The organism is Shewanella mangrovisoli, assembly GCF_019457635.1.
Classification (GTDB): domain Bacteria; phylum Pseudomonadota; class Gammaproteobacteria; order Enterobacterales; family Shewanellaceae; genus Shewanella; species Shewanella mangrovisoli.
This window is the reverse complement of the sequence record NZ_CP080412.1, coordinates 1,556,167-1,613,837: the sequence shown is the minus strand read 5'-3', so window position 1 is coordinate 1,613,837 and position 57,671 is coordinate 1,556,167. Positions and strand designations below refer to the sequence as shown.

At 43.8% G+C, this 57,671-nt stretch carries 55 protein-coding genes (2 of these 55 only partly in view); 7 read left to right on the top strand and 48 right to left on the bottom strand.

All coding sequences use genetic code 11. The annotated features are described in order from the left end of the window. Nucleotides 1-523, top strand: the 3' portion of a protein-coding gene (locus K0H60_RS07215) for a capsule biosynthesis GfcC family protein (protein WP_011716462.1). It extends 266 nt beyond the left edge of the window; only the last 523 of its 789 coding nucleotides appear in the window; its start codon lies off the left edge, out of view; the stop codon is at nt 521-523. Then, nucleotides 523-2,898, top strand: coding sequence for a YjbH domain-containing protein (locus K0H60_RS07210; protein ID WP_011716461.1), 2,376 nt, complete (start codon nt 523-525; stop codon nt 2,896-2,898). Before K0H60_RS07215 ends, K0H60_RS07210 begins: the two co-directional genes overlap by 1 nt. Nucleotides 2,899-2,922: 24 nt before the next feature. Here K0H60_RS07210 and rfbC read toward each other — a convergent pair whose 3' ends face one another. The 3 genes from rfbC to K0H60_RS07195 all read right to left on the bottom strand — a co-directional run bounded on the left by rfbC (nt 2,923) and on the right by K0H60_RS07195 (nt 5,820). Then, nucleotides 2,923-3,459, bottom strand: coding sequence for a dTDP-4-dehydrorhamnose 3,5-epimerase (gene rfbC / locus K0H60_RS07205; protein WP_011716460.1), 537 nt, complete (start codon nt 3,457-3,459; stop codon nt 2,923-2,925). Continuing rightward, complete coding sequence (rfbA, locus tag K0H60_RS07200; RefSeq protein WP_220058132.1) at nt 3,446-4,336, bottom strand: glucose-1-phosphate thymidylyltransferase RfbA; 891 nt, start codon at nt 4,334-4,336, stop codon at nt 3,446-3,448. The genes rfbC and rfbA overlap by 14 nt, the downstream gene beginning before the upstream one ends. A 122-nt stretch (nt 4,337-4,458) precedes the next feature. After that, the gene (locus tag K0H60_RS07195) at nt 4,459-5,820 is read right to left on the bottom strand and encodes a sensor histidine kinase (protein WP_126512869.1); all 1,362 of its coding nucleotides are present in this window, start codon (nt 5,818-5,820) and stop codon (nt 4,459-4,461) included. Between the two features lie 364 nt (nt 5,821-6,184). On the opposite strand from K0H60_RS07195, the gene K0H60_RS07190 reads away from it, so the two are divergent. Together K0H60_RS07190 and K0H60_RS07185 are read left to right on the top strand one after the other, a co-directional pair. Next, nucleotides 6,185-6,637, top strand: a complete 453-nt coding sequence (locus K0H60_RS07190) for a copper resistance protein NlpE (RefSeq protein ID WP_220057711.1) — start codon at nt 6,185-6,187, stop codon at nt 6,635-6,637. A 97-nt stretch (nt 6,638-6,734) separates the two neighbouring features. Beyond that, nucleotides 6,735-7,385, top strand: a complete 651-nt coding sequence (locus tag K0H60_RS07185) for a HutD/Ves family protein (RefSeq protein WP_220057710.1) — start codon at nt 6,735-6,737, stop codon at nt 7,383-7,385. A gap of 170 nt (nt 7,386-7,555) precedes the next feature. On the opposite strand, the gene rfbB is transcribed toward K0H60_RS07185, so the two are convergent. The 17 genes from rfbB to rfaH all read right to left on the bottom strand — a co-directional run bounded on the left by rfbB (nt 7,556) and on the right by rfaH (nt 27,119). Beyond that, nucleotides 7,556-8,572, bottom strand: a complete 1,017-nt coding sequence (gene rfbB, locus K0H60_RS07180) for a dTDP-glucose 4,6-dehydratase (RefSeq protein WP_220057709.1) — start codon at nt 8,570-8,572, stop codon at nt 7,556-7,558. A 218-nt stretch (nt 8,573-8,790) separates the two neighbouring features. Continuing rightward, on the bottom strand, nt 8,791-10,143 hold the full coding sequence (gene glmM, locus K0H60_RS07175) for a phosphoglucosamine mutase (protein WP_220057708.1): 1,353 nt from the start codon (nt 10,141-10,143) through the stop codon (nt 8,791-8,793). A 1,015-nt stretch (nt 10,144-11,158) separates the two neighbouring features. After that, nucleotides 11,159-12,286, bottom strand: a complete 1,128-nt coding sequence (locus K0H60_RS07170) for a polysialyltransferase family glycosyltransferase (protein WP_220057707.1) — start codon at nt 12,284-12,286, stop codon at nt 11,159-11,161. A 5-nt stretch (nt 12,287-12,291) separates the two neighbouring features. Beyond that, the gene (locus K0H60_RS07165; RefSeq protein WP_220057706.1) at nt 12,292-13,161 is read right to left on the bottom strand and encodes a glycosyltransferase family 2 protein; all 870 of its coding nucleotides are present in this window, start codon (nt 13,159-13,161) and stop codon (nt 12,292-12,294) included. 4 nt (nt 13,162-13,165) lie between these two features. Further along, complete coding sequence (locus K0H60_RS07160; RefSeq protein WP_220057705.1) at nt 13,166-14,452, bottom strand: EpsG family protein; 1,287 nt, start codon at nt 14,450-14,452, stop codon at nt 13,166-13,168. Beyond that, the gene (locus K0H60_RS07155) at nt 14,439-15,251 is read right to left on the bottom strand and encodes a 6-hydroxymethylpterin diphosphokinase MptE-like protein (RefSeq protein WP_220057704.1); all 813 of its coding nucleotides are present in this window, start codon (nt 15,249-15,251) and stop codon (nt 14,439-14,441) included. The genes K0H60_RS07160 and K0H60_RS07155 overlap by 14 nt, the downstream gene beginning before the upstream one ends. 13 nt (nt 15,252-15,264) lie before the next feature. Then, complete coding sequence (locus K0H60_RS07150; RefSeq protein WP_220057703.1) at nt 15,265-16,440, bottom strand: lipopolysaccharide biosynthesis protein; 1,176 nt, start codon at nt 16,438-16,440, stop codon at nt 15,265-15,267. A gap of 80 nt (nt 16,441-16,520) precedes the next feature. After that, nucleotides 16,521-17,264: a hypothetical protein gene (locus tag K0H60_RS07145; protein WP_220057702.1), complete on the bottom strand. Its 744-nt coding sequence runs from the start codon at nt 17,262-17,264 to the stop codon at nt 16,521-16,523. Further along, the gene (locus K0H60_RS07140; protein WP_220057701.1) at nt 17,261-18,022 is read right to left on the bottom strand and encodes an SDR family NAD(P)-dependent oxidoreductase; all 762 of its coding nucleotides are present in this window, start codon (nt 18,020-18,022) and stop codon (nt 17,261-17,263) included. Before K0H60_RS07140 ends, K0H60_RS07145 begins: the two co-directional genes overlap by 4 nt. A gap of 32 nt (nt 18,023-18,054) precedes the next feature. Further along, nucleotides 18,055-18,996, bottom strand: coding sequence for a phosphoglycerate dehydrogenase (locus K0H60_RS07135; protein ID WP_258405799.1), 942 nt, complete (start codon nt 18,994-18,996; stop codon nt 18,055-18,057). Between the two features lie 14 nt (nt 18,997-19,010). Then, nucleotides 19,011-19,709 (bottom strand): acylneuraminate cytidylyltransferase family protein, encoded by a 699-nt coding sequence (locus tag K0H60_RS07130; protein ID WP_220057700.1) that lies wholly within the window; start codon nt 19,707-19,709, stop codon nt 19,011-19,013. Beyond that, complete coding sequence (locus K0H60_RS07125; RefSeq protein WP_220057699.1) at nt 19,699-20,649, bottom strand: glycosyltransferase family 2 protein; 951 nt, start codon at nt 20,647-20,649, stop codon at nt 19,699-19,701. Before K0H60_RS07125 ends, K0H60_RS07130 begins: the two co-directional genes overlap by 11 nt. Then, nucleotides 20,639-21,481 (bottom strand): SMP-30/gluconolactonase/LRE family protein, encoded by an 843-nt coding sequence (locus K0H60_RS07120; RefSeq protein ID WP_220057698.1) that lies wholly within the window; start codon nt 21,479-21,481, stop codon nt 20,639-20,641. The genes K0H60_RS07125 and K0H60_RS07120 overlap by 11 nt, the downstream gene beginning before the upstream one ends. A 1-nt stretch (nt 21,482) precedes the next feature. Next, nucleotides 21,483-22,472 carry a sugar transferase gene (locus tag K0H60_RS07115; protein WP_220057697.1) on the bottom strand — a complete coding sequence of 330 codons (990 nt, stop codon included), beginning with the start codon at nt 22,470-22,472 and terminating at the stop codon, nt 21,483-21,485. Between the two features lie 73 nt (nt 22,473-22,545). Next, complete coding sequence (locus K0H60_RS07110) at nt 22,546-23,517, bottom strand: Wzz/FepE/Etk N-terminal domain-containing protein (protein WP_220057696.1); 972 nt, start codon at nt 23,515-23,517, stop codon at nt 22,546-22,548. 142 nt (nt 23,518-23,659) lie between these two features. Further along, entirely contained in the window at nt 23,660-26,149 is a 2,490-nt protein-coding gene (locus tag K0H60_RS07105; RefSeq protein WP_220057695.1) for an SLBB domain-containing protein, read from the bottom strand. A gap of 469 nt (nt 26,150-26,618) precedes the next feature. Continuing rightward, on the bottom strand, nt 26,619-27,119 hold the full coding sequence (gene rfaH, locus K0H60_RS07100; protein WP_220057694.1) for a transcription/translation regulatory transformer protein RfaH: 501 nt from the start codon (nt 27,117-27,119) through the stop codon (nt 26,619-26,621). Nucleotides 27,120-27,592: 473 nt separating this feature from the next. Between rfaH and K0H60_RS07095 the strand changes: the two genes are divergently transcribed. Then, the gene (locus tag K0H60_RS07095) at nt 27,593-29,062 is read left to right on the top strand and encodes a peptide MFS transporter (protein ID WP_220055068.1); all 1,470 of its coding nucleotides are present in this window, start codon (nt 27,593-27,595) and stop codon (nt 29,060-29,062) included. Between the two features lie 197 nt (nt 29,063-29,259). Here the strand turns inward: K0H60_RS07095 and K0H60_RS07090 are convergent, their stop codons facing one another. After that, a complete protein-coding gene (locus tag K0H60_RS07090; RefSeq protein ID WP_220055067.1) occupies nt 29,260-30,363 on the bottom strand; it encodes a response regulator in 1,104 nt (367 codons plus the stop codon). Between the two features lie 121 nt (nt 30,364-30,484). Next, on the bottom strand, nt 30,485-31,270 hold the full coding sequence (locus K0H60_RS07085; RefSeq protein WP_086903716.1) for an MlaA family lipoprotein: 786 nt from the start codon (nt 31,268-31,270) through the stop codon (nt 30,485-30,487). A 221-nt stretch (nt 31,271-31,491) separates the two neighbouring features. Here K0H60_RS07085 and K0H60_RS07080 point away from each other — a divergent pair, with 221 nt between their 5' ends. Then, a complete protein-coding gene (locus K0H60_RS07080; protein ID WP_220057693.1) occupies nt 31,492-33,501 on the top strand; it encodes a flagellar hook-length control protein FliK in 2,010 nt (669 codons plus the stop codon). A 12-nt stretch (nt 33,502-33,513) separates the two neighbouring features. Continuing rightward, entirely contained in the window at nt 33,514-33,825 is a 312-nt protein-coding gene (locus tag K0H60_RS07075; RefSeq protein ID WP_374908216.1) for an EscU/YscU/HrcU family type III secretion system export apparatus switch protein, read from the top strand. Between the two features lie 27 nt (nt 33,826-33,852). On the opposite strand, the gene K0H60_RS07070 is transcribed toward K0H60_RS07075, so the two are convergent. From K0H60_RS07070 to fliG, 26 genes are all read right to left on the bottom strand, one after another. Continuing rightward, a complete protein-coding gene (locus K0H60_RS07070) occupies nt 33,853-34,251 on the bottom strand; it encodes a DUF2802 domain-containing protein (protein WP_011622093.1) in 399 nt (132 codons plus the stop codon). 154 nt (nt 34,252-34,405) lie between these two features. Then, nucleotides 34,406-34,900 (bottom strand): chemotaxis protein CheW, encoded by a 495-nt coding sequence (locus tag K0H60_RS07065; RefSeq protein WP_011073088.1) that lies wholly within the window; start codon nt 34,898-34,900, stop codon nt 34,406-34,408. A 7-nt stretch (nt 34,901-34,907) separates the two neighbouring features. Then, a complete protein-coding gene (locus K0H60_RS07060) occupies nt 34,908-35,915 on the bottom strand; it encodes a chemotaxis protein CheW (RefSeq protein WP_220057692.1) in 1,008 nt (335 codons plus the stop codon). Beyond that, nucleotides 35,899-36,690: a ParA family protein gene (locus tag K0H60_RS07055; RefSeq protein ID WP_220057691.1), complete on the bottom strand. Its 792-nt coding sequence runs from the start codon at nt 36,688-36,690 to the stop codon at nt 35,899-35,901. Before K0H60_RS07055 ends, K0H60_RS07060 begins: the two co-directional genes overlap by 17 nt. 64 nt (nt 36,691-36,754) lie before the next feature. Continuing rightward, complete coding sequence (locus K0H60_RS07050) at nt 36,755-37,270, bottom strand: membrane anchored protein in chemotaxis locus (RefSeq protein ID WP_220058129.1); 516 nt, start codon at nt 37,268-37,270, stop codon at nt 36,755-36,757. A gap of 13 nt (nt 37,271-37,283) precedes the next feature. Next, a complete protein-coding gene (locus tag K0H60_RS07045; RefSeq protein WP_220057690.1) occupies nt 37,284-38,408 on the bottom strand; it encodes a protein-glutamate methylesterase/protein-glutamine glutaminase in 1,125 nt (374 codons plus the stop codon). Between the two features lie 18 nt (nt 38,409-38,426). Continuing rightward, complete coding sequence (locus K0H60_RS07040) at nt 38,427-40,691, bottom strand: chemotaxis protein CheA (RefSeq protein ID WP_220057689.1); 2,265 nt, start codon at nt 40,689-40,691, stop codon at nt 38,427-38,429. Nucleotides 40,692-40,706: 15 nt separating this feature from the next. Next, on the bottom strand, nt 40,707-41,444 hold the full coding sequence (locus K0H60_RS07035) for a protein phosphatase CheZ (protein ID WP_220055060.1): 738 nt from the start codon (nt 41,442-41,444) through the stop codon (nt 40,707-40,709). 13 nt (nt 41,445-41,457) lie between these two features. Then, entirely contained in the window at nt 41,458-41,841 is a 384-nt protein-coding gene (gene cheY, locus K0H60_RS07030; protein WP_007649667.1) for a chemotaxis response regulator CheY, read from the bottom strand. Between the two features lie 47 nt (nt 41,842-41,888). Beyond that, nucleotides 41,889-42,602 carry an RNA polymerase sigma factor FliA gene (locus K0H60_RS07025; protein WP_011622086.1) on the bottom strand — a complete coding sequence of 238 codons (714 nt, stop codon included), beginning with the start codon at nt 42,600-42,602 and terminating at the stop codon, nt 41,889-41,891. Then, nucleotides 42,595-43,476, bottom strand: a complete 882-nt coding sequence (locus tag K0H60_RS07020) for a MinD/ParA family protein (RefSeq protein ID WP_011622085.1) — start codon at nt 43,474-43,476, stop codon at nt 42,595-42,597. Before K0H60_RS07020 ends, K0H60_RS07025 begins: the two co-directional genes overlap by 8 nt. A gap of 4 nt (nt 43,477-43,480) precedes the next feature. Beyond that, entirely contained in the window at nt 43,481-44,857 is a 1,377-nt protein-coding gene (gene flhF, locus K0H60_RS07015; protein WP_220057688.1) for a flagellar biosynthesis GTPase FlhF, read from the bottom strand. Between the two features lie 11 nt (nt 44,858-44,868). Next, nucleotides 44,869-46,968, bottom strand: coding sequence for a flagellar biosynthesis protein FlhA (gene flhA, locus K0H60_RS07010; protein WP_011716429.1), 2,100 nt, complete (start codon nt 46,966-46,968; stop codon nt 44,869-44,871). Between the two features lie 118 nt (nt 46,969-47,086). After that, on the bottom strand, nt 47,087-48,217 hold the full coding sequence (gene flhB / locus K0H60_RS07005) for a flagellar biosynthesis protein FlhB (RefSeq protein WP_011716428.1): 1,131 nt from the start codon (nt 48,215-48,217) through the stop codon (nt 47,087-47,089). A gap of 17 nt (nt 48,218-48,234) precedes the next feature. Continuing rightward, nucleotides 48,235-49,032, bottom strand: coding sequence for a flagellar biosynthetic protein FliR (gene fliR / locus K0H60_RS07000; RefSeq protein WP_220057687.1), 798 nt, complete (start codon nt 49,030-49,032; stop codon nt 48,235-48,237). A 4-nt stretch (nt 49,033-49,036) separates the two neighbouring features. After that, a complete protein-coding gene (gene fliQ, locus K0H60_RS06995) occupies nt 49,037-49,306 on the bottom strand; it encodes a flagellar biosynthesis protein FliQ (protein WP_011622080.1) in 270 nt (89 codons plus the stop codon). A gap of 17 nt (nt 49,307-49,323) precedes the next feature. Further along, nucleotides 49,324-50,070, bottom strand: coding sequence for a flagellar type III secretion system pore protein FliP (gene fliP, locus K0H60_RS06990; RefSeq protein WP_011622079.1), 747 nt, complete (start codon nt 50,068-50,070; stop codon nt 49,324-49,326). Further along, nucleotides 50,067-50,474, bottom strand: coding sequence for a flagellar biosynthetic protein FliO (gene fliO, locus K0H60_RS06985; protein ID WP_220057686.1), 408 nt, complete (start codon nt 50,472-50,474; stop codon nt 50,067-50,069). Before fliO ends, fliP begins: the two co-directional genes overlap by 4 nt. 33 nt (nt 50,475-50,507) lie before the next feature. Further along, a complete protein-coding gene (gene fliN, locus K0H60_RS06980) occupies nt 50,508-50,882 on the bottom strand; it encodes a flagellar motor switch protein FliN (RefSeq protein ID WP_011716424.1) in 375 nt (124 codons plus the stop codon). Nucleotides 50,883-50,894: 12 nt separating this feature from the next. Beyond that, a complete protein-coding gene (fliM, locus tag K0H60_RS06975) occupies nt 50,895-51,926 on the bottom strand; it encodes a flagellar motor switch protein FliM (RefSeq protein WP_011716423.1) in 1,032 nt (343 codons plus the stop codon). 40 nt (nt 51,927-51,966) lie between these two features. Beyond that, complete coding sequence (fliL, locus tag K0H60_RS06970; RefSeq protein ID WP_220057685.1) at nt 51,967-52,491, bottom strand: flagellar basal body-associated protein FliL; 525 nt, start codon at nt 52,489-52,491, stop codon at nt 51,967-51,969. 82 nt (nt 52,492-52,573) lie between these two features. After that, nucleotides 52,574-54,325, bottom strand: coding sequence for a flagellar hook-length control protein FliK (locus tag K0H60_RS06965; RefSeq protein ID WP_220057684.1), 1,752 nt, complete (start codon nt 54,323-54,325; stop codon nt 52,574-52,576). A gap of 159 nt (nt 54,326-54,484) precedes the next feature. Further along, nucleotides 54,485-54,931 (bottom strand): flagellar export protein FliJ, encoded by a 447-nt coding sequence (gene fliJ / locus K0H60_RS06960; RefSeq protein WP_011716420.1) that lies wholly within the window; start codon nt 54,929-54,931, stop codon nt 54,485-54,487. 11 nt (nt 54,932-54,942) lie between these two features. Further along, nucleotides 54,943-56,280 carry a flagellar protein export ATPase FliI gene (gene fliI, locus K0H60_RS06955; protein WP_220057683.1) on the bottom strand — a complete coding sequence of 446 codons (1,338 nt, stop codon included), beginning with the start codon at nt 56,278-56,280 and terminating at the stop codon, nt 54,943-54,945. Next, entirely contained in the window at nt 56,249-57,196 is a 948-nt protein-coding gene (gene fliH / locus K0H60_RS06950; protein WP_220057682.1) for a flagellar assembly protein FliH, read from the bottom strand. The genes fliI and fliH overlap by 32 nt, the downstream gene beginning before the upstream one ends. After that, nucleotides 57,183-57,671, bottom strand: partial view of a flagellar motor switch protein FliG gene (fliG, locus tag K0H60_RS06945; RefSeq protein WP_088211992.1) — the final stretch only. The gene runs 558 nt beyond the window's last position; only the last 489 of its 1,047 coding nucleotides appear in the window; its start codon lies off the right edge, out of view; its stop codon occupies nt 57,183-57,185. Before fliG ends, fliH begins: the two co-directional genes overlap by 14 nt.

Sequence of the window (57,671 nt, the reverse complement as noted above, 5' to 3'; positions counted from 1 at the left end):
GGAAACGACTCGTCAGCAAGTGTTACAAAAATTAGCCAATATGGGCCAGCAGGCAGACAACAATAGTCAGTATATTGCTAAGCTCTCCAAGTTTGCACAATTTCTGCGTAATATAAAACTTGGACAAAGAGTTAATCAGCCATTAGATCTCGATTTAATTCGTATTACCGATGCCTACAATCCCATAATTGATGGTCAATTTTTATTAGTGTTGCCTCCACGCCCAAGCACAGTGACAGTGGTTGGTGCAGTATCACAAACTGGTGAGCAAGCGTGGCAATCTCAAACAAGTAGCAGAGAATATCTTCAACAGGCTGGTTTATTGGAAAATGCTGAAAATAGCTTTGTTTGGATTATCCAACCCGATGGTAACGCTATTCGACAACCCATTGCCTATTGGAATCATCAGGCCCAGGATATAGCTCCAGGCGCCACACTCTTCGTTGAGTTTTCAGGCCTTTTTGATGACTATTCCACATTAAACAACAACATCATTGAATTACTCAAAAATCGGGCTCTGTAATGAAAAACTCGACTCCCACTTTTCCCTCTTTCGGGCGTTTATCAGCGCTATCTTTAGCACTGCTACCATTATTACACGTTAGCGCCGATGAATTTTCTTACCCAACATCGTTGCCTTCACAGTCTGACTTTGGTGGTGTAGGTTTAATGCAAATGCCAACAGGCCGAATGACGCCTGAAGGTGAATTTAACTTTGCCACGACTTACAACGATGACTATCAGCATTTTAGCGCTTCAGTGCAGCTCTTCCCTTGGTTTGAAACAACAATACGCTACACCCTAGTACAAGACCTGCTTTACAGTAGCGACCCCAACTTTAGTGGTAATACTAAATACACGGATAAAGGCATAGACTTTAAAGTTCGTCTACTCGAAGAAAGTAACTGGCTGCCTGAAACCTCTATTGGGGTGAGGGACTTTGGTGGCACTGGTTTATTTGATGGTGAATTTGTTGCTGCGACAAAGCGCGTCGGTCCACTCGATTTTACTCTAGGTATAGGTTGGGGCTATATCGGCAATAGCGGTAATCTCACTTCCGATAAAAAAGATCTTAATTACAACTGTGATAGAGATACTTCTTATGGGGGTAAAGGTGGCACTGTTGATTACCAGCGTTGGTTTAAGGGCTGCGCATCCCTCTTTGGTGGCGTTGAATATCAGACTCCTTGGGAACCTTTACGTTTGAAAGTCGAATACGATGGTAACGACTATCAATCAGACTTTCCCGTTGTTCGTGGTGGTATAGATATGCCTCAGGACAGCAAGTTTAACTATGGAATGCTCTATCGTTTTGGAGACTGGGGCGATCTACATTTAAGTTATGAGCGTGGCAATACTTGGACACTTGGCTTTAGTCTGCAGACCAATTTTAATACCTTGTCACAGATTAAACGAGATCCAAAGGCAGCTAAATATAAGCCACTTCCTGCCGCGCCATTAACCCTTACGCAAACAGAATCCTCTGCTCAAGTAAACACACTAAGAGCCGAACAAGCGACTGTGAGTACAGAAACTTCAACGCATAAATCAGAAGTGCAAAATGATGAAGTAGCAAATCTAGAGCTTGTAAATGCATCCAGTCAGACTGCTGCGAATCCCCTGGTGGATTGGAATAAAATTGCTCAGGATTTACAAACTATTGCTGGTTACGCAAACGCCAAAATTTACCTTGATAATGACAGTATTACCGTTGTAGGTGAACAGACAAAATTCCGCGATAGAAATGAAGCGCATAAAAGAGCTGCCACCATTCTAGCCAACAATACTGATGCCAACTTTATTAAAGAGTATCGACTAATTGAGACTCGTTATAGCCAACCAATAACGGAAACCCGTATTGATGCTCAGAAGTTTGCCAAAGTCGCAAGTTATGGCTATCTCAATGCCAAAGTCACTGATGCTAGTGTTGTGAGTATTCCAAGCTTACCTCAGGGACAACTAGTCAATAATACTGATAAAGATTGGCTAGATAAGCTTAGTTTTGATGTTTCGCCTACCATGTCCCAATCCTTCGGCGGTTCCGAAGGGTTTTATATGTTTAGTATTGGAATGACTGGCAGTGCAAGTTACCGATTTACCGATAACTTTGAGTTTTCAAGCTCTCTTTATCTTAACCTCTACGATAACTTTGATAAGTTTTTATACGAAGTTCCACCCGATGGCACTGACTTAAAACGTGTTCGCACCCTGGTTCGTCAATATATTCATGATAATCCTGTACGAGTGAATAACCTGCAACTAACCTGGATGGATAATTTAACCGATAACATTTCTTTCCAAGCCTACGGCGGCTATTTAGAAATGATGTATGGTGGTGTGGGCACAGAGGTTCTCTATCGACCACTTAACAGCCAATGGGCTTTTGGGGTTGATGTGAATTATGTTAAGCAGCGCGATCCAGACAGCATGCTAGGCTTCTTTGAAGATGAGCATCAATTTGACTCACTCACTAACCGCCCCTATCGAGTGCAAACGGGTACGGTAACAGGACACGCATCAATCTATTATCAACCTGACTGGTTCCCCAATACTTTACTGAGAATCAGTGCCGGCCAGTATTTGGCCGAGGATAAAGGAGTAACAGTTGATTTCTCAAAACAATTCGATAGTGGGGTGATTGTTGGCGCTTTCGCCACTAAGACTAATCTTTCATCAGAGGAGTATGGTGAGGGCAGTTTTACTAAAGGCTTCTACGTGTCGATTCCATTTGACTTGATGACCATTAAATCAACCCATAGCCGGGCGACAATCAGTTGGATGCCACTGACACGCGATGGTGGTCAAACATTAGGGCGCAAGTACAGTCTATATGATGTAATGGATGCTAGAGATCCTTGGTTCACACGCGCAAGCATCACAAGTGAGTCTGTCAAATAACGCAAACAAAATGCCGCTAGTACCTTAGGCACTAGCGGCAGCATCCCTTTCAGACAGAATCGGCGTTTCATTTAGCAGCGGCCAGTCAATCGCAAACTCGGCACTATTCCATGCCAGCACATATTCATCATCTGGCGCGTAATAATCAGTGCAGCGATAAAGCACATCGGCATATTCACTCAACACATAAAATCCATGAGCAAAGCTAGGCGGGATCCACATTTGCAAATGGTTATCAGCAGAGAGCACACGCCCTACCCATTTACCATAGGTTTTAGATTGCGGGCGAATATCCACAGCGACATCAAAAATACTGCCAGCACACACGCGAACTAACTTTCCCTGCGGATGCTCACGTTGGTAGTGCAAGCCACGTAATACGTGTTGTTGTGATCGGCTAAAGTTATCTTGGACTAACTCCTGCACCTTTAATCCTCTACTTTTCAAACACTCGGAGAAAAACGATTGTCTAAAGGTTTCCATAAAAAAACCGCGTTCATCACCAAAAACTTGAGGTTCGAACACCAATACTTCTGCAAGCTCGGTTTCAATGCACTTCATTGAACACCTGCTTATTTAATAAGCCCAAAAGATACTCACCATAACCGCTTTTAAGCAAAGGTTGTGCTAAAGCGGTAAGCTGCGCAGCATCTATCCAACCAGAATGAAAAGCAACCTCTTCAGGGCAGTTCACTTTCAACCCTTGGCGTTTCTCTATGGCAGCAATAAATTGTGTTGCTTCAGCCATCGCATCCGGCGTTCCCGTATCGAGCCAAGCAGTGCCCCGCCCCATTATTTCTACCTGCAATTCCCCCAGCAGAAGATATTGATTGATTAGATCAACGATCTCCAACTCGCCCCGCGCCGAAGGCATCACTTTTTTAGCCCACTCACTAGCCCGATTATCAAAGAAATACAATCCAGGAATAGCATAGGAAGAACGTGCAACTTGGGGTTTCTCTTCGATTGAAATCGCTTTTCCGCTCGTATCAAATTCGACAACGCCGTAGGCATTCGGATTAGCCACATGGTAGCCAAAAACGGTTGAACCCACTTCGAGTAGAGAAGCTCTATGCAAGTTTGTGCTCAGTTGCTGCCCATAAAATAAGTTATCGCCCAGAATTAACGCACAGGCCTCTCCCGCCAAAAAAGCTTCACCAATAATAAGTGCTTCGGCTAATCCCTTTGGGGAAGGCTGAACCGCATATTCAAGCTGAATACCCCAACGATGGCCATCACCAAGTAATGCCTGAAAAAGCGGCAAATCAGCGCGAGTGCAGATAATCAGGATCTCTTTTATGCCAGCCTGCATTAAGGTAACAAGTGGATAATAAATCATTGGCTTATCGTAAATAGGCAATAACTGCTTACAGACAACCTGTGTCATAGGATAAAGGCGAGAACCGGTTCCGCCCGCTAATAAAATGCCTTTTCTCATTGATATATCAAGGATTAGTGAGTCAAAGTGAAGGGAGGATTGTAGCATATAAATGCCGATAAAGCTGAATGGTGCGAGGTCTGCAACAAGGCCACATTGTCGCCCTAAGCAATGTACATAGGTCATTTCTCAGGGATCTGTATTTCGACCTTCACGCCTAGATATGGAGATGAAGTCAGCATAATCGTGCCATGTAGTTTTTGTGTCACCAGATTATAGATAATCGACATGCCTAAACCAGTGCCGCCGTCTTTACGTGCGGTAGTGAAAAAAGGCTCGAAGGCTTTCAGTTTAACCTCATCGGTCATCCCTACCCCATTATCTTGATACTGCATACAAATATTCGAATCTTGTTTTTGTACTCGAATAGTGATGCTTTTATCCCCTGTAAAACTCTCAGGAAATCCATGGCGAAAGCTATTAGCCACTAGATTAGTGAAAATCTGTGCGATGGCACCGGGGTAAGATTCGATATAGATGTCATCATCCAACTCCACATTTAAGGCAATATTCTTCTTACGCATTAACGGCCTTAATGAGCTGAAAATTTGAAAAATGTAGGTATTTAAATTAAACCGCTCACGCTCGAGCACAGATTGGTCTGCGGCGGTGCGCTTAAAGTTATGGACTAACTCCGCGGCTCGCGAAAGATTACGCTCAATCAACCCGAGACCATCCTGCATGGTATTAATAAAGGATAAAAATTTCTCCTCGTCGAGCTCATTTTGTTCAAATGCCGTTTTAAGCAATGCCACTTCATCTAAACAATGGGTTACGGATGTCACGGCAATCCCTAGAGGCGTATTGACCTCATGCGCGACCCCTGCGACCAAACTCCCTAAGGCAGCCATTTTTTCGTTTTCAACTAAATGGTGTTGTATTGAGCGTAAATCCGATAATGCGGTTTCAAGTTCTTGCGTTCGCTGTTCAACCTGAGCCTCGAGATCCGCATTAATGGCCTTTAATTGATTTTGATAATCCAAAATTTCCTTTGCACTCATGGCTCTGCCGAATAAGTCGGCCAAAGCAGAAGCAAAGGTCCTTTCATCACGCGTCCATTCTCTAGGTACACCTTGATGCTCGGAGCAGATAATACCGACCATTTTTCCGCGATGACGTATAGGACTGTCTAACAGAGAACTAATACGATTAGGGACTAAGTAGGCACTAACGAACTCATGGGTCGCCCCATCTGTTTGCGCATAATTCGCGACAATAGCGCGCTCATTATCTAATAGACTGAAGTAATGTGGATAATCCCGCCGAGTTAATATCAACGCCTCTTGCCTGTGCATATTATCGAGCAAGTAAAAGCAATGCATGCTTTGGTGATCTTCACTCCATAACCAAATGCCAGCACGGGTGATTTTTAACCCTTGGCACACAGATGACACGATAAGTTGTGAGGCCTCAATAAGATCGCCACCATCAATAATGGATGAACGGCTTACATCGAATAAAATCCTGTCTAACATACGTGTCATAATGCAGATTTACCCCGCGTGGTACCGCCTGACTTAAAAATGAGGCGATGAACTTGGTGATCTAAGCTTAAGTGATTCACTTTAGTATAGATTCAATCTGCAAACACACTAGTTGAGATGCAGTCGCTAGTTACAATTGGTTTTGCAGCTCAATGCCTAGTGCAGCTTTGCCTAAACACACCGATAAAGAATCATCCAACACTAAGCACATTGTTTGTTGAACTCGTAATGAAGTTCAAACACATAAAGTCTGCCTTTAACATTAAGACACTGAAAGAAACACCAGACATAAATAAGGTTGGAACCCGTAATGATGGCGGTTATCATCACATGACAGTCAATAAATCAAACGGTTAACATGAATATGAAACTTTCACAGATATCACTCGCCCTTCTCGCTTTAATGATTACCGCATGCAGTGAACCGGCTCAGACAGTGACTAATGAGCCTGTCGCTGCGCCACATCAAGATACACAAACAAACCTACCACTTGGCGATACCAGTCAAAATGCACTCGATTGGCCCGGTGTATATGAAGGCGTTATCCCCTGTGCAAGTTGCGAAGGGATCCAAACCACACTCACGCTACAAGCGGATAATAGCTTTGAATTGAAAAGTATTTACTTGGGTAAAGATGAGTCCATCTTTAAAGTGGCAGGAAAATTTGACTGGGATAGCAATGGCGCAAAAATCACCTTATCCGATGGCACTAAATACTTAGTAGGTGAAAACCAACTGTTTATGTTAGATATGGAAGGTAATCGGGTAAGTGGCGAACTAGCCGAACATTACATTTTGAAGAAGAAAGAGATTTAGCTGTGAATGCAGTATGCTGAGATACGCCACTGCATTATGCCCCCGAAGTAAGTATCCTCTGTGCTGAAACTATCCATAATCAAAAGAGAAGCTGAAGTTGAATCCCAATATCCAGATCATCCGTTATGAAGAATGCGAATCGAGCTTATGGAAAAATGGCGGTGGCAGCACTAAACAACTGTTGATATGGCCAAAAGGGGCAGATCTCAGCAACTTTGACTTTAGGATCAGCATAGCCACCATCTCAAGTGATGGCCCATTCTCACTCTTCCACGGCATCGATAGACAGCTATGTATATTGGAAGGTGAAGGGGTAAGACTAAACATCAAGGGGAATGATTTAGGACAATCGGAGGAAATCGTTTTGCGCCCGAATGATCCTCCATTTTGCTTTAGCGGGGAAACTCAAATCGGGAGCAAGCTATTAGTTAACCAGATCCTAGACTTTAATGTGATGACGAGGCGCGGTAACTACACTGCAAGAATTGAGCGCATCGAGTGCAATGGCACAATCCAGATTGAGACCAACGATAACAGTGCTCATCAGCCCACGAATACCCAGCCAATCCAATTTTTGCTGCCGCTCGCGCCAATCAGCTGTATTTATCAAGGAGAGAAGATAACACTGCAAAGTTACGATCTACTGCGATTAGCAGAGGAGAAAAATACTACTGTGGAATGCTTAACATTGATAAGCCGCCAAACAACACGGCTGATACGCATGTGTATTGAATCAACTCAGCCATAGATAGCTTGAGACTCAAACTAAAAATTAAAGCCTGACTCGATAAAGTAGTGTTAATGGCAGTTTTACTGAACTCAATTAACAATAGATTGAATATGTCGGAGATTGAGCAATAACTGCAAAGTGAAATCAAAGGCAAGTGATTGTGTCTATATATCCTATTCCTGAGGCTATTACGCTTGCTGTGAAATCATCCACTCTACCGCCCTTCTAAGACCTGATTCAAACGACTCTACCGGGTGCCAGCCTAATTCATGTTGAATTTTACTAGCATCAATCGCATAGCGAGTATCGTGTCCCGGACGGTCAACAACATGTTCAATCAAAGCGGCAAAACCGTTCCCTTTCATCGCAAGTGATTGCGGATGAGTAGGTACTAACTCCTCAAGTAATAAGCAAATTTGTTGTACTACAGCGAGATTAGTTCGCTCGCAGCAACCACCAATATTGTAGGTTTGCCCAAGCTGACCTCGAGTCGCTACTAAATAGAGCGCTTTTACATGGTCATCCACATACAACCAATCCCGTACTTGTTGGCCATTCCCATAAATGGGTAACGATTTGCCTTGTAAGGCATGATTAACCATCAACGGGATCAGCTTCTCAGGGTATTGAAACGGACCATAGTTATTCGAGCAGTTAGTGATCACTATCGGTAAACCATAGGTTCGATGCCAAGCTCGAACTAAGTGATCCGCCGAAGCTTTACTCGCTGAATAAGGAGAGCTGGGGTCATAAGCTGAAGTCTCACTAAACAATCCAGTATCTGCGAGCGAGCCAAAAACCTCATCGGTTGAAACATGATGGAAGCGAAACTGTACTTTTTGCGAACTATCCAGTTGTGTCCAATAGCGACGAGCCGCCTCTAACAGAGTGAAAGTCCCCAAAATATTGTTTTGGATAAATGCTGCTGGGCCTTCAATAGAACGATCAACATGAGTTTCAGCGGCAAGGTGTATCACGATGTTGGGCTTAAATTGCTCAAATAGGATATCTAATCTCGCACCATCACAGATATCAGCCTTCACAAATCGGTAGCGTGAATGATCGCTAATACCAATTAAGGCATCGGGGTGACTAGCATAGGTTAATTTATCAATATTGAGCACATGACAGTTTGTCGCTTGAATAAGCAGACGCACTAAAGCCGAACCGATAAACCCAGAACCACCTGTAACCAGAATTCGCATTATTTCTTCCAGACAACACAGCTTAGAAAACAACAAGAAATGAAGTATATCAGAAAAGTAATCAGGCTAGAGCGCTTCGCTTTTAGGTGCTAGGTGCTAGGTGCTAGGTGCTAGGTGCTAGGTGCTAGGTGCTAGGTGCTAGGTGCTAGGTGCTAGGTGCTAGGTGCTATAGAGTCTAGATCAACTCTTTTGTAGCCCCTAGCGTTTTAAATTATCGCCTATGCCGCTTTAACAGCCAGAGCGATATATTCAGCTTGTTGTTGAGTCAAGCGAATATCCGTTGACTCCACCATCACCCGGATTAAAGGCTCAGTTCCCGATTTGCGTAACAATATACGACCTTGATTTCCTAAAACTTCTTCAGCGGTTATCACTGCCTCTTTGACACTGTCTTTGCTTAAAATACTATCTGCGCTACTCGAGGTTAAACGCACATTGATAAGCCCCTGTGGCAATTTCTTTATCCCCGCTTTTAGTTCAGCTAAACGTTTGCCCGACTCTAAAACGGCTTTGAATACCTGTAAAGAAGCCACTATACCATCCCCGGTAGAAGCATGTTTTAAACTCAAAATATGGCCAGAACCTTCACCCCACAGTTGCCAACCAGTTTCTTTGAGTTGTTCAACAACATAGCGGTCACCAACTTTAGCTCGCACAAAAGATATATCCATTCGTTTGAGTGCCAGTTCTAAACCAAGGTTTGACATTAACGTGCCAACAACCCCGCCCTGCATCTCACCTTTTTGATAAGCTGCTTGCGCCAAAATAAACAAAATCTCATCGCCATCAACCACATGGCCATTATGATCAACAAACATGACTCGATCGGCATCACCATCGAGCGCAATACCTAAATCCGCTTCGTGGATCATCACCGCAGATTGCAAACTATCTAAGTGTGTTGCGCCACAATGATCGTTAATGTTCACTCCGTTAGGTTTGTCATTAATGACAATCACCTCAGCCCCTAACTCGCGATACACATTCGGTGCAATATGGTAGGCAGCGCCATGAGCACTATCGACAACAATCTTTAATCCCGCCAGGCTTAAATGATTAGGGAAGGTTCCCTTACAAAACTCAATATAACGACCCGCAGCATCATCAATGCGGCGCACTTTGCCTAACTTTTCAGAAGCAACACATTGCAACGCATTATGCTCCAGCGCTTGTTCTAATAGCGCTTCAATTTCAAGCTCTTGTGTATCATTTAGCTTGGTACCTGTTTTTGAAAAAAACTTAATACCGTTATCATAAAAAGGATTATGAGAAGCACTGATCACCACGCCAGCATCAGCCCTAAAAGTAGAAGCTAAATACGCCACTGCAGGCGTTGGCATAGGGCCAATCAAAGCCACATTTACACCAGCAGCAGAAAAACCAGCTTCCATTGCAGATTCAAGCATATAACCGCTAATGCGAGTATCTTTACCAATCAACACTTCTTTCGTACCAGTGGATGCAAGTACCGTCCCAGCCGCCCAACCTAACTTCATCGCAAAATCAGGAGTAATAGGAAATGTCCCTACCTTGCCACGCACACCATCGGTACCAAAATACTTCCTAGACATACAAAATCCTTAAATAACTACACAAAACAGATTAGTCTGCGATAGCGTCGTTGCGCTCCTTACTAGGCCTTAAAATCTAGCAGCTGCGCCTTTTGCTGTACCCTAGCAGTTAGTACTTTACCGTAATCCAGTGACATCAGCAGCAGGAGCTACAGGCCCCATTAAAGTAAGACAATATCAGAGCTAGGCCTATAGCTCCACTTCGCCCACAAACCATAGCATCACCTGCTCAATTTCTGGGTGGTTGGCAGGCAGATCGTTTTGCATTAAAGACTTCAGATCACTGCTTCATAAAATGCGTGTCAGAGCTCTACTATCTTATTCGCACAAGGCGAATATACAAGTTGAAACAGTAAGACAAACTTGGAATTATTTGCCAACCACTTTTGCGTTATTTTACTCTTGTGAATAATGTTGTAATCGACAATCAGTGTGATGGCTTTCGCACAGCGTATTACTACTCAAGCCGTTTCAGTATGGCAAGAAACAGGCTTGAGTCTTTACCTGTTCATGCATGAAAGGCTCCTATAAGAAAATATTTGGCATTTTGACTAGGCTTAACCAGCAAATTTTACTTACCCCATTCCATCTAATCAGTCCCAAGCTTATCGGCTTCCTCTTAAACACTGCAATTGGTCAACGCATGCTGAATCTTAACTAATATATCTGTTCTATCAGAGTCTATTATGTTCACGTCGGCGCCCCCATAAACAAAGTATCCCAAGTCGAAGTCCCCCTCTACGGAGAGTTGACGAATAGACTTGAAGATTATAAAAATTTCAATTGTCATCAACTCAGTGCTGTCGAGAACGTTGATAATCCATATTCAGTGACGACAGTTAAAGCAAGGTTCTAAGTACCGTGCTAATTTTTAAAGGGAATACTCGCATATGCGCCCCCAAATTTGAAGACGTTAAACCTCCAAGGCTTCACTCGCATCGGTATACCAATTAATCCAACGGTAAATAGATGAGCGAGCTGCTGTCTAACGACGACATTATCCGTAAGAAAACGTTTAAATCTCGGCAGAAGTCAATGCAAAAATTTTATCAACAATAATAGGTGGCTCTAAGCCAATGGAAAAAACACTTTCAAAGTTACTGCTCTTTTGGGATGGTGAAACAAAAAAGTAAGTCAGAGCAGCCTCAAGCTGAGAAAAATCATCATATACTAAAGAGTTTACCTTATAGTAATCCGGTATCTTATGACCTACAAATTCATATAAAAAAAGGTTAGAAACTGAACCACACAAAGCAAGCAACGAAGAGTAATGCCCTAGATATATGTACACATGAGGGATAACATCTGTGGTTAATTCAAAATTATATTCATTATATAACGTTAAATCTGAACGAGGATGAAGTTTTACTACAATTGAAATATTAGATTTCGCCGAAAATTTCGATAACTTCCTTAAAAAGTCTGTCATTATTTCACGTTCCATTCTACCATCTTCGACCAATGTCTGAGCGACATAGCAAATTTTTCTTGGCTGAATCTCCTTCGACTTAATCAAATCCACCTTCAAAAGCTCATGATATCCAATTACTGACAAACACTTTTTTTCATAACCAAAATTATTAGAATGATATTCTTTCCAAAACTCCCCATAAACTAAAACATAGCTAGAATTTATCTTGTGATAAAAATCAATAGCTTCAGTATAGTCAACCGACATAACAAAGTGTCTAAAAAATGCTTTAAATACTCTTAAAAAAGGCAAGTTAACCGCTTGTGCAACCACACGAGAGTATTGGATATACCTAAGGGTTTTTATTACTTTCAGAAAAAAAAGAGATGGTTCTCTTTTTAAATTAGAGACATACATACCATGCTGAATCATTACAGACTTCACACCAAGTGTTTTTGCCACACAAACAAACGCAGTATCACCAAGTCTCTGAGCATTATGCACGAGCAAAGAAATATTATTTTTAATAAACAATTTGGTAATTACATCATAGGAAACCCGACGAATCTTAATGCATTCAACGCCAAGTTCAGTTAAGTATAAATATGCATTTAAATTATACTCATCATAAAAAGCGACGATTTCAACATTCCTAGCTCTAAACTCCTTAATCAAATCACCGATGTAATTCATATGATTAATCAAATTAACATCATATACAGCAATTTTCATTATACTTAGCCTTTATAATTTTTAAAACCATTCATAAATCCCTTATAATATCTAAAAGGAAAAACCCCATCTTTAATTAGAGAGTAAGGAAATTTAAGTGCAACCTTTATGAACTTAACACATATATATCTTACACTAAAAATTGATAACTGATGGTCAAACATCATCTTCTTACAAAAAGCGCCATGCCCTCGAGCGTAATCTTCAGTCTTATTCGCAGTATATGCTAAAGGATTAGTATGATACGTCACAATTTTTGGGGAGTAAAAACCTTCAACATTAAAACTCAAAATTCGGTATACAAAATCTACCTCCTCACAACTAGGATATTCAGCACCTAAGCCTAATTTTTCATCGAACCGGATCCCATGAAACTCTATGAACGCTCTATCAATAAATAGCGATATCGATGTAATATCGGCACCAAAATTAGACTTATTGATTACGTGTTCTTTATCGCTTCGTGTGTAACGCGTCAACACATCCGTCCCAGGCACACGAACGGTTCCACCCACAAAAGAGAAGTTGCTCATCGCAACAGCTATTTTTCTCTGAACAACTTCGTTCAAGTCTATTATTAGTTCCGAGTTATAAGTCGCGTCGTCATCAGCGAAACAAACGTAGTCTCCAGTTGACAAGTCAATACCTAAATTTCGACTACTACTTAACCCTCTTTTCAACGAGTGAACATAAAGCACTGGAAAATCGAAGTTAAAGTTCTTGAGTACTGCATATGTTGTATCATCAAAACTCTGATCTATAATAATTAGTTCTAAAGTACAATTTTCATTTACTTTTAAACTTGATATAGACTCTAAACAATCATTTATAATATCGCTACCATTACTGGTCGCCAAAATAAAAGATAACTTCATATTATTACCTATAAGGATTTTGTATAACCATATCAATTTCAGATGGCAAACTACTGCGAATAACATACCCACGCTCGAGAAACAAATCGCTAAGATAATAAAAAGGCTTCACAGCAACAAGTGGGAAATTATAATAAAAAATTGCTGAATTTGCGAACCAATTAATAGAGAATAAGAGTAACAAAAAAACACTTAAAGAGAGTCGATGTGAGAATTTATACTCCTGAATAAACAGCATGAAAAAGTAATAACCCATCAATATGGTAAACACCGAAGCGAACAGCCTAGTTGTCAGACCGGGTATGTAACCGAATCCAATTGTTATTACAACAAGGAGAAAAAGCTGGCAAAACACACCTTTTTTTACTTTGGCAAAAACAAGGATAAATAGTGCAAAAACAGCATATATTGACGCAACAATAGCCTCCTTAACTGCGAGTAGGTAAAAACTTTCATCACTTGCTTTCATAAAAGCTGATTTAGCCTTAGCCAAAAAGAATAAATCAGACCCAAGAACAAAGTCCATCATCAGTTTGAAAACGACAAATCCAACGACAGCAACAATTGCAACGACCACTCCGTTATATAACGCTATTTTAAAACACCTTTCTTTAAACACATATAGCAGCACTGGATATATAACCAGTGCTGAGACATGAAACAAACTAGCTAAAATAACAAATATTGTTTTGCTTCTTCTATCCGAAGAAAACAATGCTAAAACAACAAAAAAAGATGAAAAGCCTTGCCTCAAATGATTTAGTGTTGCGCCGTATTTAAAAAACAAAAACATTAATGCGATGAGGAGCGCGAGCCGCTTCCAATTAAGCGAATACCTTATGGATATTAATGCAATAACCCATAAAAAAAGTGAAATTTGAATTAAAATATAACACAACTTAACTAAATAGGGATATTCAGCCTGAATGACTATAGATAAAAAATAATTTATTAAAGGCAAAGCAACTTCTGCACCAGCACCAAAAACAAAGCCATCAAAGTCAAAGCCATTTTCCAAGAAAAATATGTAGTTGTTATAGTAAGTCGTAAAGTCTTGTTCCTCATACAAAAATATTGGCTGAGAATAAGCGGATATAGCGGTAGATAAAGAAAGAAAAAAGGTACATATAATAATGTACCCAACTCCTGAGTCTCTAGAAATATTAGACTTTGAAGCGCTTAACAGCAATAATGATAATACAGATGTTAAAAACGATAAGAACGGTACAAAGCTAATAAATATTATATTGAATACGATAAATAAGAGTTTCTTGCTGCTAAAACAAGTCATCAAATGGAACCCTTTCAAACACCTCGAGCTTGCCACCATGCGTGGAGTTATATATTTTCCTTCCTGCACAATCAAACATCAAATCCATCAATTTGTAGCTCTTCAGTACATTATTTAATTGAGGATCATGCCATGTCTTACCTTTACCAAAATAGTCTGGATGAAAATGATTATTATCGTCTTCAGTAGATACTATCTCTAAACCATCTACTTTAGCGCTACTTGGAATATCGTAACTAAAATCCATACCCAGAAGGTAAACCTTTTCGAAACCCATATAGAATGCGAGCTGTAAATTTATCATTGTAACAGACTGCCCGCAATACATTCGCTTAGATGCATCAGTAGAGAATCTCGGCATACCAAAATTAGGGCTTTCTTTGCGATAAAAACCTGTATTCATTTTAAAAAAATAGCAATTTTTCTTATTTTTTATCTTTCTTCTATAGTGCGTAGGAAAAAACTTATACTGGCAATTATAATCATTTATTTCAGCAGTATTATCAGTCATAACAGCCTTATCCTCTACAACATAAAATGTAGGTTTAAAACCATTTTCTTTTGTTTTATAAAAAACTCCATTAACACCAAATGTGTACTCTGACTGTAGTTTACTAAAGTCAACCATGTTTAAAGAGGGACCATTACCTAAAATAAAACAGCGTTCTCCCTTAAACCTATCCTTTAAACCCTTAATCTTTTTAGAATCTGGAAGTCCGTATATAAACGGCTCTTCCAAAATACTATAATCAAGAGAATTTCGGTCAAATAAGCTAAAAAAAACTTTTTTTAAAAACATCGTAAAATACACCTCACGAGCATTTCCTTTCCAGGATAAGCCGATTTATAACAAGAATAAGTAATGCTATAGAAAAAATCAAATTAACAAAAAGGACAATATATAGTTGATTAAATAAACTCAAAATTATCAACTGTAATATAGCTTGAACTATAAAACAGCATAAAACATACTTAGCGACTATAACTGCTTTAGATCTAAAATATAGCTCATTCATTAACACCATTGAAAAAGATTGAAATAGCGTTGACATACAAGCTATCCACAATATATCTCTTGATATAGTGTATTCATAATAGTAAGCGGAAAGATAACCATAACCACCTACCCATAATATTAAAACACCTAAAAGCAACATTAAAAAAGTAAAATAATAGATCTTATTTACTTTTAAAATATCTTTAGTTGCCCCTCTCGATAAATGACGATTAACTTCAGGAACTATTGCTAAATTTATCGCAGTAACAAATAATACAGCAATAGATGAAATCTGCATAGATAGCGCATATTGACCTAATATACTAACACTGAGGTAAAACGCTATAAGATAGCGCTCTGCGCCACTCCTTAACCACCAACCGATTGCTTGTGGCATAAATGCCACCCCTTTCAAAGCAATGCTTAAATTTTTATTTCTAGGAATAATACTTAGTTTATGCAACAATACAAAAGAATTACTTTGCTTTAGATATAAGCACTGTAAAAACAACCCAAAACTGAATGCAATAATCCAAGAACATATTCCATACTTGTAAAATATGAAAAACGTTATTAAATATGAAAATGAAAATACTAGCTGAGCAATTAAATATTTGTCAGTTTCTTTACCGCACTGCAGTAAGGCAAGGCAAGTAGTTGTGTATGCCCTTAAATATGGGACACATATAAGAATCAAATAAAAACTTGGAATTCCTTTATAAATTAGAATAGGAAAAAAAACAAACAGCAATAAAAGCGAAATTATTAAAGAATTTGATAACTGAGTAACCAACTGTTCCGTAAGAGCGTCTCTTTCAAGTTTGAAAAAGTCTATTCTTGTAACCGCAGGGGTATTATTGGTCGCAATGATCGAAAATATTTCGACCGTAACAATTAGCAAAGTCAGTTGGCCAACGATTTCACTTGAAAACTGATTAGCAAAAACGAATACAGTTACGAATGGAATAAGTTTAGCTAATCCCTCACTCAAGCCGTATTTAAGTATTTTAGTGAAAATTTCAACACTCCCAAAAAATTCAGATTATAAAGCATCAAAAACAACGAACAAAACTATAATCTCGACATAATATCTTTCCCGATTTGGTCCAAACCTAGCTTATTATAATGAACGTTATCAACTGTAAATTTTTTCACCTTCAAATCATCCCAAGAAGAAAGTATCACCCCCCCCAGTTCTTGTAACATCAAACTATCTTGAACTAATTGCTGATTAATACAACTAGGCCTCTTCCTCCAATAATTCCCATCCCAACAATTCAGAACAGGATTTATGCCGACATAAATTAAATTATCAACTTCTTTTAACAATGGAATTAACTCGTTCTCGACAAACTCTACTGACATAAACTGTAATGTTTTCTCACCTAAATATTCATCCAAAAAATCAGTTCTATTTTCAAAATATTCAAGCCAGCCTCTTCTTTCCAGATAATCAAATTTTAGAGATAGCATTTGATTATATGAAGACATCGGCCTGGGCGCAAAATCAACGATACCACAATGAAGAACAATAGCCTTGTACTGCTTATTACTATTATCATAAAACTCTAAAAAATCTAAAATACTAGTAAATTTATAAGGGCAAAATTTATAATCCACCTTATAATCTCTAAAATACTTCAAGTATGAATAGAAAGGATTTCGCTGTTTTAAAGGACTATCTATTTCTGTCCCTCTAGAGTCTGTATAAAGCAATAACAATGGTTTCTTATCACCTAGGCACGAATAGGTACGATATACAAAGTTGCACAACTTTAAACTTACCATTACGTAAATTTTTTTTAATACATTCATAAAGGATCACTTAAACAACCATGAATTCCACCACTTGCGCTAATACAAGCCCCTTGTACAAATCCTGCGTCATCAGAACTTAAAAAACAAGCTAGTTTAGCAACCTCTTTCGGAGTCCCTATACGCCCAAGTGGATGGAACATTTCTAATCTTTTGTATTGTTCCTCTTTACCATCAAAGCCAGCCTTTAACATATCTGTGGCAATTGCCGCAGGTTCGATTGCATTAATTCGTACTCTATTGCCCAAATCCAAAACCATGTTACGGGTCATTGAGCTTAATGCAGCTTTTGTAGTCGCATAGGCTACAAACTCTTTCTTAGTTAGCGTGGCATGAATACTACTAATGTTAACAATTGCTCCTTTATTCGCAACCAAATCATCTGTAAAAAGTTGCGATAGAAAAAATGGGGCAGTCAAGTTTACGTTTAGACTTGTTTGCCATTGCTTCCGAGATAATTGACTACAATCAGCAAGGATTTGCACTGCGGCATTATTAATTAATGTACTAATTCCCTTATGTGCCGTAATACGACTAATTTTCGAATAAAACTCCGCAGCATAAGCTTCATCAAGAACAAATGCATCCAAATCAAGTTGCAAAAAATGAACATTATTCAGAGTCTTACAACTATTATTGAGATCTGTCGCAATGACCTGATAGCCATGCTCAACAAATTCTGACACCAATGCTCTGCCTATGCCACCAAGTGCACCAGTGATCAGCGCCCATTTTTGAATATTACTTACTGGTTCCATTGGAGTTTTCTCTTAACAACCTTTTAAATTTACTACTGTTTCACATTTAAGAAATCTGCGATATGTGCAATTGCTTTATGTGTTGCTCGGCGCACACCTTCCTTAGTGTTACTACCATTATGAGAACCAAAAATACATTGAGGCATATCTCTTAAAGGAGATTGTGTAGGCAACGGCTCTACTTCAAATACATCCAAACCAGCAGCAGCAACATGGCCGCGTTGCAATGCATCAATTAACGCAGCTTCATCAATCAGCGGACCTCTTGCAACATTCACAACCATAACTCCTTGTTTCAGTTTACTTAAAACGTTGGCGTTAAGCATGTGATAATTATGTTTGTTTAACGAACAAGTAAATACAAGAAAATCAAGCTGTTCTACACCTTTAGGAAAGTCCATTCTAGTGACATACTCATAGCCTTTATTTCCCTCTACTCCAGGATCATAAACTGTGACGTCCACGTCAAAACCTCCTAGACGCTTAATTAGACTTTCACCTATATCACCGAATCCTACAACACCTACTTTTTTACCAGAGATGCTCATCCCCGCTGGTTTTGGCCAACAAAAATTATTCCTTATTTCACGGTCGATAAAGTATGTTTGTCTCGCTAAGCCTAATAATAATGCCATTCCGACATCAGCGACCTCACCACCAAACATATTAGGTGTATTTATTATCGGGATATCCAACTCTTTACAGGCAGCAAAATCAACATTATCTACGCCGATTCCCCATTTTACCGCAGCTTTAAGTTGCCCTTTAACACCAGCCTCAAATACCTGTTTAGTTGCGGGGTCGTCACCAATGATCCATCCATCATACGCTGGTAACAACTCCATCAATTCTTGTTCAGATAAAACCTGCGTTGTTTTAGCTGCAACCAGCTCAATTCCTAAAGATTTTGCTGGCTCAACAAACTCTTCAAACATACCCAACATTGGCGGGCAAGTTACTAATACTTTTTTCATGTTTATTACCTCGCTTATGCCTTAACCAAACCTTTTTCTAGCATATAATGTGTCATAACAACCGCCCTATCCCAATCATCTGGTGTATCTATATCTGAACACTCCAAAACTGGGGAAACCATCATTTCGGGTTTAACTCCAATTCTGGCGTTGGTAGACGAGAAGCTTTCACGATTAAATAAATAAAGATTAGAGTTCTCTTCATACCACGGCTCCAGATTTTGTGTCGGTATTAGATTATTTGGGTCATGATTAATTGCTTCACAGTTTTCGGTATAAAACCGAGTTTGGATTTTATTTACGGTAAAAAGCGAATCAGATCTATTTTCCATCAAAGCTTCTTTATATTGTTTTATTGCCCTACGAATTGTGTCTGATGACAAAAGTGGATTTGTAGTGTGTGTCATTAGATATATATCAGCATCGATATTATTAACGTCATCTGCCAAAACTAAATTCATGGACACATCATCACCACAAATATCCTTTTTCCTTTGCCGTATTGTAACTCTTTCAGACTCAATCAATCCATTTTCCAATAAAATGTCTTTTGCATCGGTATTAATAACGATTTGTTCAATTTCTTCTACCGCTAACAGACTATCTAGAATCCATTTAAATAGTGGTTTCCCGCAAAAATCTCTAAAATTCTTCCCTTTTACTCGAGTACTATTAGCCTTCATGGGTAATAGAGCAACAATTTTACTTTTCATTTTTACTTCCTAAAATATTTACCGAATTCGCAGACACATTCATATCAGTAATTCTTGGATAAAAGTACTTTAATTTCATAGCATGAGATAGCTTTCTATGATTACTATTACCAATATAAGCACCGTAATACTGACAAAATCTAAACAGGATAATAGATTTAATTTCTTTTTTCAGAATCCCTAACGTAAAGGCTTTTTTAATATCTTTAACTATGGCGACCAATATGTAATTAATCATATCAACTAAACCTAGTTGAATCTGTGGCATTATTTGTTGTAATGCAATAGCTTCGCGTTCATATCTAACTTTAATTTTACTCCATGTCTCGTCATGAATATGATAGACACTCGCATCAGCTATATATCCAATTTTTTGTCCTGAATCAACAAGAAGTTTTGCAAGATACATATCTTCACATCCCGTTAACTCTTCATTAAAACGATGAGCTAACCATGCTTCTCGGCGAATAGCAGAGTTCGCATTGTTACAAAAAAATCCCACTTGTGGGATACGAGATTCATCAGGGAAATATTTTTCAAAATGCTGACGCTCACTAAATTTAGTAGTGTCTCTTCCTAATTGTCGACCATAAGTGTAACTACAATTATCAACTAGAGGCCTGACTAAGTTTCTAATCCAATACTTATCAACAGGGATACAGTGACCGCTAACAAAAACTAAAAAACTCCCATTGGAAAACTCACATCCATAGTTTAAAGATTTTCCAAAGGTAAACTCTTCTTTTTTGATATAAGTAATTCTACACCCATAATTACGCGCGATATCTAATGTACGATCAGTTGAACCAGAATCGACAATTACCGTTTCAATATCAAATTCTGTAGCATCTTGTAACTTGATTGCTTCTAACAGTTCAATCAAATGTTTTTCTTCATTCAGCGTTCTAATTACAATGCTTACTAAATGCTTACAGCCCATTTACAACCTCTAAATCAATAACGAAAACCTTTCCTGATAATGGATATTGCCTAATCTGTTCTTCAGATAAGCCATCTCTTGCTGTAGTAACATATAACCAGCGTTCATCAACTAGGACACAATTTGTAGGTCTAGGAACTGGTAATTCAATTTTATATTTTTGCTTGGCAGTATTATCAAATACTGAAACACAGAATCCATCCCACATAGATATGTAAATATTTCCATATATATCGACACAACCTCCATCAGGAGTGAACATTTCTTCAGAGTAATCCTTCCATAGAGCTTTTATTACTTTTGATTTAAAATTTTTACTAACTGAGTAAATTCGTTGTTCGAATGAATCAGATATTAAAATGGCATTATCAAGTTCAATAAATGTGTTGGGTATGCTGAAATAAACATCTTCAATCTCAAAAACCCCATGTGATGTTAAGTGATATAAATTCCCTTTTTTTTCATTTGGATTTCGATACATAGTACCAAATAAAGCAGTGCCATCATTTAATATAGTTGCATCATTACCTCTATATCCCTTAGCATCAGGATAAGGGGTCTTATATAGAGTAAATAATTTATTACTAGCAGTATCATAAGCACAAATACCTATCTTATCCAAAAATGTTATGACACCACTTTCAACAGATAAAACAGTACTTGGCATCGTGCCTATACTAAAAACTTCATATTCATCACTTAAATCATTAATTTTTTTTCTGTATATTTTAGATTCAACTATATCAAGCCAATATAATTCGCGTTCAACTTTATCAAAGTAAATACCTTCACCTAAAGTGCATACGCTAGAAGAAAATACTTTAATATTCACGCTACCGCCCCATCCCGAATAAAACAACTTTTACAGTTTTAAGAAGAATCTTAATATCCAACAAAGTACTGTGATGTTTAATATAATAAATATCATACTTATGCTTCCAAACTGCGTCCTCCACTGAGGCACCATAAGGATAGCTTACTTGAGCTAATCCTGTTACGCCAGGTTTGACCGCATGACGGAAACGATAATAGGGAATTTCTTTTTCGAGTTTGGCAATAAAGACTTCTCGTTCAGGCCTCGGTCCAACAATCGACATTTCACCTTTTAAAATATTAATTATTTGCGGTAATTCATCAATGCGGGTTTTGCGGATAAAGTGACCCACTTTTGTTATGCGAGTATCATTTTGAGTTGCCCATTGCGCGCCTGACATTTCTGCATCACTACGCATTGAACGGAATTTAATGACTTCAAATTCATCATTATATTGTCCTGTGCGACGCTGTTTATAGAACACGGGACCAGGGCTTTCTAGTTTGATCACCAAAGCCGTAATAAGCCCTACTGGAATTGCCACTGTACAAAGCAAAAATGCAGCTAATAAATCAATAGCTCGTTTTGCTAATTGGGTACGTTTTGTAGATAAAATAGAGAATGCTTTTTGATGTAAAAAGTAACCGCTATGAAGTAAACGAACCTCAGTATAACCTAGCCGCTCATCAAGATAACTCACTAACGGCTCTACCCAAGCGCCCAACTCGGTCGCTTTAACCAAAAATTGCCGTTGCTCTTTGGATAAACGAGCACTTTCAAAGTGACAAATAACTTTACAACTTAGATCAGTAATACTGTAGTCATTGACGATCATATCGAATGAGTAATCATCAATAATCTCACCTATCTCTAATTCCCTATCTTTAGGGCAATAGACATAAATAACCTCCTGAGTGAGTACCTGTCGTTTTGACTTAAAACGTTTAATTACTGTTTTAATTGGTTGAAACTCTTCAGTATCTACCGCTTCATTTACTCGTATATTCATACACAAACCAAATTGTTAGTAGGTTCTAGTTTCTAGGAGACTGAAAGCCATTCTAGTACCACGTTATGGAATCCTAATCTTCTTTCCTTATAAAATGCCTTACCAATACAAACATCACACCTAACATACCACCAAGCATAGTGCCTAAAACGCAAATTAATGCGCGTTTAGGTTTGGCCTTTTCTTCAGGCGCTAATGCGGGATCGATAGTTTTAAATACGTATTCATCGCGCACTTCAGCAAACATAATGGTTTTTGCCTGCTCTTCAATCAATTTGTAAAGTACAGTTTTGATATCAGCGACATTAGTTAAAGCGATTTGTTTATTTAAAAACTCAGTACTACGGTTAGCTTCTGCCACATCACGGTCTTTCATGACTTTATTGATATCTTGAATTAACCAAATAACCCATTGCTGGGCAACGGCTGGTGATAAGTGTTCAATTGAAAGAGTTACCATTCCTGACTCTTTATCTTTGTTGACAGCAATGATTTTACTGAATTCTTTATAAGCTTCTTGCATAGAAGGCTCAGGTTTTAATGGAGGTTCAACATCACGCACCCAACTATTGGTTTGCTCGTTGTATAACTCAGGATCATAGATAAGTTTGTCTGCATCCCTATCCCATTTTTTTGCCGCCATTAAATTAGCAAGAATATTATGCTTTTGAATAAACTCACTGGTAAATTGACGAGATTTTAATACTTCAATTGCAAGCTGGGTTTTATCAGTACTACCTTTAGCGCCAAGGTTTACTCCTGCAAGGCTGGCTAGCCCACCAAACTGCGAGGCTAAAGCACTTAAACCGCCACCCTGTTCCTCTGACGCTGGAGCAAGCAGGGCTTCGGATTTATAGATATTGGGTAAATAGAGCGCTAGGCCAACAGAGGTAATGGCAAATATCATAGTGATGGCGATTATGGTCCATTTGCCTTGCCAGATAACGGCAAAAAGCTCTCGAAGATCAATTTCGTCGTCTTGCACTTGAGGAAATCTTGCGTCGGATTGGTATGTGTTTGGATTTTGAGTAATTTGTGTGTTCATTGGTTCTTCAGATTCTAGTATGTGGCAAAAGCGCTACGCCTCTATAAAAGCAAAAGCTAAAAGTAGGAGCTTGCTACCCTCTCCTAAAGCGCTACTCATCTATAACAAGCAACGCCCTAGAGGTTAAAAGCCGCCAAGGCCTCTATATACCCGATATTGCGGATACTGCTACCGCGGTGTTGTAGATAATGCCTGTTACTTGCGACCAAAGTGTTAAGTTATCTTTGTATTCTGTATCTAATGGTACAACTATGGTGTCACCTGGCTCCATCGAGCTGCCACCAGTAAACCACATTGAAGATTCTGGTACTTGAACAGAGCCATCAGCTTTTAATATGTAAGTACGCGATTCATCAGCACGTTTACGTGGGCCTCCGGATAAGGCTAAATACTGCTCAAAGGTTAAACCGGATTTAAAGCGATGAGTACTTGGATGCTGTACTTGGCCCATTACTGATACGGTTTGATTAGTTGCAGGTATATAAAGCGCATCTGCATCTTCAAGCATTAGATCGGCACTGTCGATACCTAATTCAATCGCATTGATATCGACAACCAAACGACCAACCGTTTTCACGTTTTCCAACTGATTTAACATCATTTGTGCATCGTTATAACCAATGGTAGGCGTATCTTTTGTCAGCGCTTTAGCAGCGATCTCACGGCGCAATTCATCAGCAAGTTTTGAAAGCTCCTGCTGCTCTTTTTCTTGAATCGATTTACGTAAAAAGACAGCACTGCGCGGTGATGCATCACTAGTTAACCCGCCAGCACGAGCAAGCACTTGCTTTAAGGTTTCGCCGCGCTGAATACTATACGTTCCAGGGAATTTAACTTCACCTTTAATGGTAACCCAGCGGGTTTCTTGCCAATCTGGCAGTGTACGTACCGTCAAAATGTCACGACTTTGCAGTTTGATATTTGCAGCCGGATCATTTTGCATAACACGGTCTAAGCTAAGTTGCACATGCTCTACGGTGACACCATTTTGTTCAGACACCTGTTGACGAGTCAGCTCTGCAGATAAGGTATATGCACCTTCTTCTAGCCCGCCGGCAGCGATGAGTAGCTCTTTAACATCCGCATTAACTGTTATTGGATACTGACCAGGGAAGCGCACATTACCATTGATGTTGACTAGTTTTGCAGCATCACCAAAACGGCTTTGTTCTCTTAACTTTTTAATAACGGGCTTAAGTAACTCTTCACGGTCAGCATAGTCAAATACAATGACAGAATCACGAGGATTAAGTTTAAGGTTATAATGTGATTTTGGCTCACCGATAGCTCGACCAAGATTAATACGCTCGACCTCAATATCACCACGTTGGTTGATTTCTCGAACGAGTAGACTGTAATCCAAATCTGCTGAAATGGTTAGATCGCCCCAAATAGAAGGCAGTAAATCGGCTACAGTTAAACCATTTGTCCATTGATACTTACCAGGACGTATCACTGCACCAGAGACAGTAATCGCATTATCAATTCGGCTTGATGCTGAACGCACATTAAGTAAATCGCCGTTTTTAGCTAGCGTACTGAGGCCAGAATTTTCAGTTAAGTCTACCGTGACAACGGTTTTGACTGCATTACGACTATAACGCTCAATAGTGCTCGCTTTAGGATAAGCACCAGGGTTTAACCCGCTAGCCATATTAATTACATCGGCCATGGTTTCGCTATTTTTAAGCTCGTAAATCGCAGGACGACGCACTTCACCAATTACGCTGACGGTACCACCTGTAGATGGAACAAATACCACATCACCGGATTGCAAACGCATATCCCCTGAAGCGTCACCACGAAGCAATAAATCATACAAGTCTAAACGACCAATGGTTTTTCCAGAGCGTTTTAATTGAATATCACGCAAACTGCCAATTTCGTTCACCCCACCCGAGATAAATAGAGCTTGTGTAATAGTCGATAAACTTGACACTGTGTAGGAACCTGGCTTGTAAGCGTCGCCAGCGACAAAAATCCGAATTGAGCGTAATTCACCCATTGTAATGTTGGACTCAATGCCAATCATGCTTTGGCTGATTTTTTGCTGTAATAGCTCGCGAGTTTCTGCAAATGTTAGCCCTACTAACGAAATCGGGCCTAAATTAGGAAATTGCACTGCGCCGTCGCGGCCTACAGTCAATGTGAATTGATTATTTTCTTTACCGAAAAATTGCACATTTAAAGTATCACCTGGGCCCATCATATATTCAGCAGGCACTGGTACATCTGAAACAGGTGCAAACGTACTTGGTGAACCAGCAAAGAGCTCATAACCAAAACGTTTTAGTTGGTCTTCTTTTTTGCTTTCAATCGCCTCAACCTTTGCCTCAGATTTAGTCGCTTGGTTAAGTTTATCATCCTCAGATTGATCAACGACTTTATTACCATTTTCTGTTCGTGGCGTAACCACTGTAGGGCTATCAACAACAGTAGCAGTTGCTGAGGCGCCCGTGATCATTGACGGATCAATGCCATACTGGCGAGCTAAACGTTCTTGTTCCGACTTAGGGAGTTGTTTGAATTGCTCTATCATTTGCGGAGAAGGAGTAAGCGCTTGCGCTTGAGTGCACATTAACAGCGTGGCACTGACACCTAGTATGATGAATTTTTTGACTTGTTGTAACACCAGATATCTCCGTTGGTAAAAGACAGACCACAACTGCGCTCTAAGATATGAACAAGCAGTAGAAACACAAAGTTAATATTAATTAGTTAATAAGAAAATGTTAAAGCTACGCACAATTTCGATAGATTATAGGGATAACTTACCAGTAACTATCGGCACAAACTAAAACGCAATACAAAATCAAACAATAAGGCTCAGTTTAGGACACCCGGAAGCATTTAGACACGCTACCGCCCATGGATTGCGGTCTCCAAAGTCCCCATTCGCGGCGCGAACACTCAAATTTTTCTAAAAACATAAACAAGATCAAATAGCAACCTTGTTCATTTTACTATTTAGCAACACCGCACCGGTGTGTTTAGAACAAATTTTAAAACAAAGTTGTTTGTAACTCGGCCTGATTGTCAAAATAGAAGCAAATTAACTACAGCTCTGCAACCCATCATCAACAAGGAGAAGGCTTTAGCTACTATAACCTAACAACTGAATCCACTGGAACAGCAACCACTTGGCTCTGCCCCATAATATTAAACAAAACATGACAGCGCTTGTTTGGACATTTCTCTTGAAAAATGCCTTCTAAATCAACAAAAGGGCCGTCTTTAAAGCGAATTTTTTCCCCAGTTTTTAGCTCTAGTTCAGTGTCTAAAACTGCTTGGGAAGGCGTTAATTCTTTCATGCGAATGGCGTGGATAATACGATCGTCGATAGGCGTCATTTTTTCCTGACAGTTGACGATACGGCTCACACCACGGGTAGAGTTGACCTGCTTAACACTGGTTTGGCTTGGGTCGAAATTGATGAACAGATAATTCGGAAATAAAGGTACGCGACAGATCCGCTTTTGTCCGCGTTGAGATTTTTCTTCAGAAACCATTGGTAAGTATGTCTCTAAATTTTGAAGCGCTAAGTTCTGTTGAGCCCTCGCTTCACTTCGAGGTTTACAATACAAAAGGTACCATGCCTTCATCTACTAATCTCACTACCCTATGTTAAGTGACGTCCATTCACGGCTCGCAATCATAGCAAAGTTGTGAATAGGGATGGAAGTAGTTTTTTGGCGCAAAAGGATTGCCGCTCGGTATATGAACAGTGGCTGCATATATTAGTAAAATCAGCATTAATCGGTGTTTGCGCTAAGTTGCAGATAATCTCACCAGTTAGCAAGCCAAAATTGACTTTAGTTACTTTTAAAGGGTATATAAGGTGGGATTTTAGCGAAATTATTCAATTTCGCGCGCAAAATATAACTTTTATTATAAAAACGTAACAATAACTCATACGTAAGCCGCGGTAATTCAACAAGTTACTCTAGTCCTTCGGCTTGAGTCATCCAATGAATTCATAGCGGATAAATGAGAAGAGCGATAACCATTTTTCTGTGGTGACATCATCCTGTTTCAGGGGCGCCACAGGCAATCACGAGCTTAAGGTGGAAACTTCATGAGCGTAGCAAAACCACAAGGGACGATGCTTGGTCATCCCAAGGGCCTATTCCTACTATTTACAACAGAACTTTGGGAACGTTTTAGTTATTACGCAATGCGCGCCATTTTGGTGCTGTATTTAGTTGATAAAGTTCAGAGCGAAGGGGGACACGGTTTAGGTTGGACCCAAGCTGATGCCATTTCACTCTATGGAACATTCACGGGTCTTGTTTACTTAACGCCGCTACTCGGTGGTTGGTTAGCAGATACCTTCTTAGGCCAACGCCGCGCCATTATGATTGGCGGTACCTTAATGGCCGCAGGTCAATTTATTCTAGGTACACCGCACGCTTGGGTTCCAGGTATGGAAACCGAAGTATTCTATGTCGGTTTAGGCACCTTAATTTTAGGTAACGGTCTATTCAAGCCTAATATCTCTACCATGGTGGGCGATCTGTACGAAGAAGGCGATCACCGCCGCGACGGTGCGTTCACCATTTTCTATATGGGCATCAACGTCGGTGCTTTCCTATCGGGTATTATCGTAGGTTCTGTGGTTGCCGCTTATGATGGTAACTTCCAAGCCGGCTTTATCTGTGCCGGTATTGGTATGATCCTGTCATTAATCATCCAGCTTCTATTTGCCCAAAAATTACTTGGTGATATCGGTAGAACCCCAGCGGCTAAGCTTGAAAAGCAAAAAGCGGCAGAAAAAGGTGAAGTTCGCAAAGAGCCTCTCACCAAAGTTGAGCGTGACCGCATTAAAGTCATCATGGTGATGGGTTTATTTACCATCATCTTCTGGGCGGGTTTCGAGCAGGCTGGCGGCCTAATGAACCTGTTCACTAACGATTTTACCGACCGTATGATAGGCACTTGGGAAGTTCCTACCACTTGGTTCCAATCCTTAAACGCGATGTTTATCGTAATTTTTGCCCCTGTTGTTGCCTCGATTTGGGTACGTTTAGGTAAGAATGAACCTAACTCGCCAGTTAAGTTTGCTTTAGGCTTAGTGCTGTTAGCCGTTGGCTTCTTATTCATGATCGGCGCCGTTGTCGAAATGGGCGGCGATGCCTCCGCAAAATCGAGCATGTGGTGGTTAGTCGGTGCTTATTTCTTCCATACCATGGGTGAACTTTGCTTATCACCTATTGGTTTGTCGATGGTGACTAAGTTAGCCCCACTACGTATCGCCTCGTTAATGATGGGAGCTTGGTTCCTGTTCGTTGCAGCAGCAAACAAAATTGGTGGTGTTGTGGGTTCGTTTATCGGCCACGGCGGCGAAAAAGAAGAACAGCTCGCCAATGCAATGGCGATTTTCTCGGGTATTGCGATTACCGCAGCTCTTTCTGGCGTGATCTTATACTTTATGGCTGACAAGTTAGTCGACTGGATGCATGGCGCAGAAAGCAAGCATCACAACGAAGCCGAAGCATTAGAAGATGAAATTGCCGTAACCGGTGAACACGAAGCAATTAAACGTTAATTTGCTTTAAATTGAGTCAATAAAAAACGCTGCCATGGCAGCGTTTTTTATTTGTAGCTAAATGATTAAGTTAAGCCTCGAGCCAATTCCTGATTACATTTTAGATTAACAGTCGATTTTAAATCATCATAAACAGTCACATTCGTTATCATAGATACGCACAAAGTCACTGTAGTGGCGTAGTGAATTGACGACCTTTATAGGCTCAATTGCATAAAGCCCCCCGCGGGCAACTGCGGATCATAAACAAGGCCTTTGAACTGGTTTTCTAATAGCTGCTGCTTATGCTCAGGCTCGCTGGTCGCAATACAGAGTTGCTCCTGCGGCAGTATGGTCCGAAACTGAATGCTCGGCTTACCCCAATCTAACATGCCCAACTGTAAACTCTCTGAAAGCGCTAATGGGCTCAAGCCTTCATCATTACGCAAATAGCATCTCAGCCCCTTACCAGCTTGGGCAATCGCAGCGCGATAACGCGTTAATTCGATAGCAACATAAATAATATCGACCGTGATATCGAGACCTGATTTAACTAATCGCTCATTCAAATAACTCAACATATTAAATGGCTCGATTATGGTTTTACTCTGACCACTACGGTAATTCTTAAGCTTTTGATTAACGAAGCTGCGTAGCAACACACACGCGAAAGCTGCTCGATTATCTTCCGGGTATAGGTGAGCCATATACATGATCAAATGATCGCTACCCACCATGGTAGAATCGATAAAGTAGCTGCTGATATCACTACTCTTAAACAGACTGTAATCTACTTTGGCCGTGGGATAGCTAATGTTAGAAGCAGGGAATAGTTGTTGCTGAACTTGCTTTGCCGCCTCAACACTTTGTTCTAACAGAACCAAATTATCCTTGAGCTCTTGATTAGACAAAGCATCAAACTCGGCTTGAGTCACATCATCGGATTGGTGTCTTTGCAATCCCTGTTTGATCGCTTGCTCAATAATAAATAAATCGGGAACGGGTTTAACGAGATAATCGCAAGCACCAACGCGCAGGGCTTCAACCACATCCGCCATCACGTTATTGCCGGAGACCACAATAGAAGGCACCAATGGTTCTAATTTACTCATTTCCTTGAGCATATCGAGACCACCGAGTTTAGGCATGCTGAGATCGGCAAGTACAATATCGAAGCGCTGTTGCTTAAAAATAGACAGTCCCTGCTCGCCATCACAGGCTTGCACGACTTCGGCACCGCGGCCACTTAAAAATGTGGCGACGATCTGCCTAAAGACAGGGTCATCTTCGACCCATAGAATGGATACATCACTTAACGCCATAAAGATTCCCGAATAACATTCATTGCGATAGCAATAACTCAATCATGACATCGGAAGAATCATTCAATACGGCAAGGGCTTGGCTGCAAAAACGATTTACAGCCAAGTACAGCGCATAAGCTTACTCAAGTTCCTGCATGTACTGATCGAGCAACTCATCATCTTCTTGTTTTTGAGGAACATTGCCATCATAGACTTTATAGTCCATGTGTTGTAAATACGCATCTTTCACAAAGGTATAAGGGTCGAGCGCATTATCAACAAGCCTTTCTTGGTCAATCGCTGACGCTCTCGCATGAAGACTCTTAAGTCCCCATTTAACAATGGATTGCCACACTGTTAGCTCAGATAGTGGAAAGTATAGACCATCAACCCAATCTGATGCGAGTTCTCGCACCACATAGGGGCCGGCAAAGGGGGCCATAAAATATGGTCCATTTGGCACGCCGTAGTAGCCTAACACTTCGTTAAATTCATCTTGCTTACGTGGCATCCCCATCATATCGGCCACATCAAATACCCCGAGCAAACCGATTGTGGTGTTAACCGTAAAACGGCCGCCCGCATTAGCCGCCCAGCCCCATTTTCCCTGTAAGGCGTTGTTAACTAGGCTGCTCGGTTCTTCCAAATTCTGCACGAAGTTGTTTATCCCTGTTTTCGCAGGCAATGGTAGATAATCGTTGTATCCATGTGCGACGGGGCGATAAATATACCGGTCTAAATACAGATAGTTGAAATCCCACATTGCACGGTTAAATCCCTCAAAGGGATCACGCGGATCATCGTAAGTAATCTTAACCGCTGAAGCCGTATCCTTTGGAGTAGTCTCAGGTACAGTCGCCTCTGCCCCATACACCTTAGGCAGTAATGCAAATCCTAAAAGTACCCCTAGCCATTTCAACTTCATATTGCTCTCTTAAATAAATGTACTGCTTAGATATCGAGTTTTGCTAAAGTGACCAAGGACAAGTGACGATAAAAGATTATTCACCTGAGTGGCATACTCTAGTATGACAGAGAAACTGTCGTTGTTTTTACAAAGCGCATAAGCATACTTGGCAAAACATTTTGGTCAATTGTTAATTTTTCAAAATAGCGTGCCGTTAGATACACCAACAAGGGCCTCACATGGAGTCGATTCCACTTATTAACACCGCCAATGCGCAATTAATCACTTCAGGGACATCAAACGATGCCACCAGCGCAACCCCGCGGCCAATTCCTGCTGAGGTACAGGTTTCTCCCGAAGGCGATAGTATTATTCTAAACGGTACAGAATATAATTTAAAGCTTGTTAATGCACAGCAAAGACAAGCCTTGATTGTGGCAAGTAGCTTTTTAGTGAATCCAATCCCCACAGAGTCCAGCCAAACTGCCACCCTATCCAATGCACAACTTGTCACCTTAGGGGCGGTACTGACACTCAAATTACCCGATGCCATTGCTCAACTTGCGCAGCAAAATGGTATTTCCTTGGATAAACTCTATACCCTAGCGGCACGGCCACAGGGATATCCGCTGCCCAATGTCACTGTTACAACAAAAGAATTTCAATTTGCGAACGGAACTGTGGTACTACAGGATCCAGGCACTCGACTCAGCACTGGAGAATATCAAGCCAAGATTAGTCTTGCTCAAGGAAGGCCTATTTTAGTCCTGACCCCCATACTGAGCAAACTCGAAATCCAAATTGGCGCACCAATAAATGAAACTCAACTTCCCATAATTGATAAACAAGCCGCCAATGTGGTGGTAGCTAAAACTGAGCCTGCTCAGATAATTGCGACATTTTTACGCAAATTAGAGACTCTCACGCCACAAACCGACACGTTAGGCACAACTAAACCTGCGGTTTCGGGACAAGCCACTTCAGAGCCCAAAGTGGCTCCTGCGGCCCCACAAGCTGTCGTCAGCGATATTACAGCCAACAAGACAACTACGCCTGTTTCAACTTCTGCCATTAGTCTACAAGCCAATACTGAACCTAAGCTGACTGTTGTAAATCAAAAGTTAAATCCAGAAACTCAATCCCAAGGTACGGCTCAAACTCAGCAAAAATCAGCATCTTTTGAGGTAAAACTTGCTGAGGCAAAAAATACTGCCTTCAATCCCCAGCCAAATAATTCTGAGAGTATCCGTAACACGTCACCAACACCGATATCGATAAATCCAATAAAGTTGGAATCGGCTGCGGCCACTTTGACTACATCAACCTTGACCGAGAATGAACTGCCCTTAAATCTTAAACCTCAGGCGGTAGAGGCACTGTTAGCTGAAAAGAGCAATAAAACCAGCGAGACAACACTCAGCGTCAATGAAGTGCTACAAAAGGCCTTTACTAAGGCTGGCGCGCTACCGTTAGAGCAAATGCTAACGCGTGGGGGAGCCAATCTTGCGGCCGAGCTATTAAAGCATTTACCACATTTGGGCCCACCAACATTAGGTCAGTTAAGCGATCCCGGGGAGTTAAAAGACGCTATGTTTGGGCTTTCAGCCTTAAATCTTGCAACGCCACAACTTAATCAAGCTGCGGTGTTTATGAACGCCAGCGCGATCACCTCATTATTTCAATTACTATTGGGGTTTAGGGCTAATAACGCCAACACTACCGTTAGCCAGAAACTGGAGGATTATTTAGAGCAATTACAGGCGAAAACGGGATTATCGACCAATCAGCTTGGACAATTGAGTAAAGCCGGAGGGCTGGAAAGCATGGGACAACTGGCCTCAAGCTTACACCTCTATCAGCAGGCAAGCGGCGAAAACAACGGCAATCTAGTATGGTTTTTTGCCCTACCCTATGGGATAAATCAACGGCATGAACAGCTCGAAGGTAAATTTGAACGAGATGCCAATGACGACGAACAGCAAAAGCACAAAGGTTGGCATCTGCAATTGAAGTTTAATCTTGCACAGGGGCCGCTGCTGATTTCGGCACGCTTCCATCAGCAAGTGTTAGATATTCAATTTAAAGGCAATAGTCAGCAACTGCTCAATCGCGTCGATAATTTTTTAGCCCCATTGGGTCAAAAATTATCCCAGTTAGGTTTTACGCCGGGGGAGCTTTCCACCCAAATCGCCCAAGTTCCTGCGACACTGCTCCCGGGTGACCATTTTTTAGTGAAAACACGTGCCTAAAATCGAGAACGAATGATGAATGAAGAACCCAAAACCCAGCAAGCCGTCGCCTTAAGTTACGATGGAAAACATGCTCCTAAAGTCGTGGCATCAGGGGAAGGATTAGTTGCGGATGAGATTATTGCACTTGCCAAAGCGTCAGGCGTTTTCATTCATCAAGATCCTCACCTGAGCAATTTTTTAAGATTACTCGAATTAGGCGAGGAAATACCGAAAGAGCTTTATCTGCTGATCGCAGAACTGATTGCGTTTGTGTACATGTTGGATGGCAAATTTCCTGAGCAGTGGAATAACATGCACAAGAAAATTGTAGAGAAAGCCTAAAAATATGAACGATGCAACTTTATCAGCCTATTTTCGATGAAGGCGAATTAACAGCTCAGCCTCAGCTTTAGGTAACTCACACTCTTTAATCAGTTCGTCCACGCCCGCCCCTAATGCGACCATTTTCATCGCTCGGGTATAGAGTTTGGCTTGAGGATCCTGCTGCGTCGACTCTTCGATACGCTCGGATTGTTGATGTAAGCGCTTCTCAAGCTCGATAACACGTCGTCCCATGCCGATAGTGCCACTGCGAAGCTCCTGTAACTCCCGTTTAAAGGACTCACGTTGGCGATCGCCTTCTTTGACCAGTACGGTTAACGCTTCAACTTTACTGCGCAACTTACTCAATTGTTTTTGGAGATAAAGGACTAACCCTAAACACGCAATCACATAAACTAAGGCTGCGATTAAAAATTCATCGCCCATTAATCATCCTTACGCATCACAATAAACTGAAATCAACAATACAACAGGCTCACCAAACGGCAATCGGAAAGATTAAACAATGGCGAAATGAACCGTTTGTATCGTGGAAAGCAAGGACGACAGATTAACTCATCTGTCGTCTCATCATGGAAGCTTAGAGCTGATTTAACTCAGCCCATTCTTCATCGGATAATAACTTGTCTAAGTCGACAAGGATCAGTAGCTCGTTATCGCGATTGCTCACGCCTTGGATAAACTTGGCGCTTTCTTCTGTACCGACATTCGGCGCATTATCAATTTCAGAACGGCGCAAATAAACCACTTCGGCCACACTATCCACCAAAATACCGATAACTTGTTTTTCAGCTTCGATAATCACGATACGAGTCGAATCATCCACTTCCGCCGATTGCAGGCCAAAACGTGAGCGAGTATCAATAACGGTCACCACATTGCCGCGCAGGTTAATGATCCCTAATACGTAATGGGGTGCGCCAGGCACAGGGGCAATCTCGGTGTAACGCAACACCTCTTGCACCTGCATCACATTGATACCGTAAGTTTCGTTGTCTAACTTAAAGGTAACCCATTGCAATACTGCATCATCTTTACTTGCAGCCACGGCCGCGACATTTCTTGTATCTTTCATGTTTACCTCAACCAATGGAGTCCTGACAGCCTAAACCCGCATCAAGCATTTCAACTAAGGCTTGTACGTGCAAAATGCCACACATTTGTTCTTTCACTACACCAGCTAACCAAGGACGTTTCCCCGCTTTGCTGCGCCAGTTTACTTGCGATTTATTAATTTTTACTGCATTAACGAGGGACTCACAAGCTAATCCCCAATTACTGCCTTCTAATAGTACAAGATATTGATAATTTACCGATTGCGCCAGTTTATCCGTGTATTTTTCTGGCATCACCCATGCACAGGTATCAACCAGATTTAACTGCTCTTCCCTGTGGGTTTGCACCCCTAAAAACCAAGATGGGCGACCGATAATATGATTAATCCGCTCAACCTTAACGATCCCACCAAGACTCACTAAAGGCACGGCTAAGGTTAACCCTGCTACCTTAAAGAATAGTACTTGAAACTCATCATCGAGTACTTCTTGCAGGTCTTTTGTGATACTTGGAGGGGCAAACCCCACCTGAGTCTCGGGAGTTGTCTCAATGCTTATCTCGTCATCCACGACAGTGGATGGCTGCTCAAGTGTTAGGCTAGCATCGCTTGCGAGTGCTGAAGAGATACTCTCTTGGATCTCCTCCGCTACCTTATCAGTATCAGGCACAGCTTCGCTCAACACTTCCGCGGGCTTCTCCTCAATCACCACCGTTTTTAATACCGGCGCGAGGAGTTTCTCCAAAGCCTGCTTATTAACTAACGGAGCAGGCTCATCAAGATGAGGCATATTGCTGGCAGACTTTGCCTTCTGTGGCTGCACTTCGGCGGCAATAGTCACGCTCGCATGCACTTTAGCCTGGCTGTGCTCGGCTAAAATAGCGTCATCGAGTAATTGCGCTTCATTTTTTTTGCCAGCCAGCGGCGTCGCAACCTCATGTTGAGGCGCATTCGGGGAAGCCACAGCTTTGCAGTCTTCTTCATGCAGCAATAATTCAAAAAAATCAAAAACAGTTTCATCAACCGATTTTGACATGGCCAAACTCCCCAGCTAAAAGAAAATCTAATAATCGCTCGTAAGCTTTCACGCCACGACTGCCGCTTGCATAATGGGAAGCGGGTAAATGTGCCAAACTGGCGTCTCTAAACTTAGTATCTACGGGGATAACATCTCGCCAAAGGCTGTCGCCATATTGTTCACTCAGCACCTGCAAGGCTGCAGGTGATGCCTTAGTACGTTTATCGTACATAGTGGGTACGACGGTATAGCTATAACGGGTTTTCTTTGACCGCCCCATGATTTCCATGGTTTTTACCATACGTTCGAGCCCTTTGATGGCTAGAAATTCGGTTTGCACAGGGATCACTATGTGTTGACTGGCCGCCAGCGCGTTTACCATCAACACCCCTAACACGGGAGGACAGTCCACAATCGCCACATCGTAATCATCGGCAACCAGAGCCAATAAATTACGCAGCACCAACCCCATACCCTCTTGATGTCCTAGCGCTCGGTCTAACGTGGCTAACGCCATCGTAGCAGGCAGTAAATCTAAGCCATCGACTAAGGTGGGTACTATGTGGGATTTCACTAAATCAGTCGTCAAACTCTTATGCGCCACAAACACGTCAAATAGCGAACCGGGAACCTCTTCGGAGTCAATGCCAAGGTAATAACCAAGCGATGCGTGGGGATCGGTGTCAATCATCAGTACACGCTTACCCCGTTTAGCGAGCGCACCCGCCAAACTGGCTACTGAAGTGGTTTTTCCAACCCCACCTTTTTGATTCGCAATGGTCCAGACTTTCAAAGAACTGACCTCTTTAATATTGATTCTCGGCTATTCATCACGCCCGTTTGAGCAACGACAAGCACTACTCGCCTTCCCTTGTGGTCACTCTTATGCCGCCGTTAGGCAAACTAATGACTTTCACCCCATCGGCGTTTTCCGAAATCACCACAGGGACATTACTCGACTGAGATTGCGCTTGTGTGGATGAAACCGATGAGGCTTCTGTACGCAATGACTCAGGTACGGGATCGACAGCAGTTTGCTTCTGCGACGGTTTATCTTCAATCGGCTTCTCAAGCGTCGACGGAATTTTTGCATCGGATGCCGAGAACGCCTCTGGACCTAGGGTCACCGCCTTTTGCTCTCCCGGTGAAGCCAACTTTAGCATCGCTTTAGTTTGATCCGGATGGGAAGCGAGCCAAGATGCAATCGCCTGCGCCTGTTCATCCGGCACCATGAGCAAAATCTGTGTAGACTCCAATCGCTTTACATCATCGCGTAATGCAATGATTTTTCGATGATAGTCCAGACTTAATGCGGCTAAGCACAATATGGCGATTGCCATTAACACTATGATAAGCAAAATATTTGTGCTTATCTGTGTTTTCGACTTAGCCACGCGCAGACTCTTTTAAAATCGACTCCGCCATGTTATCCAGAGAAATGGACTGAGTAGCGATACCCGCACTGGCCACCGCCTGCGGCATACCATAGACCACGCAGCTCGCCTCATCCTGTGCCCAAATGGTCGCGCCCGCCGATTTCAACATACGTGCGCCTTCGCGGCCATCGGCTCCCATTCCCGTTAGCACGACCGCCAGCACATCACCGCCATAGGCTTTAGATGCTGAGGCAAAGGTAATGTCGACGCAGGGTTTGTAGTTCATCTCCGCGCTGCCAGCCAAAACTTTGACACGGCCAGTAACACCAGCGCGCTCAACCATCATTTGCATCCCACCTGGTGCAAGGTAAGCGCAACCGGGACGCAATACGTCACCGTTAGCCGCTTCTTTCACTTCAATCTTACACAAACCGTTTAAACGGTTCGCAAAGGCGGGCGTAAAGGCCGCAGGCATATGCTGGATAAGCAAAATAGGATGCGGATAATTTGCTGGGAACTGAGTCAGAATCTTCTGCAAGGCGACAGGACCGCCCGTCGATGTGCCAATCAGCAATAATTTATATTGCTTACCACTTGGACGAATCGAGGTCGCAGGTGAAGAACGCACAGGCGCTGGCGCAGATTGCGCATGGGTCGATGTACCACCTAATACTGAACTCGCGCTCTGGCGAGGTGGCGGCGTAGGTGTCGTTGGACGCACCACAGGGCGGAAAATCCGGCGGCGACCTAGAGCTTTTACTCTTTGCTGCAATAATAGAATTGCGTCATCTTTATTGGTCGCAATATCTTCAAAGCGCTTAGGTAAGAAATCGAGCGCCCCCGCATCGAGGGCATCTAACGTGGCTTTAGCGCCATCATGGGTCAATGAAGAAAACATCAAAATCGGTGTTGGACATTTCGCCATGATCTCACGAACGGCAGTAATTCCGTCCATAACTGGCATTTCAATATCCATTGTAATGACTTGAGGATTAAGCTCGGCAGCCATCTTCACCGCTTCGGCCCCGTTAGAGGCCGTCGCGATCACTTCCAGTTCAGGATCTTGATTGACTATTTCACTAACACGTCGTCTAAAAAAACTTGAGTCATCAACGACTAATACTTTAATGGCCATTCCATTCCTTATTGGAAACTAACTTTTATTCTTCGCATAATGCTTTAATAATCCAGGGACATCCAAGATTAAGGCGATGCCACCGTCGGATGTGATTGTCGCCCCCGCCATACCCGGCGTGCCATGCAACAATGCTCCCAAGGGTTTAATCACCACTTCTTCTTGTCCAATTAAAGCATCGACAACAAAACCAATTTGCATCATGCCCAACTGTACAATCACCACATGGCCGTGTTTCTTATCACCATGTTTAAAGCTGGTTCGATTGCGATGTAACCACTGCTCCAGATAGAAAAGCGGTACGGCCTTGTTGCGGACAATCACAGTCAGTTGTCCATCGACAATATTGGTCTTGGTGAGATCGAGATGGAAAATCTCATTCACGCTGGATAAAGGCAACGCAAACACTTGCTTGGCAACGTCCACCATTAAGGTAGGCATAATCGCCAAGGTCAGCGGCACTTTAATCTCAAGTATGGTGCCCTTGCCTTTCATCGAGTCGATATGCACGGTTCCGTTAAGTTGGGTAATACGGGTTTTCACCACGTCCATTCCCACACCACGGCCGGAAATATCTGAAATCTCCACTTTAGTCGAGAAGCCAGGCGCAAAAATCAGGTTATAAGCTTCACTGTCAGTCATCCGCGCCGCGGTATCCTCATCGAGTACCCCACGCTTGATGGCAATTTGCTTTAACTTTTCAGGATCCATACCTGCGCCATCGTCTTCGATTTTCAGCAGGATATGATCACCCTCTTGGCTTGCAGACAGTGTGATGGTACCCGTTCTTGGTTTGCCGCTGGCCTCACGGTCATTAGGCATTTCAATGCCATGATCTACCGAGTTACGCACTAAGTGCACTAACGGGTCAGCAAGCGCCTCAACTAAGTTTTTATCTAGATCGGTCTCTTCGCCCACGAGGACTAAATCGATTTCTTTATTCAGGGTACGGGCTAAGTCGCGTACAACCCGAGGGAAGCGACCAAAGACTTTCTTGATGGGTTGCATGCGGGTTTTCATCACCGCGCCCTGCAAATCCGCTGTCACTAAATCTAAATTCGCCAGCGCCTTAGACATTTCCTCGTCATCACGACTAATGCCTAAACTCAATAAGCGGTTACGCACTAACACTAACTCGCCGACCATGTTCATGATTTGGTCGAGTCTGGCGGTATCGACGCGAACGGTCGTCTCGCCCTGAGGTACGTTGGCAGACGCTGCAGCGGCCGCTTTAGCAGGGGCTTTTTCAGCAACCGCAACATCAGTTTTGGCTTTTACCGCTGGAGGTGTTGCTGGTGCAGCAACACTGGCCTTGGGAGCGGTAGGCGTTGAAGGCGCAGCGGCACTTGGAGGTGCTTTCACTGGCTCGGCTTTCGCTGTCACTTTTGCAGGAGCACCGCCTTTACCGTGTAACTCATCGAGGAGACGCTCGAACTCATCTTCGGTGATTTCGTCCGAATCAACAGCGGGAGCGGTAGGCGTTGGTGCAGCAACAACAGTTTCTGCTTTTGGCTTAGCAGCTTCTTCCACTTTACCTTTAAACTTGCCAGAACCGTGCAGCTCATCGAGCAGAGCTTCAAACTCATCATCGGTAATATCATCGCTAGCGCTTGCGGATGTCGCTTGAGGCTTACTGACATTTTGCACAGCAGGTGCAGCATCAGCTTGAGGCGCAGAGACGCCAGGACCTTTTCCGGCGCCGTGCAACGCATCGAGTAAGGCTTCAAACTCTGCTTCATCGATTTCATCGATACTGGAATCTGAAAGCTCTGATTTATCGACTGGCATTTCAACGGCGGCGACTTCAACCACTGTTTCTATAACAGGTTCGGGTTCGGGTTCTGGCAATGGTTCGACTTCGGCACTACTTTGACCGGATTCGGAAGGAAGCGGTTCACCGGAGCTGAGCATTTTCAATTTAGCCAATAATGCAGGATCTGCTGGGTCTTGTTGCTCGCCTTGTTGGGTTTGAGCAAACATAGTGTTAATCGCATCGACAGCCTGAAGAATGATGTCCATTAACTCGGCGGATACACTACGCTTGCCTGTGCGTAATAAATCGAAGGTGTTTTCTGCTTCGTGACAAACATCCACCATGGGAGTGAGACTAAGGAAACCCGCACCGCCCTTTACAGTATGAAACCCCCTGAAAATGGCATTTAGCAAGTTAGTATCATCAGGATTGTTTTCAAGCGCGACCAGCTGCTCTTGCAGCAACTCAAGGATTTCGCCCGCTTCAATCAAAAAGTCCTGGAGTATCTCTTCATCTACATCAAAGGCCATCAAATTGACTCCCAGTTAGAAACCCAGACTCGATAGCAGATCATCGACTTCATCTTGACCAGTAACGACGTCTTGACGAAGCTCGGCATTCATTATCGGTCCTTCAGCTTCAATATTATTTTTCTGAGTAATCTGACTCTCAATCACGGGTTGCTCACCAAATACTGTCAGCATAGACACCAGATTACTTTCAACTTCCATCACTAGATCGATCACCCGACGGATCATTTGTCCAGTCAGGTCCTGAAAATCCTGCGCCATCAAAATCTGGTTGAGCAATTCGCGTAAGCGATTGGAATCCAATTCGCTACGTGACATCAAATGCTGCACATTGTGGCAAAGCGCTTTAAAATCGCTCAAGGCGATTTCACGACGCATTAATTTGTCCCAAGATGGCATCACCTGCTGGATATTCGCAGTTAATGCATTGGCTAATGGCAAGCACTCCTCCACCGCATCCATGGTTTTATTCGCTGCCTGCTCAGTCATGTCAATGACATAACTTAACCTTTCCTTAGCGTCGGGGATTTCTGTATTAGCTAGTTCAACCAGACGATTATCGACTTGGAAATCCATCAATGCGCTGTGAAGCTGTCTGGTTAGTTTACCAACTTCATCAAAGAGCTCCCTTTGGAGTGGAGCCGCGAGTTCCCTAAATAAATCATCTGCTTGAGTTTGATCATTCGCGCTTAATAGTTCAACTAAACGCTGAGCCTTCTCAAGCGTAATGAGCCCTGATGTTTGTGACTTCATAGCTCATCCTTGCTTAAGCGAGTCGTTCGAATATTTTATCTAACTTCTCTTTAAGTGTTGCTGCGGTAAAAGGTTTAACCACATAACCATTCACGCCAGCTTGTGCGGCAGCGATGATTTGTTCACGTTTTGCTTCTGCGGTAACCATTAATACGGGTAAATGCTTTAGAGAATCATCAGCACGGATGGCCTTCAGCAAGTCAATCCCTTGCATACCAGGCATGTTCCAATCTGTGACGACAAAATCAAAGTCGCCCTTTTGCAGCATGGGCAGCGCGGTTGAGCCGTCGTCTGCTTCTTGGGTATTATTAAAGCCCAAGTCTCGCAACAAGTTCTTGATGATACGTCTCATTGTCGAAAAGTCATCAACGATGAGAATCTTCATATTCTTGTCCAAGGTTTCCTCCGGTGAGCCGACATTCTGTGCTCAATCAATAATTATACTTATGTCCAATGCTTGAGTTTGCCTTTGAGTCGCAACATTGCCTGACTTAATATCTGGCTAACTCGCGATTCGCTTACCTCAAGAATGGCGCCAATTTCTTTTAAATTCAATGCTTCATCGTAGTATAACGATAGCACTAGCGCATCTCTTTCGGGCAATAATTTTATCGCCTCAACGAGTGCTGAATGAAACTGGGTTTCTGCTAATGCTTCAAATGTTCCATCGCTCACATTATCGCTCGGAGTGAGTATATCCTGCGATACGCCTAAGTCCTCTATCCCTATGATTTTACCAACAGAAACATCGTTAAGAATATGATGGTACTCATCGAGCGTCATATCAAGTTTTTCTGCAATTTCTGTGTCGCGCGCATCACGACCCAACACTTGCTCTAACTCATCAATGGCTTGAGCAACTCGACGATTATTACGATGGACAGAACGGGGAACCCAGTCACCACGACGGATCTCATCCAACATGGCGCCACGGATCCGTATGCCGGCGAAGGTTTCAAACTTTGCACCTTTGCCACCATCAAACTTGGATGATGCTTCTAATAGTCCCATCATCCCCGCTTGAAGCAAGTCATCGAGCTGCACTGAGGCAGGTAATCTGGCGAGCAAGTGATGTGCAATTCTTTTAACCAACGGTGCATACTGTTCAACGATTGACGTTTTACTGTCTAAACAAGTATACGCTGCGGCTTTATTCACTCGTTTTTTCCTCTTGAAAATCTGGTCGCTGAACCAAGCGCTCAACGAAAAATTCCAAATGCCCACCAGGTTGCTGTGGTACCGGCCAGCTCATGATCTTATTCGCTAGGCCATGGTACGCGATAGCCGCTGGAGACTTAGGATAAGCCTCAACCACTAACTTTTGTTTACGCACTGATTTGCGAAGGTTTTCATCAAACGGAATGGTCGCAACCAGCTCGAGTGCCACGTCCAAGAATCGGTCGGTCACTTTACTGAGTTTAGCAAACAATTCCATACCTTCGCGTAAACTGCGCACCATATTCGCAACAATTTTAAAACGGAAAACGCCGTGTTCACGGCTGAGAATTTTGATTAACGCATAGGCGTCAGTGATTGAGGTTGGCTCGTCACAGACAACAACTAGCACATCCTGTGACGCACGGGAAAAACTGAGCACCATATCTGAAATCCCCGCGGCGGTATCCACGATGAGGATATCAAACTGAGTACGCATCTCGCTGAAAGCTCGAATTAAACCCGCGTGTTGCGCAGGACTCAATTCGACCATGCCTTGGGTACCAGAGGTCGCAGGGACAATGCCTATGCCTTTAGGACCGCGGACGATAATATCATCCAGCTCAGCATCGCCAGAGAGTACATGGGAAAGGTTACGCTCGGCACGGATCCCTAACATGACATCGACGTTTGCTAAGCCAAGGTCGGCATCAAGCACTAAGACACGCTTGCCCTTTTCGGCTAATGCTACTGCGGTATTGATGGATACGCTGGTTTTACCCACGCCACCTTTACCACCCGTAACCGCGATTACTTTCACTTTTTCGTTATAGGGTTGATTCATCATACGTAAACCACTTGCTTGATCCAGGGTCATAACTCTACTCAAATGCACAGGTCATATTATCTGACCACGCTGTGTCTGGTAACGATTGTTGTTCAGTGTTTTCTAAGGCCGCTAACGCTTGCTCTGCAAGCAATAAAGTATCGGCAACTTTCATATCTTCGGGCACTCGCTGCCCATCCGTAACATAACTTAATGGCAACCCACTTTGGATCAACACACTTAATGCGCCCGCTAACGACACGGATTCATCGAGTTTGGTGAGTACAACACCAGATAAGGGAATGCGTTTAAAGTGATTTACAGCATCTTGTAGCACACGGCGCTGCCCTGTGGCAGACAGTACCAGATAACTGCGGATAGGTATTCTGCTATTTGCAGTTAAATTATCAAGTTGCTGGTAAAGCCGCATATCTCGTTGGCCCATCCCCGCAGTATCTATCAATACTAGCTTGCGATTTCTGAACTGATACAGAATTTGCTCTAGCTCAGCAAGGTCATGGGCTTGCTTAACGGGACAGCCCATAATTTTGCCATAGGTGGCCAATTGCTCATAGGCGCCAATACGATAATGATCTGTAGTAATCAAAGCGACTTGGTCTGCGCCATGATGGGCGGCGAAGCGAGCCGCTAATTTGGCTAAGGAAGTGGTCTTCCCCACACCCGTTGGGCCAACCAATGCCACAACACCACCTTGCTTAACGATATCATCACCTTGATTATCAAGCATATTCGCTAGACTTTGTGGCAAGGCACGAACTAATTCTGCTGGGGTATAGTGTTGACTAAGCGCCGCTAGCTTGTTCGCGACCGCAGGCGAAAACTCAGCCTCCAGTAACTTTGACTCCAGCATGGCACCCACAGGGTCAATACGTTTTTTGTGTTCAGTCATCAACGCAGACACTTGATGAGTGAGCAAATTGCGTAAAGATGCTAACTCATCACGCATCGCTTCGAGATCCGCATTTTGTTTCTGTGATACCTGCGGCTTCTTATCGAAGGCATTTCCCATATCACGGCGCTCAGCTTTTGGCGCCGCGGGTGCCTGTAGTGCTTGTGCCCACGCAGGCAATTCCGCGTCTTGCTGTTGATGAGTGAGTTGTTGGTTTAAACGGCTTTGTTGCTTCTCGAGCAAGGCTTGGAGAGAGTCCGCTGGCGCCGAGGGTTTAAGCTTAGTCTCAGCACGAATCGGCGCTTTAGCACCGAGCGACACTAAATCATCACTCACATCCATAAAAGTCGGTGCAGCTGCAGGCGCCTTCGCTTTGGGCTCGTCATAGTCAACGGCGGCCACAATCTCAATGCCGCCATTTACTTTTTTATTCGACATAATCACGGCATCGGAGCCGAGCGTGTCCTTCACTTGGGCCAGTGCAGCACGCATGTCTTTGGCAAAAAAACGTTTAATCTTCACTTATGCGTCCTCTACTGGCCGACGGCAGACACTATGCGTATTTGCTTTTCATCGGGGATTTCTTGGTAAGAAATCACTCTGAGATTAGGAATAGTATATTTAACAAAGCGAGACAGTGTCGCACGTAACATACCTGACGTTAGCAAAATAGCGGGCTGACCAACCATTTCTTGCTTTTGAGCGGCATCCGCTAAGGATTGCTGCATACGCTCTGCAAGACCAGGTTCGATATTCGGACCATCGCCACCGGTTGCTTGCATTGACTGATGCAACATCTGTTCCAACTCTGGCGCCAAAGTTATGACAGGTATTTCAAGTTCAGGACCCGAGATCTCTTGAACTATCATGCGCTTCAATGCGATACGCACTGCCGCCGTTAACACTTCAGTATCGTTACTCTTAGTGCCGTATTCTAACAAAGTTTGCACTATGGTACGCAAGTCTCTGACAGAAACTCCTTCATTTAATAGGTTTTGCATCACTTTTACGACATTTCCTAGCGGCATCACATCCGGAATAAAGCCATCCACCAGCTTAGGCGAATGCTTGGCAAGCATATCCATCAGTTGTTGCACTTCTTCGTAGCCTAAGAGTTTCGCCGCATTATTCGTCAAAATCTGACTGATGTGGGTTGCCACCACTGTCGCAGCATCCACCACGGTATAACCTAAGGTTTGTGCATGTTCGCGAAGCTCTGGGGCAATCCACACGGCTTCAAGACCAAAGGCAGGATCACGAGTCTCTATACCATCGAGCTTACCGTAAACTTGACCAGGGTTGATGGCAAGTTCGCAGTCATGGCGAATATCCGCCTCTCCAACCACCACGCCCATTAACGAGATGCGATAGGCATTAGGTGATAAATCGAGGTTGTCACGAATATGTACCGCAGGCACCAAGAAGCCCAGTTCTTGCGAAAGTTTTTTACGTACCCCTTTGATCCGACTCAGTAACTCGCCACCTTGGCCCTTATCGACCAACGGGATCAAACGGTAACCCACTTCTAGACCGATAGTATCAACATGGTGCACATCGTCCCAGCTAAGTTCTTTAGGTTCTCTTTCGGCTCTTTCCGTTGGGCCCGTTTTGACTTGCTCAAGGGCTTTGGCACGTTTGGCTTCATTACGTTTGAAGATAAAGTAAGCGGCACCAGCGGTGATCACGGCAAAGCTTAAAAACGCCATATGTGGCATGCCAGGCACAATACCCATCACAAAGAGTACGCCGGCCGCAATACTGAGCGACTTGTGACTGTCAAACATCTGACTGATCAGCATCTGGCCCATGTCGCCAGATTCATTTTGACGGGTCACCATCAACGCCGCGGCGATTGACAGTAATAAACCTGGGATTTGCGCGACGAGACCGTCACCAATGGTTAACAGGGTATAAATTTCAACGGCTTGGGAGAATGTCAAACCGTGCTGCACAATCCCGATAATAAACCCACCGAGAATGTTGATCACCAAAATCATAATACCGGCAATCGCATCGCCCTTCACAAACTTAGATGCACCGTCCATTGCGCCATAGAAGTCGGCTTCGCGGGTCACCTCGGCGCGTCTGGTTCTGGCTTGATCCTGATTAATAATACCTGCGTTTAAGTCGGCATCGATGGCCATTTGCTTACCGGGCATCGCATCTAAGGTAAAGCGAGCACTCACCTCGGCAATACGGCCAGCACCTTTAGTCACAACGGCAAAGTTGATAATAATCAAAATGATAAATACGACTAAACCTACAGCATAGTTACCGCCAATCACCACGGAGCCGAAGGCCTCGATCACCTTACCGGCGGCGTCACCACCATTGTGACCTTCGAGTAATACTACACGGGTTGATGCCACGTTAAGCGCGAGTCGCAGCAATGTTGCAACTAATAAAACGGTTGGAAACGCAGCAAAGTCTAAGGGTCTGTCGGTATAAATCGCGACAAGAAGAACAATCAAAGCCAAGGCAATGTTAAAGGAGAATAAAACGTCGAGCAGAAACGGCGGGATAGGCAGCACAATCATGGCCAATGCCGCAAGCACTAGCATTGGCGTACCTATGCCCTTGAAAGAGCTCAGTTTCAACTGTTTTACTTGGCCTAGGGAGGCTTTAACATCCATTCACAGATACCTAAACTTTGACGCATAACAGCCTGAAAGCAAAAAGCGCGCCAACTGCTAGCGCTTCTTGTTGTGGGTTTATCTCTGTGAACTATTTCTTCGGTAACCTAACACTTAACTAGTGTTTTAGATCGTCAGGAATGGGTTGATTAACAGGGATTGGGATAGGTTTACGGCCACGACCTTTTTGGTACTGGCGTAACTGGAACACATAAGCCAGTACCTGCGCCACCGCTGTAAATAGGCCCTCTGGGATCTGCTGCTCAAGCTTAGTGGTGTGATAAATTGCCCGCGCCAGCGGTGGCGCCGAAACAATCGCAATATTATGTGCCCTTGCCACTTCACGGATTTTAAAGGCGACTTCGTCCACCCCTTTAGCGATAACAAAAGGCGCTGCAGAGCGCTTTACATCGTACTTGATGGCCACGGCATAATGCTCAGGGTTTACCACAATCACATCTGCATTGGGAACTTCAGCCATCATGCGTCGCTGCGCTAACTCACGCTGCATTTGCCGTACTCGACCTTTAACCTCAGGTTTACCTTCTGTATCTTTATACTCGTCTTTAACTTCCTGCTTAGTCATTTTCAGTTGTTTGTTGTGGTTCCAGATCTGAAACGGCACATCGATCACCACTATGACTAAGACGGAGGAGCAAAGCAGAATGAACATCCACACTAACAAATCCAGCGCGTGATGGACGTTACCGGGGAGATGATCGGCAGACAGGAGCAGAATATCGTTGAAATAATGACTGAGTAGCAAATAAGCCGCGATTGCTACCACAGAGAACTTAGCAATCCCTTTGGTTAATTCAACCAAGGCCTGCACACCAAACATCCGCTTAAACCCCGCAATAGGGCTCATCTTACTGGCTTTAGGCATCATGGCTTGGGTAGAGAAATTCATCCCACCAAGGGATACGTTACCAATAAATGCCACCACGACAATCAGTAACATAATCTTGAGTAACGGCCAGCCAATCTCGCTCCCCACGACGCCCCATACATTAAACATCTGGTTCGTATCGAAAATAGCGGCGCGCTCCATGGTAAATACACGCTCGAATACATTGGATAGGGCTTTCGCTATTCCAGGTCCAAGCATATATAAGCCAGTCGCCGCCGAGAGTAACACGGTCGCGGTACCTAACTCTTTTGAACGGGCTACCTGCCCTTTCTCTCGCGCCTGTTCGAGGCGCCTCCCGGTGGGTTCCTCGCTGCGTTCGCCGCTACTTTCTTCAGCCATTACGCGTTCCTATCCGGTTAGAATATGCCATTGGCTTGACACTGAAGCCCTAAAATATCGCAAAGCAAAAGCTGTGCCGACGCCCAGACTTCTTCGAAATGGGCCATTACGGGAGTCAAGGTCAACCATAAAATCAGCAGTCCACCAATCATAGTGATGGGGAAACCTATCGAGAAAATGTTCAGCTGCGGCGCGGCGCGGGTCATGACTCCAAAGGATAAGTTAACGAGTAGTAAGGCAATAATCGCCGAGAGCGACATGGTCAGTGCCGCGCCAAACATATAGGAGCCCCATTCCGCCAGCGAGCGATAACTTGTCAAGGTTAGCCCTTGATTCGAAATAGGTAAGGTCTCAAAACTGGCGACAAGCATACGGATCATCAACAGGTGTCCATCGACAGCGAGAAAAATCAACGTCGCGAGTAATAAAAAGAAGTTACCTATCACTGGCGTTTGTTGGCCAGAACCAGGGTCAACCATAGAGGCAAAACCTAAACTGGTTTGCATACCAATGATCTGGCCCGTTAACACAAAGGTTTGCATCACCATTTGGGTCACAAAACCCATGGCGACGCCAATAATAATTTGCTGGGCGGTAATAAAAACAGCGCTTAAGGAAAAGAGTTCGGCATCCTTTACGGGCGGCAAAACTGGCGCAATGGCAAGCGTGATGGCAATTGCTAACAGTAAGCGAACTCGAGTCGGAGTTGTTGTAGCCCCAAACACCACCATGACCATCAACATGCTGGTCACACGAAACAATGGCCACATGTAAGAGGCAATGGTTTGCATTAAGGTGTCGAGCAGCAGCTCCATGGACTTAACCCACCACTTGGGGAATGCGGTTAACCATTTCGATAAAGAAATCCATCAGGGTTTGCACTAACCAGTGTCCCATGACCATCAAGGCCAGTAAGGTCACTATGAGTCGAGGTAAAAAGCTTAAAGTCTGTTCGTTAATTGAAGTTGCGGCTTGAAACACCGCCACAATTAAGCCAATACCCAGCCCTGGCAGCACGATGGCCGAAACCATCATGACAATCACGGCTAAGGCCTCACGGAAAATATCGATTAGGGCTTCTGGCGTCATCGCGAATCTCCGCTCGTCTAACCAAAGCTATTGGCGAGTGTACCCATTACTAGGCCCCAGCCATCGACAAGTACAAACAACATGATCTTAAAGGGTAAAGAAACAATCATCGGCGAGAGCATCATCATACCCATGGCCATCAAGATACTGGCCACCACGAGATCGAGCACTAAGAAAGGCACAAACAACATAAAGCCAATTTGGAAGGCGGTTTTAAGTTCACTGGTAATAAAAGCTGGCACCAACACGCTCATTGGCGCTTCTTCTGGGGAATTAATGTTTTGATACCCCGAGATATCGATAAAGGTTTTTAGATCTGTGGTACGCACTTGTCCTAACATAAATGCCCGTAATGGCTCTTTGCCCTTATCGAAGGCCTGTTGCAGCGTGAGCTGCTCATCAATATAAGGCTTGACCCCTTGGTCATAAATTTTGTCGAACACCGGCGCCATAATAAAAAAGGTCATAAACAGGCTCATACCAATCAAAACTTGGTTAGAAGGTGTCTGTTGTAAACCAATGGCTTGGCGCAAAATCGACAGCACCACTATGATGCGGGTAAAGGAGGTCAACATAATGACCATGGCCGGGATAAAGCTCAGCGAGGTCATTAGCAACAGGATTTGCATGGTCACCGAATATTCGGTCGAACCATCGGCGGCGGTTTTTACGGTTACCGCCGGCAATACACCATCGGCCGCGCCCACCGATGCGGCAAACAACAGGGTACTGACCCCAATTAAGGTGAGTATGTACTTCATCATTGTTTTAATTTCGCCTGCCGTAGCTTGTCCGCAAAGGAAGTGGACTCAATTTCGATTGGCTCAGCTAATTTATCAATTAAATTAACCTGTTGCCCGCTAACGCCCAACAAATACTGCTGTTCACCAACCTGAACTAACACCAAACGCTCCTTCTGCCCAAGCGATGTTACCGCGAGGGTTTTCAGCACACTGTGATTTGTCGGCACTAAATTAAATCGCCGCAGAAAGTACGCTAAAGCGAAGATAAGCAATAACACTAAAATAAGACCGCCAAGCATGCTCGCTGCGGCGGCCATTTGCGAAGGTTCAGCCACTTTCGTTGCTGTCGCGGTACTTTCGTTAGCAACGCCAGCAACACTCGCCTGAGTCGCTGCTACTAGACTGAGAATTACCGATGTGCTCATCTCGCTCCTTCAGGCTTCGTGTTTATCGGTGAATTACTTAAGCTTTTTAATCCGCTCAGTTTGACTGATCACATCCGTTAGGCGAATACCAAACTTATCGTTAACCACAACCACTTCGCCATGGGCGATAAGTGTGCCATTGACCATCACATCTAACGGCTCACCCGCCACCCTATCCAACTCCACTACAGAACCTTGGTTCAGCTGCAGCAGGTTACGAATGCTGATATAGCTGCGACCGACTTCCATCGAAATCGTCACAGGGATATCTAAAATAGTGTCTAGTTTGGCGGCTTCGGCCTTACTAATTGGCTGCGACTCGTCTACCAGCTCGTCAAGGTCAATGGCATTAGCTTCTTCCAATGCCTGTTCGGCCATGGCTGCTGCCCAATCATCATCTGTACTCATCTCACTTCACCTTTATAATTCGGATATGTCTCTGGCTTTGCCTTTACGTGTCACTAATTGCAGTTCGGATTTGACCGTTTCAGGACGTGGGATTTTTTCGTAAATTTTAAGTGCTAGATTATCGCGTGAACGCCCCATTTTACAGCGATACGTCGGTAAGTCTTCGATTTTCATCATAATGTATTCAGGCAGCTCGATTGGAATAATATCCCCGGCCTTGAAGTTCATGACGTCTTTGAGTGTGAGTTCATGCTCAACCACACTGGCATCAAACCCGACTTTCACATCCATAATTTCGTCATGCAGCGCCTGTGACCAACGCATGTCCGTGTCTTGTTTATCACTCTGCACACCGGCATCGAGTAGTTCACGGATAGGTTCAATCATCGAATACGGCATAGTGATATGGAAGTCACCGCCGCCGCCATCCACCTCGATATGGAAGGAGTTAATCACCACCACTTCAGTTGGACTGACGATGTTCGCCATCGCGGGGTTGACTTCGGAGTCTAAATAATCAAACTCCACATCCATCACCGGCGCCCACGCATCTTTATAGTCTTCAAAGATAATCTTAAGCAAAAGTTGCACGATGCGACGTTCGGTCGGGGTAAATTCCCGCCCTTCAATCTTGGCATGGAAACGGCCATCGCCGCCAAAAAAGTTGTCCACCAGAATAAATACTAAACGCGCTTCCATGGTGATCAGTGCCGTACCTTTTAAGGGATGAAAGCGCACCATATTCAAGCTGGTCGGGACGAATAAGGTGTGTACGTACTCACCAAATTTCAGCATTTGCACGCCGTTAATCGATACTTCGGCCGCACGACGCATCATGTTGAACATGCTGATCCGCAGATGGCGGGCAAAACGCTCATTCACAATCTCGAGCGTGGGCATACGGCCACGCACGATACGGTCTTGGGAGGAAAAGTCGTAGGAGCGAGCTTCCAGCCCCGCGGCATCAAGCTCATTATCCTCTTCGACGTCATCGACTCCGTGTAAGAGCGCATCAATTTCGTCTTGGCTTAATAAATCACTCACAGTATTGTCTTCGCCTCTTTAAGGTGCTGAAGATAAAAGGTTATTGCATTACAAAACCGGTAAAGAGTACTTTTTCAACCACTTTACGTCCGGTCACGGATTGCAAGGTATTTTGCACGCTCAACAGCGCTAATTGCCGCAATTCATCTTTACCCGCCTGAGTACTCAATTTTTGTACATCGGCGCCACTAAAGGTGGTTAACAGCGCATCTTCAATCAATGGAATGTGTTTTTGAGTCAACACATCATCGTCTTGGCCTCTGACCATCAGTTGCACTTTAATTTCAACGAGACGAGCACGGTCTGGCCCAGGGAGGTTAAATAAAAAAGGCCGTGGCATTGGCACATAGGCCGCTATTGCCGCATCGGCAGCAGGAGCAGTAGCCTCAGTAGCTGTAGCGCCTTCGGCGGCAACTTCGGGTGCCTCATCACTGCTACCGAGGAAAAACCACAGCGCACCACCTATTAATAGTGCCGCTACGACTCCCGCACCGATAAAAATAAACTTCTTCTTACTTTTAGGCGCTTCGGTGCTTTCAAGTTCTAGTGATTCTTCCTTGGCCATTTTATGTACTCTTTAATTGGCTAAATGCGGGAATGGATTAGGATGCGGATTATAATCCGCATTATTACTATAGGTTACCTTCTTAAGCGTAATAATCTATACCTGAATTTAAACTAGTTGCTTGATTTAAACCTAAATCTAGCTCTTCTGCCGAGAAATCATCCACATTTCCACCACTCGAACCACCCGCTTCACCAAATCCCCCCTCACGGCGTTGACCTTGGTCGCCTTGAGAAACATGACTATCAGCCAATTGCATGCCTTGCTCCTGTAATAATTCACGCAGGCGGGGAATGGCTTGTTCGACCACATCGCGGGTTTGCGATTGTGTGACATGGAACTGCACTTGTGTCTGGTCGCCATGGACTTGCACTTTCACCAACATATGCCCAAGTTCTGGCGGATCTAAACGGATTTCCGCCTGTTGGATCCCTTGGCTCACCATAGTCACCAATTGTTGCTTCATCACAGGTGAAAAGCGCTGGATCATCTCCTGCATTTGGTTTTGAGTTTCTACACCTTGGCGCAAGGAAAGCTGCACTTGCGGAATATCTTGACGCTGGGTTGCTGGCGTTGCCAAAGAATGCAGTGAAGATACCGCTTTAAACTCCACTGGCTTAAACTCGCTGCCCAGCTCTTCGCTACCAGAGCTTAAAGCAGCAACACGGCTATCTTGCTGCGCATCGAGAGTAACCGCCAACTTAGCGTCTTTTAGCAATAATCCTGCTGAAATCTCGGCGCGGGATAGGTTGTCGGCAGTAAGGTTCGGCTCTATGGCTGTGGTACCTGATACATTAGTCGCTGCATTAGTGCCTAAGGTATTAAGATCGTTAGTATTAGCGGCAGTGGCCGCATTCGTCGTTAATACATCACTCGCAGAGGCATTGGCCGCTTTAATTGATATTTGATTATCAACGGCTTGAGATACCATGCTTTGAGGTGCAAGAGCTTTATCTGCTGGCTGCGTCGACACATTTATCGCCTTAGCGCCAATGTCTGTTGCACCAAGCTCTGTTGTTCCAGGCTCTTTTGCCCCTAACAAAGGCTCACCCTCAATGGGTAAAATATGATTTTCGGGCGGTTTAACGAACTTTTCGCTCCGCAGACCTGTAAGTAGCGCTGCATCATCAATCAAAAGCGAATCATCAACTAAAACACCTTGAGTATCCGTTTCCGCCACTGTCACGGCCGCAACCAAAGCATCGACATCAACAGCTGGGATCTGTGGTTCTACATTCTCAGTATCAGCAACATCAGCCGCGTTCTGTTGTGAGGCTTGCTGCTGTAATAACTGAGCGGTGACTTGCGCAGTATTTTGTCCGGCTGATTTTGAGGCAACTGACTCAGAGCCTGGTGTTTCAGAACTCACATCCACTTTTGTATTGCCAATGCTTGTGTTGGAGGCCTCGACAAACTTAGCCATTTCATCGGAAAAAGTGCCGTCAACAATAGAGCTGTCGATCTGAGATTGATCATCGACCAATAACGAGGTTGAGTCGGCATCTTCCGTTGCCGTGATATCGGCCTCAAGCGGCAAAGACTCGCCCGGATCTGCCGCTTTCTTCATCTCATTTGCCATACCAATCTGGGCGAAAATCAAGCTGATATCGGCTTCATCATCGGTATTGGTATCGTCAGTGCTGGCTTCCGCTTTAGCAGATTTGACGGCCACATCCTGAGATACAGGGGTTTTAGTCGAGGGGGATGATACGGATGTAACTGAAGCCAATGCTGCAGAAAAGTCTTCACTATTAGTATCTTGAGTCAATGCTTTACTCGAGCTAGCGCTGTTTTTCGCGCTTGGCGCTAATAGGATATTGTTCATTTGTTGCATATCAGCTCCTAAACATTCACCCCAAGACATAAAAACATGCGGGCAAACGTCAATTTATGCGGCTTTGGCCATATCTGGCATAAAGCAAGCAAATAAAATGCCAACAAATGGAGATTACCGATTGAAGAAACAACTTAAACAAGCAATCGCGAGCTTTGATTAGGGTTTATTGCGGCGAAAAAACTGCTGAGAAGCAAACTCATCGGTCATCTTTTGCTCTTTCTTCAACTCAAGAGCTTGGCGTTTTTTCTCTTTATTATCTAAGAGTAGTTCTACCGCCTTGCGTTTCTTTTGCTTCTCGAGCCAATGCTGTTGACGATAGTTTTTTTGCTTCTCCCCATCGGCGACCACACGATTTTGCTGCGCAATGGCCTCATCGATTTGGCGGATAAAACGGTGGAATTGGTGATAATGGCTGGCGCTGATGGCTTGTCCCTGCTGAGACTGCATCTGCTTCATGTAGTCCAAGCGATAATTGTTGAGTGCATCCAACTGATTTTGACGCTTCTGACACTCTAATTGCGCCGACTTTAGCAACAACGCAGCCTGTTCCTCTGCATCGAGGGCTAATTTTAACACCAGCAATAAAGGATCGGCATTCGCCATAACAGTCTCGATTATTTACATTGCGCCGCGAGTTGCCCAAGCATGACTTGGCTATCGGCAAAACTAAAGGCATCACGCATGGTTTGGCGTAAGAAGGCATTCATCGCAGGTTGCAGGCGTATGGCGTTATCGATTCGCGGATCGCTGCCTTGGGCATAAGCCCCGATCGAAATCAGATCCTTATTCTGCTGATAAAGGGAATAAGTCTGTTTGACGCGGCGCATGGCTTCTAAGTGCTCGTTTGAAATCACCATTGGAGCCACACGGCTAATGGAAGCCTCAATATCGATTGCGGGATAGTGCCCTGAATCAGCCAGCGCACGGGAGAGCACAATATGGCCGTCGAGGATAGCCCGGGAAGCATCGGCAATCGGATCCTGTTGGTCATCGCCCTCGGTCAGTACAGTATAAAATGCGGTGATAGAACCTTGCCCAGGACCACCATTGCCTGCCCGCTCAACCAGACGTGGCAATTTCGCAAATACCGAAGGTGGATAACCTTTCGTCGCCGGCGGCTCACCTACGGCTAGAGCTATCTCCCGCTGCGCCTGGGCGTAACGAGTCAAGCTGTCCATTAATAACAATACGTTATAGCCTAAATCCCGAAAATACTCGGCAATACGAGTCGAGGTTTCACAGGCCCGAAGGCGCATTAATGGTGAAGTATCGGCGGGCGCCGCCACCACAACCGAGCGTGCTCTGCCCTTTTCACCAAGGATTTCTTCAATAAATTCTTTAACTTCGCGACCACGCTCCCCCACTAATCCCACCACAATAATGTCAGCGGTAGAGCCTCGCGTCATCATGCCTAGTAGCACACTCTTACCCACGCCAGAGCCTGCAAATAGGCCCATACGCTGGCCCTTACCAACTGTGAGCATGGCATTGATGGCGCGCACGCCCACATCGAGTGGTTCAGTGATCGCTCGGCGAGAAAGTGGGTTGATAGCGTTACTGTGCCTCGGCGCCTGCTGATCGGTCGATAAGGCCCCAAGACCATCTAATGGCACACCATTACCGTCGAGCACACGCCCTAACAGGGATAAGCCCACATTGAGCCCCGCCTGCTCACCGAGGGGAATAACCCGCGCGCCGGGTAACACACCACGCAATTCCTCAATCGGCATCAGATACAGCAGTTCATCGTCGAAACCAACAACTTCGGCGATCAACTCTCCCGCCATGGTTTCGATAGAACACAGGCTGCCAACGGGGGCGCGACAACCACTCGCCTCTAAGGTTAAACCAACCACGCGCACCAGTTGACCACTGGCGACGGCACGGAATGGCGGGACTTTATCGATGCAATGATGCAGTTTATTCAGCAGTTGATGACGGCGATTTTGCATCTTGCTCTCCATCATGTTGTGGCTGGCTGCTTTGCGCCTCGTCACCTAGCTCGGTAGTCGAGGCAACTTTTGCGGCGTTTTCCTCATCGAGGACCGCTTGGCGCTGTTGCTGCTGGTGACTCAAATGGGATTGTTGATTACGTAAGGACTCAAATACTGCATCGATGCGTGAGGACAGGGTTAAATCCACCAACGAGCGTTGGCTGCTAATGATGCAGTCGCCGACAGAGAGGGTAGGATCCGCCTCTAATTGCCACTGATTACGGTTCAATTGAGTGCTGGAATATAGCTTCTCGACTAAAGTGACATCGTCGGGATGGAGACGAATACTGACGCTTTGCTCCTTAATCGGCAGCGATTCAACGCCTAAACGCAGCGCAGATAAGATTTGCTCTGGATGGGTTTTAAGTTCATGACCAATCACAGATTTAGCCAGTGCCATGGTAAGCGTCATTAAGGAATGTTCAATATCGCCATCGAGTAATTGCAATGGCTTTTCAAATTGGCTCAACAGTCCTTCGAAGCGACTGACTAATGCCTTGGCTTCGGCAAGCCCAGCTTCGAGCCCCTGCTCATGCCCTTGGGCTAGGCCCTCGGTATGGCCTTGCTCTAATCCTTCGAGTCTGCCCTGCTCTAGCCCTTCGGCATAACCTTGGGTCTTGCCTTCGTTAAAGCCTTCCTCTTCGGCTTGAGCGCGAATGTCTTCAATCTCGGCCAAGGTTGGTGGAGCGACCGTTTCAACGGCCACAGCCTTCGGCGATGGTTGCCCTGCATAACCAAAAAGGTTGGAGACCCCCTCTTCCTCAGCTTCGGTGACATCGGGTAATGACCAATGACTGAACTCAATATCGGCGTCACTGACAACTCTGTGGGACAATTTATTGTCGCTATTGTCACTCCGATTAGAGGAACTCATCGCCACCACCGCCGCCTAACATGATTTCACCGCTGTCACTTAAACGACGTGCAATTGACAGAATTTCTTTTTGAGCAATTTCCACTTCGCTGATCCGGATAGGGCCCATGGCCTCTAAATCGTCACGCAGCAATTCTGCTGCCCGTTTTGACATATTGCCCAGAATTTTATCTTTAAGTTGATCGTCGGTACCTTTGAGCGCCTTCATCAACACATCCTGCTGCACTTCACGCAGCAAGGTTTGGATACCACGGTCGTCCACATCGATCAGGTTTTCGAACACGAACATTAAGTCTTGGATTTGCTGCGCCATTTCCTCGTCGGTTTCGCGCATGGTTTCCATCAACTGACTTTCGATACCAGTATCGAGGTAGTTCATGATGTTGGCCGCCGCTTTTAGGCCGCCCATCTTCGCCGCCTGTGCGCCACCTTGGCCGGCGAATTGTTTCTCCATGATATCGTTCAATTCCTGCAA

Bases quoted from the DNA above. Each gene is read 5' to 3' on its own strand.
- K0H60_RS07210 (WP_011716461.1), top strand. From the start codon at position 523: ATGAAAAACTCGACTCCCACTTTTCCCTCTTTCGGGCGTTTATCAGCG.
- rfbC (WP_011716460.1), bottom strand. From the start codon at position 3,459: ATGAAGTGCATTGAAACCGAGCTTGCAGAAGTATTGGTGTTCGAACCT.
- rfbA (WP_220058132.1), bottom strand. From the start codon at position 4,336: ATGAGAAAAGGCATTTTATTAGCGGGCGGAACCGGTTCTCGCCTTTAT.
- K0H60_RS07195 (WP_126512869.1), bottom strand. From the start codon at position 5,820: ATGACACGTATGTTAGACAGGATTTTATTCGATGTAAGCCGTTCATCC.
- K0H60_RS07190 (WP_220057711.1), top strand. From the start codon at position 6,185: ATGAAACTTTCACAGATATCACTCGCCCTTCTCGCTTTAATGATTACC.
- rfbB (WP_220057709.1), bottom strand. From the start codon at position 8,572: ATGCGAATTCTGGTTACAGGTGGTTCTGGGTTTATCGGTTCGGCTTTA.
- glmM (WP_220057708.1), bottom strand. From the start codon at position 10,143: ATGTCTAGGAAGTATTTTGGTACCGATGGTGTGCGTGGCAAGGTAGGG.
- K0H60_RS07170 (WP_220057707.1), bottom strand. From the start codon at position 12,286: ATGAAAATTGCTGTATATGATGTTAATTTGATTAATCATATGAATTAC.
- K0H60_RS07165 (WP_220057706.1), bottom strand. From the start codon at position 13,161: ATGAAGTTATCTTTTATTTTGGCGACCAGTAATGGTAGCGATATTATA.
- K0H60_RS07160 (WP_220057705.1), bottom strand. From the start codon at position 14,452: ATGACTTGTTTTAGCAGCAAGAAACTCTTATTTATCGTATTCAATATA.
- K0H60_RS07155 (WP_220057704.1), bottom strand. From the start codon at position 15,251: ATGTTTTTAAAAAAAGTTTTTTTTAGCTTATTTGACCGAAATTCTCTT.
- K0H60_RS07145 (WP_220057702.1), bottom strand. From the start codon at position 17,264: ATGAATGTATTAAAAAAAATTTACGTAATGGTAAGTTTAAAGTTGTGC.
- K0H60_RS07140 (WP_220057701.1), bottom strand. From the start codon at position 18,022: ATGGAACCAGTAAGTAATATTCAAAAATGGGCGCTGATCACTGGTGCA.
- K0H60_RS07135 (WP_258405799.1), bottom strand. From the start codon at position 18,996: ATGAAAAAAGTATTAGTAACTTGCCCGCCAATGTTGGGTATGTTTGAA.
- K0H60_RS07130 (WP_220057700.1), bottom strand. From the start codon at position 19,709: ATGAAAAGTAAAATTGTTGCTCTATTACCCATGAAGGCTAATAGTACT.
- K0H60_RS07125 (WP_220057699.1), bottom strand. From the start codon at position 20,649: ATGGGCTGTAAGCATTTAGTAAGCATTGTAATTAGAACGCTGAATGAA.
- K0H60_RS07115 (WP_220057697.1), bottom strand. From the start codon at position 22,472: ATGAATATACGAGTAAATGAAGCGGTAGATACTGAAGAGTTTCAACCA.
- K0H60_RS07110 (WP_220057696.1), bottom strand. From the start codon at position 23,517: ATGAACACACAAATTACTCAAAATCCAAACACATACCAATCCGACGCA.
- rfaH (WP_220057694.1), bottom strand. From the start codon at position 27,119: ATGAAGGCATGGTACCTTTTGTATTGTAAACCTCGAAGTGAAGCGAGG.
- K0H60_RS07095 (WP_220055068.1), top strand. From the start codon at position 27,593: ATGAGCGTAGCAAAACCACAAGGGACGATGCTTGGTCATCCCAAGGGC.
- K0H60_RS07090 (WP_220055067.1), bottom strand. From the start codon at position 30,363: ATGGCGTTAAGTGATGTATCCATTCTATGGGTCGAAGATGACCCTGTC.
- K0H60_RS07085 (WP_086903716.1), bottom strand. From the start codon at position 31,270: ATGAAGTTGAAATGGCTAGGGGTACTTTTAGGATTTGCATTACTGCCT.
- K0H60_RS07080 (WP_220057693.1), top strand. From the start codon at position 31,492: ATGGAGTCGATTCCACTTATTAACACCGCCAATGCGCAATTAATCACT.
- K0H60_RS07075 (WP_374908216.1), top strand. From the start codon at position 33,514: ATGATGAATGAAGAACCCAAAACCCAGCAAGCCGTCGCCTTAAGTTAC.
- K0H60_RS07070 (WP_011622093.1), bottom strand. From the start codon at position 34,251: ATGGGCGATGAATTTTTAATCGCAGCCTTAGTTTATGTGATTGCGTGT.
- K0H60_RS07065 (WP_011073088.1), bottom strand. From the start codon at position 34,900: ATGAAAGATACAAGAAATGTCGCGGCCGTGGCTGCAAGTAAAGATGAT.
- K0H60_RS07060 (WP_220057692.1), bottom strand. From the start codon at position 35,915: ATGTCAAAATCGGTTGATGAAACTGTTTTTGATTTTTTTGAATTATTG.
- K0H60_RS07045 (WP_220057690.1), bottom strand. From the start codon at position 38,408: ATGGCCATTAAAGTATTAGTCGTTGATGACTCAAGTTTTTTTAGACGA.
- K0H60_RS07040 (WP_220057689.1), bottom strand. From the start codon at position 40,691: ATGGCCTTTGATGTAGATGAAGAGATACTCCAGGACTTTTTGATTGAA.
- K0H60_RS07035 (WP_220055060.1), bottom strand. From the start codon at position 41,444: ATGAAGTCACAAACATCAGGGCTCATTACGCTTGAGAAGGCTCAGCGT.
- K0H60_RS07020 (WP_011622085.1), bottom strand. From the start codon at position 43,476: ATGACCCTGGATCAAGCAAGTGGTTTACGTATGATGAATCAACCCTAT.
- flhA (WP_011716429.1), bottom strand. From the start codon at position 46,968: ATGGATGTTAAAGCCTCCCTAGGCCAAGTAAAACAGTTGAAACTGAGC.
- flhB (WP_011716428.1), bottom strand. From the start codon at position 48,217: ATGGCTGAAGAAAGTAGCGGCGAACGCAGCGAGGAACCCACCGGGAGG.
- fliR (WP_220057687.1), bottom strand. From the start codon at position 49,032: ATGGAGCTGCTGCTCGACACCTTAATGCAAACCATTGCCTCTTACATG.
- fliQ (WP_011622080.1), bottom strand. From the start codon at position 49,306: ATGACGCCAGAAGCCCTAATCGATATTTTCCGTGAGGCCTTAGCCGTG.
- fliP (WP_011622079.1), bottom strand. From the start codon at position 50,070: ATGATGAAGTACATACTCACCTTAATTGGGGTCAGTACCCTGTTGTTT.
- fliO (WP_220057686.1), bottom strand. From the start codon at position 50,474: ATGAGCACATCGGTAATTCTCAGTCTAGTAGCAGCGACTCAGGCGAGT.
- fliN (WP_011716424.1), bottom strand. From the start codon at position 50,882: ATGAGTACAGATGATGATTGGGCAGCAGCCATGGCCGAACAGGCATTG.
- fliL (WP_220057685.1), bottom strand. From the start codon at position 52,491: ATGGCCAAGGAAGAATCACTAGAACTTGAAAGCACCGAAGCGCCTAAA.
- K0H60_RS06965 (WP_220057684.1), bottom strand. From the start codon at position 54,325: ATGCAACAAATGAACAATATCCTATTAGCGCCAAGCGCGAAAAACAGC.
- fliJ (WP_011716420.1), bottom strand. From the start codon at position 54,931: ATGGCGAATGCCGATCCTTTATTGCTGGTGTTAAAATTAGCCCTCGAT.
- fliI (WP_220057683.1), bottom strand. From the start codon at position 56,280: ATGCAAAATCGCCGTCATCAACTGCTGAATAAACTGCATCATTGCATC.
- fliH (WP_220057682.1), bottom strand. From the start codon at position 57,196: ATGAGTTCCTCTAATCGGAGTGACAATAGCGACAATAAATTGTCCCAC.